The 57671-nt window shown below is 43.8% G+C and carries 36 protein-coding genes and 1 other annotated feature (2 of these 37 running past the window's edge); of the genes, 6 read left to right on the forward strand and 30 right to left on the reverse strand.

Features of this window, described 5'->3' with window-relative positions; all coding sequences use genetic code 11:
- Together D8877_RS06395 and D8877_RS06405 are read right to left on the reverse strand one after the other, a co-directional pair.
- Window positions 1-466: the beginning of a zinc-binding dehydrogenase gene (locus tag D8877_RS06395; protein ID WP_125352753.1), read on the reverse strand. It extends 572 nt beyond the left edge of the window; only the first 466 of its 1038 coding nucleotides appear in the window; the start codon lies at window positions 464-466; its stop codon lies beyond the left edge, outside the window.
- A 180-nt stretch (window positions 467-646) separates the two neighbouring features.
- Window positions 647-1117 carry an SP_0198 family lipoprotein gene (locus D8877_RS06405; RefSeq protein WP_125352755.1) on the reverse strand — a complete coding sequence of 157 codons (471 nt, stop codon included), beginning with the start codon at window positions 1115-1117 and terminating at the stop codon, window positions 647-649.
- 234 nt (window positions 1118-1351) lie between these two features.
- Between D8877_RS06405 and D8877_RS06410 the strand changes: the two genes are divergently transcribed.
- Together D8877_RS06410 and D8877_RS06415 are read left to right on the forward strand one after the other, a co-directional pair.
- Window positions 1352-1819 (forward strand): GNAT family N-acetyltransferase, encoded by a 468-nt coding sequence (locus D8877_RS06410; RefSeq protein ID WP_125352757.1) that lies wholly within the window; start codon window positions 1352-1354, stop codon window positions 1817-1819.
- A gap of 132 nt (window positions 1820-1951) precedes the next feature.
- Window positions 1952-3097, forward strand: coding sequence for a cobalamin-independent methionine synthase II family protein (locus tag D8877_RS06415; protein WP_185760185.1), 1146 nt, complete (start codon window positions 1952-1954; stop codon window positions 3095-3097).
- A gap of 123 nt (window positions 3098-3220) precedes the next feature.
- Here the strand turns inward: D8877_RS06415 and D8877_RS06420 are convergent, their stop codons facing one another.
- From D8877_RS06420 to D8877_RS06480, 13 genes are all read right to left on the reverse strand, one after another.
- Complete coding sequence (locus tag D8877_RS06420) at window positions 3221-4048, reverse strand: alpha/beta fold hydrolase (protein ID WP_125352761.1); 828 nt, start codon at window positions 4046-4048, stop codon at window positions 3221-3223.
- Between the two features lie 150 nt (window positions 4049-4198).
- On the reverse strand, window positions 4199-4591 hold the full coding sequence (locus D8877_RS06425) for a YbgA family protein (protein ID WP_125352763.1): 393 nt from the start codon (window positions 4589-4591) through the stop codon (window positions 4199-4201).
- Window positions 4592-4750: 159 nt separating this feature from the next.
- Window positions 4751-7156 carry a phenylalanine--tRNA ligase subunit beta gene (gene pheT, locus D8877_RS06430; RefSeq protein WP_125352765.1) on the reverse strand — a complete coding sequence of 802 codons (2406 nt, stop codon included), beginning with the start codon at window positions 7154-7156 and terminating at the stop codon, window positions 4751-4753.
- 246 nt (window positions 7157-7402) lie between these two features.
- The gene (locus tag D8877_RS06435; protein ID WP_009660486.1) at window positions 7403-7912 is read right to left on the reverse strand and encodes a GNAT family N-acetyltransferase; all 510 of its coding nucleotides are present in this window, start codon (window positions 7910-7912) and stop codon (window positions 7403-7405) included.
- Window positions 7913-7957: 45 nt separating this feature from the next.
- Window positions 7958-9007: a phenylalanine--tRNA ligase subunit alpha gene (pheS, locus tag D8877_RS06440; protein WP_125352767.1), complete on the reverse strand. Its 1050-nt coding sequence runs from the start codon at window positions 9005-9007 to the stop codon at window positions 7958-7960.
- A 281-nt stretch (window positions 9008-9288) separates the two neighbouring features.
- The gene (locus D8877_RS06445) at window positions 9289-10023 is read right to left on the reverse strand and encodes an ABC transporter permease (protein ID WP_185760186.1); all 735 of its coding nucleotides are present in this window, start codon (window positions 10021-10023) and stop codon (window positions 9289-9291) included.
- Between the two features lie 2 nt (window positions 10024-10025).
- A complete protein-coding gene (locus tag D8877_RS06450; RefSeq protein WP_185760187.1) occupies window positions 10026-10769 on the reverse strand; it encodes an ABC transporter ATP-binding protein in 744 nt (247 codons plus the stop codon).
- A gap of 220 nt (window positions 10770-10989) precedes the next feature.
- Complete coding sequence (locus tag D8877_RS06455) at window positions 10990-11220, reverse strand: AbrB/MazE/SpoVT family DNA-binding domain-containing protein (RefSeq protein ID WP_004187353.1); 231 nt, start codon at window positions 11218-11220, stop codon at window positions 10990-10992.
- 180 nt (window positions 11221-11400) lie between these two features.
- The gene (gene trpX, locus D8877_RS06460; protein WP_125352774.1) at window positions 11401-12408 is read right to left on the reverse strand and encodes a tryptophan ABC transporter substrate-binding protein; all 1008 of its coding nucleotides are present in this window, start codon (window positions 12406-12408) and stop codon (window positions 11401-11403) included.
- 125 nt (window positions 12409-12533) lie between these two features.
- Window positions 12534-12767 (reverse strand) — a binding site (T-box leader).
- Window positions 12768-12831: 64 nt separating this feature from the next.
- Window positions 12832-14016, reverse strand: coding sequence for an ABC transporter permease subunit (locus D8877_RS06465; RefSeq protein ID WP_125346982.1), 1185 nt, complete (start codon window positions 14014-14016; stop codon window positions 12832-12834).
- Entirely contained in the window at window positions 14000-14884 is an 885-nt protein-coding gene (locus D8877_RS06470; RefSeq protein ID WP_125346983.1) for an ABC transporter ATP-binding protein, read from the reverse strand. Before D8877_RS06470 ends, D8877_RS06465 begins: the two co-directional genes overlap by 17 nt.
- Window positions 14868-15617, reverse strand: coding sequence for a beta-carotene 15,15'-monooxygenase (locus D8877_RS06475; RefSeq protein ID WP_125352776.1), 750 nt, complete (start codon window positions 15615-15617; stop codon window positions 14868-14870). Before D8877_RS06475 ends, D8877_RS06470 begins: the two co-directional genes overlap by 17 nt.
- Window positions 15598-16158 carry an RNA polymerase sigma factor gene (locus D8877_RS06480; RefSeq protein WP_009660270.1) on the reverse strand — a complete coding sequence of 187 codons (561 nt, stop codon included), beginning with the start codon at window positions 16156-16158 and terminating at the stop codon, window positions 15598-15600. The genes D8877_RS06475 and D8877_RS06480 overlap by 20 nt, the downstream gene beginning before the upstream one ends.
- A 158-nt stretch (window positions 16159-16316) precedes the next feature.
- On the opposite strand from D8877_RS06480, the gene fbpA reads away from it, so the two are divergent.
- Window positions 16317-17966 carry an Rqc2 family fibronectin-binding protein FbpA gene (fbpA, locus tag D8877_RS06485; protein WP_125352778.1) on the forward strand — a complete coding sequence of 550 codons (1650 nt, stop codon included), beginning with the start codon at window positions 16317-16319 and terminating at the stop codon, window positions 17964-17966.
- Between the two features lie 186 nt (window positions 17967-18152).
- Here fbpA and D8877_RS06490 read toward each other — a convergent pair whose 3' ends face one another.
- The 13 genes from D8877_RS06490 to D8877_RS06555 form a co-directional block, all read right to left on the reverse strand.
- Window positions 18153-26465, reverse strand: coding sequence for a CshA/CshB family fibrillar adhesin-related protein (locus D8877_RS06490; protein ID WP_125352780.1), 8313 nt, complete (start codon window positions 26463-26465; stop codon window positions 18153-18155).
- A gap of 346 nt (window positions 26466-26811) precedes the next feature.
- The gene (locus D8877_RS06495; protein ID WP_125352782.1) at window positions 26812-32712 is read right to left on the reverse strand and encodes a CshA/CshB family fibrillar adhesin-related protein; all 5901 of its coding nucleotides are present in this window, start codon (window positions 32710-32712) and stop codon (window positions 26812-26814) included.
- Between the two features lie 209 nt (window positions 32713-32921).
- On the reverse strand, window positions 32922-43100 hold the full coding sequence (locus D8877_RS06500; protein WP_125352784.1) for a CshA/CshB family fibrillar adhesin-related protein: 10179 nt from the start codon (window positions 43098-43100) through the stop codon (window positions 32922-32924).
- Window positions 43101-43270: 170 nt separating this feature from the next.
- Entirely contained in the window at window positions 43271-43762 is a 492-nt protein-coding gene (locus D8877_RS06505; RefSeq protein ID WP_125341628.1) for a flavodoxin family protein, read from the reverse strand.
- 74 nt (window positions 43763-43836) lie between these two features.
- The gene (budA, locus tag D8877_RS06510; protein WP_002912190.1) at window positions 43837-44556 is read right to left on the reverse strand and encodes an acetolactate decarboxylase; all 720 of its coding nucleotides are present in this window, start codon (window positions 44554-44556) and stop codon (window positions 43837-43839) included.
- Between the two features lie 150 nt (window positions 44557-44706).
- A complete protein-coding gene (locus tag D8877_RS06515) occupies window positions 44707-45936 on the reverse strand; it encodes a tetratricopeptide repeat protein (protein WP_125341629.1) in 1230 nt (409 codons plus the stop codon).
- Window positions 45923-47101 carry an AI-2E family transporter gene (locus D8877_RS06520; protein WP_125341630.1) on the reverse strand — a complete coding sequence of 393 codons (1179 nt, stop codon included), beginning with the start codon at window positions 47099-47101 and terminating at the stop codon, window positions 45923-45925. The genes D8877_RS06515 and D8877_RS06520 overlap by 14 nt, the downstream gene beginning before the upstream one ends.
- A 171-nt stretch (window positions 47102-47272) precedes the next feature.
- Complete coding sequence (locus tag D8877_RS06530) at window positions 47273-48646, reverse strand: sensor histidine kinase (RefSeq protein WP_125341632.1); 1374 nt, start codon at window positions 48644-48646, stop codon at window positions 47273-47275.
- Complete coding sequence (locus D8877_RS06535) at window positions 48643-49299, reverse strand: response regulator transcription factor (protein ID WP_002915478.1); 657 nt, start codon at window positions 49297-49299, stop codon at window positions 48643-48645. Before D8877_RS06535 ends, D8877_RS06530 begins: the two co-directional genes overlap by 4 nt.
- Window positions 49300-49320: 21 nt before the next feature.
- Window positions 49321-50538 carry an ABC transporter permease gene (locus D8877_RS06540; protein ID WP_125341633.1) on the reverse strand — a complete coding sequence of 406 codons (1218 nt, stop codon included), beginning with the start codon at window positions 50536-50538 and terminating at the stop codon, window positions 49321-49323.
- A gap of 12 nt (window positions 50539-50550) precedes the next feature.
- Window positions 50551-51225, reverse strand: a complete 675-nt coding sequence (locus D8877_RS06545; protein ID WP_125341634.1) for an ABC transporter ATP-binding protein — start codon at window positions 51223-51225, stop codon at window positions 50551-50553.
- The gene (locus D8877_RS06550; protein ID WP_002910035.1) at window positions 51212-52477 is read right to left on the reverse strand and encodes an efflux RND transporter periplasmic adaptor subunit; all 1266 of its coding nucleotides are present in this window, start codon (window positions 52475-52477) and stop codon (window positions 51212-51214) included. Before D8877_RS06550 ends, D8877_RS06545 begins: the two co-directional genes overlap by 14 nt.
- 28 nt (window positions 52478-52505) lie before the next feature.
- Window positions 52506-52778 carry a YgdI/YgdR family lipoprotein gene (locus D8877_RS06555; protein ID WP_002895853.1) on the reverse strand — a complete coding sequence of 91 codons (273 nt, stop codon included), beginning with the start codon at window positions 52776-52778 and terminating at the stop codon, window positions 52506-52508.
- Between the two features lie 241 nt (window positions 52779-53019).
- On the opposite strand from D8877_RS06555, the gene D8877_RS06565 reads away from it, so the two are divergent.
- Both D8877_RS06565 and D8877_RS06570 read left to right on the forward strand, forming a co-directional pair.
- A complete protein-coding gene (locus tag D8877_RS06565; protein WP_125352786.1) occupies window positions 53020-54030 on the forward strand; it encodes a lactonase family protein in 1011 nt (336 codons plus the stop codon).
- Window positions 54031-54098: 68 nt separating this feature from the next.
- A complete protein-coding gene (locus D8877_RS06570) occupies window positions 54099-54284 on the forward strand; it encodes a hypothetical protein (RefSeq protein ID WP_002912183.1) in 186 nt (61 codons plus the stop codon).
- A gap of 48 nt (window positions 54285-54332) precedes the next feature.
- On the opposite strand, the gene mgtE is transcribed toward D8877_RS06570, so the two are convergent.
- Both mgtE and eno read right to left on the reverse strand, forming a co-directional pair.
- Window positions 54333-55673 (reverse strand): magnesium transporter, encoded by a 1341-nt coding sequence (gene mgtE, locus D8877_RS06575; RefSeq protein ID WP_002912182.1) that lies wholly within the window; start codon window positions 55671-55673, stop codon window positions 54333-54335.
- A gap of 351 nt (window positions 55674-56024) precedes the next feature.
- A complete protein-coding gene (eno, locus tag D8877_RS06580) occupies window positions 56025-57329 on the reverse strand; it encodes a surface-displayed alpha-enolase (protein WP_002906836.1) in 1305 nt (434 codons plus the stop codon).
- A gap of 208 nt (window positions 57330-57537) precedes the next feature.
- Between eno and D8877_RS06585 the strand changes: the two genes are divergently transcribed.
- Window positions 57538-57671 carry the beginning of a DUF1694 domain-containing protein gene (locus D8877_RS06585; RefSeq protein ID WP_101771220.1) on the forward strand. 316 nt of this gene lie beyond the right edge of the window, so only the first 134 of its 450 coding nucleotides appear in the window; its start codon is at window positions 57538-57540; its stop codon lies beyond the right edge, outside the window.

Here is a 57671-nt window from a genome sequence, read left to right on the forward strand (position 1 = left end):
TTGGCATGACATCGGCCAGTGTCAAGAGTGATTTGAGCATCCCTTCTGTATAATCAGAAGGCTGACCCGGAATTTTGATAAGAGCCCAGTTAGCAAATTCGAAGCGGATATATTCTGCTTGCACCCCATTTGACCAATTATTCCCAATATGAGAATCACAAGTGCCATCAAATCCTGCCAGGCAGGCATCACATTGCCCGCATCCATGAGTAAATGGCGCAATAACAAAATCGCCAGGTTTAACAGTCGTTACTGCATCGCCAATTTCCTCGACAATTCCAATCGCTTCGTGCCCACTATTTTGATGGCCTGCTTCAATATCTGGACTGCGGTAGCGCCATAGGTCAGAACCACAGACACAGGTCCGAACAATCCGAATAATGGCATCATCTGCCTCAATGATTTGCGGACGATCAATCTCAGTCAGTCCAACTTGACCTGCTTTTGTATAAACTGCCAATTTCATCGTTTCTTCTCCTTTGATATCTTTATAGTAACTATTATACAACTTAGAGCACCCTTCAAGTCAAATTTTTGACATCATTTAAGATAAAATTCTTATAAAAAAGGAAACTCCTTTCTCAGAGTTTCCTAGTTAGATTCCCTCACTGCTCATCCTGTTGTCCTGAGCAGAATGAAAAGCTCTTTACTGCTTGGTAAAGGTCAGAGTGTCTGGATCATCATCCAATTCGTCCACAATCAGCTGATTGCCATTTTGGCGGTAACTCTTGACATCATCACCGACAATCAGTCTTTGGTTAGCAGCATCTACTTGTACCTGCTTGATTTCCTTACTGCCATCAACCTCGGTCTCAGTCCAGGTACCAGTCGTACCATTGATTTCCAGGACATGCTGGTCACCATCATGGTCGGTTGCTTGATAGCGCCCGTCTAGATTAGTAGCCTGCCCTGCATTTGATGATGAAGAAGGCTGATTAGAGGAAGATGTGGCTGATGACTGCGAAGTCTGATTTTGCGCAGATTGTGATGTCTGGCCTTGTGTATTCTGTGATGAACTAGTATTCCCTCCTTGGTTGGTATTGCCTGAGCAAGCAGCCAATAGGACTGCTGCTGTCAGAGATAGAATTCCGATAAAGGCTTTTTTTGTAATAGTCATATCGCTTTCTCCTTTTTTCTACATTTGTAGTTTATACTTATATTCTACACTTGTCTGTTTCATTTGTCAAGAAAAAGCAGTTTTTATTATAAGGAAATACACCTTGCCTAAATCAATCACTCTGACTGACCTTTGCTATTCAGACGCTACTTGTTCTGTTAATCTTTCCGAGCTCTCTTGACAAAATAGTTCCCTATCGTATAATGATTCTATAAAAGATAAAAGGAGAAAATTATGCCAATCAGAAAAGCCCAAGTCAGCGATATTCCTGCACTACAAGGACTCCTCCAGCAAATTCTGCTTGTCCACCATCAAGCTCGGCCAGACATTTTCAAGGACAAAGGAAGCAAGTTTAGCAATGAAGAGCTAGAGAAGATTCTGGGACAAGAGTCCACCCCTATTTTCGTCTTTGAAAGCGAATCCGGAGAAATCCTCGGTCACCTCTTTTGCTCCATCAAGGAACCTGTCAGTCCTGTACTTAATCCCATCAAGACACTTTTTATCGAGGATTTATGTGTAGATGAGAAAGCCAGAGGGCAAAAGGTTGGCGAGCAACTTTACCGCTTTGCGGAAGACTATGCTCGGAAAATCGGCTGCTATAATCTGACTCTCAATGTTTGGAACGACAATGTCGGAGCCCTGCGTTTCTATGAGCGATTAGGGCTTCAGCCTCAGGAAACTGTGATGGAGAAGATTCTTTGATCTTGAAAGACAAATTTTAGGAAGCGCTAGCAATAGTTTTCGGATATACCCTACCAGCAGAATTAACTATTTTATTTGCCGAGAAATTTTCGATACAATAGATAGTAATAGGTAATGAAAGTGAGAAATCTTATGACAAAATCAAAATTTCAACTGGTTGGATCTCTTCTGCGCCCAGAAAATCTCCGCCAGTATAAGACAGAAATTGAGCACCGCGATGATATTCAATATCCCTTCTACGACAGCTTCCCAGGCTACCATGAGACGGAGACAGCTGACATCAAGGAGATTGTTGCTGAGCAAAAGGCAAAGGGAATTGACATCCTGACAGATGGAGAATACTCCAAGTCCATGTGGCATCTGGACTTTGTCTGGGGACTTAAGGGAATTGAGCGCTACATTGCTGACCACGGCTATACCTTCAAGGACCACGACGGTGGGCAATATGAGACTCGGAAAGATATTGGTATCCGCATCACAGCACCACTCTCTGGTAAAAATCATCACTTTATTGAGATTTATAAGCTAGTCAAGGATGAGGCTGCTGGCCAAGATACCAAGCTGACTGTCTGGGGACCTGCCCATGCTTATACTGAGTTAGCTGTCTTTGACCGCTTGGCGGGACCAGGACAAGTTTATGAGACCAATGAAGATTTGAAAAAAGGCTTGATTCAAGCCTACAAGGAATTTTTGGACGACTATAAGGCTGCTGGCGGACAGATTATCCAGTTTGACGACTGTCTCTGGGAGCTTTTTGACGAGTCCAATCCTGCCAGCTTCTTTGCAGAGGGCAATGCTAGTCTAGCTGACTTAGCAGACGAGTTTGTCGCCATCAACAATGAAGTCGTAGACTACGCTCATGAGCTAGGACTGACTGTCTGGACCCACAACTGCCGTGGCAACTACGAAAGCCGCTCTGCTGCCGAGGGTACCTACGAAGCTATCGCGGAAAAATTCCTGCGCGACCAACACTATGATCGCTACTTCCTAGAGTGGGACAGCGATGTAGCTGGTGATGTATCAGCCCTAGCAGCTTTGAAAGACAAGGATGCGGAAGTTGTTTTAGGACTGCTTTCCAGTAAGACGACAGGCTTGGATGACGAAAAACGCGTCCTAGACCTGCTCGAGAAAGCAGCAACCGTTTTACCAAAAGAGCGACTCCTACTCTCCCACCAATGCGGCTTCGCCTCTTGTGACTCTGGAAACGAACTCACCATTGAGCAACAATGGGCCAAAATTAAACAAGGCCAAGAAATCGCCCAAAAATTCTGGGGATAATAAGCAAAAAAGCGGTATGACCGCTTTTTTCTATGATTTTAAAATCAATGTTGGGCTGAATTAGATTTCTTTGATGAACTCCAGTTTCATCTGCATCTGTTCAACATATTAAATCTTTTAGTATCAGGAAAGTTCAATTCGCTTGAGCCAATTTTCAACCAAGGCCGTAAAGAGAGCCTCTTGATCTATCTGTGCATTGTGACCAGCAAGATCCATTACAGCATGAGTTGCCCTTGGATAATAGTGAGACAGTTGCGCTAACTGCTGGAAGCCCACGACTTGGTCCTGCTTCCCTGCTATAAAAAGGCTGGGCTTATCGTAGCCCTTTTCCTGTATCTCTTGATCCACTTCAAACGAAATAGCATAGTTTTCTTGCAACTTTTGGACAAAGGGAGCATTCATCATCTGAATCCCTGCTAGGATTTCTTTTTCAAACCGTTGATAAGTTTCTTTAGTCTGTAAAATCGCTAAATCAACGAAATCTTCGCTTTTGCCTGCTATATCAAAACCTACCTCTCTAATTAGCAGAGTATCTTTAGGCAAAATTCTTTCTTGCGGATTGGGTACAACTACTGGACAAATAAGCAGCAAACCATCAATCTTTGACCTTTTCTTAGCCAAAATTCCTCGAGCGAGATAACCACCATAAGACTCTCCAGCTAAGAGAAAAGTTTGTTCGCTGATTACAGTCTCTATAAAGTTCAAGAGCATCTCTAAAGTCGCATCCGCACTTGCAAAAGCAGGATTGGCATCAGACCTACCCATGCCAGGTAAATCTAAATAAATCCTTTTAAAGCCAGCATATTTCTCAAAAATAGGTTCCAAACATCCTTCCATCAATTCAGATGAACAGCCCAAACCATGAATTGCCAAGACTGGCTTTCCTTGACCAATCACTTTATAATATAATTTATTTCCCTGATAAGTAAAAAACATTTTTTCTCCAATCATACCTTAAAGACACGTTTTGCTCAAGGTGGATTCTTTATCGAAACTAGTCAAAATAATATTGTTTATGAGCCTAACAAATTATTCTTATCATCTACACCCATCAAAGCTTCTAGATGAGCAAGCTTATTCTTTCCCCTTGATTTCAGAGCTTCATGCCTCATTCCCAAATATCAAGGTCGACTGCTGCAGATAAGGGTTGGGATACTTGACTAGCAGGTTCCTTACAACTCTTACCAAGTCTTTCTGCTCAGCCTGACCGGATTGGTAACGAAGCAAAAGATGCATAAAATCTTCTTTTTCAGTTGTACTGGCTTTTTTCTTAAAATAGCCCCAAACATGCTGAAAGGCATTGCAGACCTGACCGCGGTTTTCAGGCAAGGCTACCGCCTGGTCAATCAAGCCTTGAACATGTGCTGCTTCCACCGAGTCGCTTTTTAGATACTGACGGATTTCTAGATAGATCTTACTAGAATGACTGAGAACCAGATATTTATTTCTAGCCCAAAGAGTCTGACATTGGGAGATTTGGTTTACATTTTCCATGATTACTTTCCCTACTGATTTTCAATTTCGAATTCTTCTCGTTTCGTCTACATCATTGCTCGCATCCTAGTAAGACAGAAAACAAATCAACTATGATTGGAATAAAATTTCGAAGAGTATTAATCAAAATCCCCAATCACATGACTGGGGAATCGTTCATTAGCGTACTTCTGCTCCGAGTTTTTCGGTCAGGGATTTTTCGATTTTTTCCATGTATTTAGCCACTTCTTCGTCAGTCAAGCTGGCTTCTGGATTTCGGAAAGTCAGGCTGTAGGCCATAGATTTGAGGCCGACACCTAGCTTGTCACCAGAGAAGATATCAAAGAGCTTAATATCTGTCAAGCGTTTAACACCAGCTGCTAGGATTGCATCAAGGACCTCTTGATGAGTGATTTCAGTCTTGAGCAAGAGGGCCACATCACGGCTGACAGCTGGGAATTTAGTGATTTCCGTAAATGGCTGTGCTGGCTGGAGCTGCTCTTCGATAGCAGACAGGTTGAGCTCAGCTACATAAGTTTCAGGAATATCGTAAGCCTTGGCTGTCGCAGGATGGACCTGGCCGACAAAGCCGACAGGCTGGCCATTGATAGAGATTAAAGCAGTCCGTCCAGGGTGCATGCTCTTAATCTGGTTGCTAGCCGCGTATTCAGCTGTCAAGCCCAACTTATCAAAGAGCGCTTCCACTACACCCTTTGCATAGAAGAAATCAACTGCTACTGGCTTGGTCTGGAAGTCTTTTTCATTAACCAAACCTGTCAAAGCAAAGGCAAAGCTATTGATTTCATTTGGCAGGTCTTCCTTAGGATTGCCAGTCTGCTCAAAGACTTTTCCAATCTCATAGAGGGCTAGATTCTTATTTTTCCGAGCTACATTGTAGGCTAGGGAGTCCAAAATGCCAGAAACCATGTTCTGACGGAGAACAGAGCGCTCCACTGTCATCGGCCACATGAGCTCAGTCAAGTTACTAGGATTGAGAGTAAACTCAATCGCCTTTTCTGGTGTCGTCAAAGCGTAGGTGATGATTTCTGTCAGCCCAGCTCCCTCTGCTAAGGTCCGTACTTGACGGCGCAGTTGTTGCGTTGCAGTCAATTCACCAGCAGTCCCGTCATCTTTTGGCAGGCTAGCTGGCAATTTGTCATAGCCGTAAATACGGGCAATTTCTTCATAGAGGTCCGCTTCGATTAAAATATCCCAGCGACGGCGAGGTACACTGACAGTGAACTGTTCAGCATTTCCTGACAAGCCAAAGCCAAGTCTGCGGAAGACATCCACAATATCTGTATAAAGTAAATCTGTTCCCAGCACACGGTTGACATCTGCAAGACTAGACACCACTTCTACATCGCTAGTGTCTAAGCTACCAGCTGATACGATACCAGCCTGAACAGTCGCTCCTGCCAAGTCCGCAATCATGCTTGCTGCCGCATCCAAAGCCTCATTAACAGTTGCCACATTGATGCCTTTTTCAAAACGGGAAGATGATTCCGAGCGCAGGTTAAGGCGACCGCTGGTCTTGCGGATTGATTTACCATCAAAGACAGCTGCTTCCAGAACAACACGAGTGGACTGGCCAGAGATTTCGGTCGCTGCTCCTCCCATGACACCAGCCAAAGCCACTGGCTTATCTGCCACAGTAATGACTAAGTCGCTAACTTCCAGCTCCCGCTCTTCTCCGTCCAGCGTCACCAGCTTTTCACCAGCACGCGCTTCCCGCACAACAATCTGGTCGCCCTCAAACGTATCCAGATCAAATGCATGCATGGGCTGACCAAAGTAGAGCAGGATGTAGTTGGTCACGTCCACTACATTGTTAATCGGACGGATACCTTCGTTCATGAGGAGATTTTGCAGCCACTGAGGACTTGGGGCGATGGTAACATTTTCCAAGATACGAGCCGCATAGTAAGGGGCTTTCTCTGTCTCAAGGGCTACTGAAAGACTGTCAGCTGCCTGCTTTTGATTTTCCACCAGCGAAAAATCTTTGAAATGTACTGACTTATCATAAATCGCAGCCACTTCATGAGCCACCCCACGCATAGACAGAGCATCAGCTCGGTTTGGTGTGATGGAAAGCTCGATAATCTCATCGTCCAAGTCCAGATAAGAGAAGACTTCCTCACCTGGCACTGCTTCTTCAGGCAGGATTTGAATGCCATCCGCAAATTCCTTTGGCACGACAGAATCAGAAATGCCCAGCTCACCGAGAGAGCAGATCATGCCCAGTGACTCCAAGCCACGGATTTTTCCTTTTTTAATCTTATAATTGTCGGCAATGCGAGCACCTGGCAAAGCCACCATAACCTTGATGTCTGCGCGAACATTTGGAGCACCACAGACAATCTGACGGTTCACCTCTTCTCCGACATTGACTTGACAGACATGCAGGTGAGTATCTGGAACATCCTCACACGATACCACCTCACCAACAACAATTTTCGACAGGCCAGCAGCTGGTGATGTCACACCTTCCACTTCAATTCCTGTCGTTGACATTTTCTCAGCCAGCTCAGCGCTTGCCACATCAATGTCCACTAACTCTTTTAACCACTTATAACTTACTAGCATATTTAAGATACCAAGGGCGTCAAAAACGACTGAAAAATAGGAGATTGGCTAAGCATTCGATGAATGATTGCAGATCTATCTTTTTTCCGAGTTTTTAGCCCGGGTTCAATTCCTTTCTCTATTCTATTGCTGAGGAACTTGACCGACCAAATTTTAGGGATTTGTCTGAAATCCTGATTTCAGAAACAAATCATTTCAATTTAGAGCTTTTAGGTCGTATCATTTCCTCTCTTTAAATTTTCTTGTTTATTTCAATTTCTTGCGCAGCAGCCAGTCTGTGTCTACCGTCTCACCAGTGATATAGTCGTGCTGGCTGAATTTTTCAAAGCCGTATTTGAAGTAAAAATCTTGAGCTCTAAAATTCTTTTCCCAAACGCCCAGCCAGACCCAGTCAAAGCCTCGTTTCTCGGCTTCTTCCAAGGCAAATTCAAACATTTCCTTGCCCAAGCCTTGACCATGATAGGCTTTCAAGACATAGATTCGCTGAACCTCAAAGGCCTGTGGCAGTTCTTGCTCCGTTTGAGCCTGTCCCCAGTTAAACTTGAGAAAACCAGCAATTTCACCATCTTTGACAACAAAATAAGTCTCTGACTCAGGATCTGCCAGCTCCTTTTCGATAGTCGCAAGCGACAGCTCATTGTCAAAATAATGAGCCATATCAGCTTCCTTGATAAATGGACCAAAGGTTTCTTGATAGGTCGCGACCTCCAACTCCCGCAGGAGGCTCGCTTCTTCTTTTTTGACTCTGACTAACATACTGCACTCCCTTCTCAGAAAAGCTGCATTTATGAATACAGGTTTCTACTTAAACTGCTGAGAAAAACGAATATCTCCTTGGTAGAAGCCACGAATGTCGTTGATACCGTAGCGAAGCATAGCTACCCGCTCTTGACCAAGACCAAAGGCAAATCCAGAATATTTCTCTGCATCAATGCCGCTCATTTCCAGTACTCGCGGATGCACCATACCAGCTCCCATAATCTCAATCCAGCCAGTCTTCTTGCAGACATTACAGCCGGCACCACCACACTTGAAGCAGGAAACATCCACTTCAACAGATGGCTCTGTGAATGGGAAGTATGACGGACGCAGTCGGATACTGCGGTCCTCGCCAAACATCTTCTGGACAATCAGCTGCAGCGTTCCTTGCAGGTTTGCCATGGAAATATTTTCTCCAACCACCAAGCCTTCAATCTGATGGAATTGGTGGGAGTGAGTCGCATCATCGGTATCCCGACGGAAAACGCGTCCTGGTGAGATCATCTTGAGTGGCCCTTTAGAAAAGTCATGAGCGTCCATAGCTCGCGCCTGCACCGGACTGGTGTGGGTTCTGAGCAGGATCTCCTCTGTAATGTAGAAAGTGTCCTGCATATCCCGTGCTGGGTGATCCTTAGGCAGATTCATCCGCTCAAAGTTGTAATAGTCCTTCTCCACTTCAAAGCCGTCTACGACCTGATAGCCCATCCCGATGAAAATATCTTCAATTTCTTCACTAGTCTGGCTGAGAATATGTCGGTTCCCTACTGGAATTCGACGGCCTGGTAGAGTCACATCCAAGGATTCCTCAGCCAGTTTCAGAGCTACTAATTGCTCTTCCATCTCTTGAGCAGTCTTTTCAAAGGCTGCTGTCAGAATATCACGCGCTTCATTGACATGCTTCCCGATAATCGGCCGCATTTCAGCTGAAATGTCCTTCATCCCTTTCAGGACTTCAGTCAGCGAACCCTTTTTCCCCAAGACAGCTACACGCAAATCTTGCAGTTCCTTTTGATTCTCAGCCTTGAGCTGCTTAAGAGAAGCTAGAGTCTCTTCACGCAGGCTTTTCAGTTGTTCTTCAATCGTTTTCGTCATTTTCCCTCCAAAATAAAAAGCGCGCCAATCTCCATAAGCGGAGCGTTGACACGCGGTACCATCCGTTTTTTATCTGGCAAGCCAGACCTTACTTATCAATCCTAGAGCAAGTGAATTCGCCTAGCTTTCATCTAGAGAGCTTTCAGTCGCTGGCTCCCCTCCCTGTTAAACTTCCCCTAGGTTACTGGTCTTGCGGATTGCTATTTAGTTATATTTCATTCTAACAGATTTCTAAATATTTCGCAAGCTAATCCAGCTGAATTCTAGATTGAACTAAACCTCTACCCTTTCATCCTCTTTTTGAAAATCCAGACAGAAGGGATAAAGAATAGGAAAGCATAAAGCAAAACCCAAAACAGATGAGGCAAAAGTGAATTCAAATCTTGAGCCAATGCTAGCTGAACAGCCTTGGCTGCATGGGCAAATGGCAAAGCATTGCAAAATGCTTCAAAACCACCTCCTATCATCTCAATCGGAAGCACTGCTCCACTGAGAAAAACCGTGGCATTGACAAGAATAGTTCCAAAACCACTGACTGCATTACTGCTAGAGAAAGCTGAGCCTAAAAGTAAGCCCAACGAAATAAAGAGCAGAGCTACTGGAATCAAAACCAAGAGTGCGTAAAAAGTTCCCAGATTTAAGGATAAGCCAAAAATCATTGCAGTTGCAAAACTAGCTATGCCCTGTAAAAGAGCCAGAGGCAGAACTGGAATCGAATACCCTAAGATATAATCCACACTTCTAAGCGGTGTAGATAGCAGCCGCATGAGAAAAGAGCTATTGCGGTCTGTTGTCATTAGACTGCCAACAAAAATAGTTAGCCAGGAAGCACCAAACACCATCATACTTGGAGCAAAATTTTCAATGGAAAATATAGCTGGCATCCCTTTGAGGCTCTGTTTCATAAGGGACAGGGCGATAATCAGAAAGACAGGAAAACCAATTCCCATCAGACTGCTGACATAATCACGCATGATTTCTTTGAAATTGCGCTTTGCAAAAATGAAGGCTCTCATGCTCATTCCCCTCCTTCCGTATAGGACAAAAAGGCCTCTTCAAAATCCTTCTTACCGGAAGCTTGGATAATTTCCTCGGCTGTCCCCAAGATCTGCACCACTCCCTTATCCATAATGCAAAGTCGGTCGGCCAAAGCCTCGGCTTCTTCTAGATAATGTGTGGTCAGAATCACTGTAACTTTTCCCTTTAGTTGCTCAATATTCTTCCATAACTCCCTTCTAGCCCGTACATCTAGTCCCAAGGTCGGTTCGTCCAGAAACAAAATCTTGGGCTGACTGATTAGAGCCATTGCAATACTGAGCTTGCGCTGCCAGCCACCTGACAAGGATTTGGCCTGATCATGCTGTTTATCCGTCAGGTCAAATGTCTCCATCAGATGCTCTGTCTTTTGCACCGCTTCTTCCTTAGAAAATCCATATAAACGAGCAATCATCTCCAGATTTTCCTTGACTGTCAGCTTGGGAGCAACAGCTGTTTCCTGAGGCGAAACATTAATCATTTCCTTGACAGCATCTTCCTCCTTGCGAATGCTATAGCCTAGCATTAAGGCATCTCCTGCTGTCGGCTCAACTAGACAGGACAGCATCTTAATCGTTGTTGTTTTCCCCGCACCATTAGAGCCCAGCATGGCAAAGAATTCACCCTCTTCAATTTTTAGATTCAAACCATCAACAACCGTCTTTGAGCCGTATTGCTTGGTCAAATCTTGCATCTCAACTGCATACATAAGGACATCTCCTTTCATCAGATATGAGGAACTAAAAAACGAAATGTAATTTAAAGATATGAGTTTAACATCTAAAGTTAATCACAACTTACTCATTTAGCTAAAAACTGAGCTATTCTAACTCAATCTCGAAAGAGTTTGGTATAAGTTGTATAACTTCTTATACTTATTATACACTCATTCATTAGTAGTAGCAAATAAAAGCAAAAGAAAAAATCTGCTTAAGCAGATTCCGATTTTATAAATCACTTTTTGAACTTTTGTCTCCATTGAAGGTCTGATTAAATAGATCTTCATAGAGTTCGTAACGCTGGATGGCAATGCCTTGCTGGGCATCTGCAAAGAGGACCAGAGCATCCCCAGGTTGAATTTCAAACATATCTCTCACTTCTTTGGGAATGACAATCTGCCCCTTGGGGCCAACCTTGACCGATCCCATATAGCGGTTTTTTTGAATATCTTCTTCCATTCTTTCTTGACTAACTCCCTTTCCGCTTCTATCTCTTCGTAAAATCTACTGGAGCAAACTGCACTTCATTTGCTCTTCTCATTCACTTGAGCCAATTCTATTATACAACTGCGGGAAAGGTTTTACAAGAAGAGACTATCGAGAAAAAGAAGTCTGTAAAACAACAGACTCCCTTTCTTTCTATTTAATCACTTGTCCTGCTTCTTTCAAAACATCTTCTGGCACAGTAATGCCAAGTTCTTTGGCATTTTTGGTATTGATAACAGATTTACCAGTATCAAAAATATCTACTGCAGTATCAGCAGGTTTAGCACCTTTTAAGACTTTAGCTGCCATTTTACCAGTCGCAACACCTAGGTCATACTGGTCTACAACGACAGAGGCAAGACCACCTTCTTCTACCATGGCTGTTGCACTTGGATAAATCGGTTTCTTAGCTTCTTTATTGCTGGACACAACTGTCGCAAAAGCTGATGCAATGGTATTGTCAATTGGAATCCAGATAGCGTCAACCTTGCCAGTCATGACATTCATGGTTGATGCAATTTCATTGGTTGAAGGAATAGAGTATTCCTCTACCTTGTAGCCTGCCTCTTCAGCCAATTTTTTGAACTCTTCTACCTGAGCTTTGGAGTTGTCTTCGCTGCTAGAGTATAGCGCACCTATAGTCTTAACATCTGGAGTTAATTTTTTAATCAGCTCTAACTGTTGCTTGGCTGGATTGCGGTCAGAGACACCCGTGATATTGCCACCTGGCTTGTCCAGATTTTTCACTAGGTTTGCTCCGACTGGATCTGTGATAGCTCCCATGACAATAGGCTTGTCCTTAGTAGCTGCAGCCAGTCCTTGGGCAGACGGAGTTGCAATCCCAATCAGCACATCATTTTCATTGGAAACCAGCTGTTTGCTCATAGTAGAGACCTTACTCTGATCGCCCTCAGCATTCATAAAGTCAATCTTAATCTTGTCGCCCTTATAGCCTTCCTCAGCCAGACCATCCTGAATCCCCTTGTAAATCAAATCCAGCGAAGGGTGGCTGACATACTGCAGCACGCCTACCTTGACTGTCTGACTGTCGCCACTAGTCTTAGTGGTGTTTCCTTTGCTGTTCAAGCTGGAATAGACAATCCCACCGATTGCCAAAATGGCCAGAAGGCCTAAGATAGTTATTAATCGTTTATTTTTCATGTTCTTTCTCCATTTCTATGTTTTATATTTTTTCTGTTTAATCCCTAGGGACGCCATCGTTTAAACATAGGCAGTTCTCCTTGTTTTTTATAATAAGCAACAAAAAACCTCACACAGGTATTCTGTGTGAGGGCGAAAATCGCGGTGCCACCTCAATTATGGAAAATAGCTAATATTCCCATATCTCTATCTTGTCATCAAACAAGCTGCACTGTAAGGTGTGCCCACCGAATTCTTATTGTTTCAAATTCATTTTATCAATTAGCCCAACTTCGTAAAGATTTGCTGCTCATTTCCACCAACCACAAGCTCGCTAAAAACAAATTCATCTACTACTTTTCTAATTTCCTATATTTTAAGTTTTTCCTGAAAAGATGTCAAGACCTTTTTGAAAATTTTTATAAAATGTTCGGATTTGACTACTCAAGCAAATTTCCAATTTTTAGCATGAAAATAAGATATTATCTTCAATGCAAAAGCCAAACCGATTAGAAAACTAAAAACGAAGAGACTATTTATGATAAAATCTTGAAAAAAATATTCCTTATTCGAAGCAAACAGTCCTAATAGTTTTCCGACTGACTGCTGATTGATTGGAAAAAGATAAAGTAGTTTTTGAGCAACTCCTTCTCGAAAAATCTGAGCTAAAAAATAGGGCAACAAATACAGACTAATAGAAAATGACAAGACAGACAAAGGAGAGTTTAGCAGAGAGGACATCAATAATGTTACTCCCGCTGTAAAAAGAAGCCCTGTAAATTGTAAGCACAAAAACCAAAAGTAAACTTGTAGATGATTCCACTCCAATGGAAAACTGAATAACCCCAAATCTAAGTTAGTCTGAATACTAGAACTCCATCCACTAGTATCATACATACTAGAAAATACAAAATAAGTGACCATTTGAAAAACTATAAATAGTACAAAAGTCAAGAGGAAAGCCACTCCAATCTTGGCCCTTATCAGTTTATTACGGCCATATTTAGTTGTCAACAATACTTGATTCATATTTTTAGCCTTATCGTCTGAAAAAATCAAAGAACAAACTAAAATGACTAGAATAGAAACTAAAATCGAAACATTTCCCTGAACTTTATATAAATCAAGCCAAGGTGCATAATTGCCAATTTTTAGAGGTTTCCCAAACTCTTTAAAACCAAGATCCTTAATGCTACGTACTTCTATGTCTTCAATCGTCAACATTTTTCCTTTTTTCACACGTTCCATCTGCTTTTCATAAAGATGACGTGCGTCTTTGACAAAAACATCACTTATCTGTTCTGTAAAGAGATAAAATGGATGAAAGAGCCAAGGTTCTCCTTTCTCTTTCCAACTTCCATCATCAGAAAGTTCTCTCTCTTGAAATTTTTTGAGATCGTCTGCTATAATCCCTCGAATTTTATCATCTGTAAACTCCCCTCTATAACTCTGTTCAATATCTTTGGAATAGCCATGTGCAACATTGTCTCTCGCTGCAAATTGATACTGAGAATAATGATAGCCTATGAAAAAAATACCAGCAAGTAGAAATAAACTTGCAACAAAACTTCCCAAAATCGTTTTGTTCTTTAGAATTTTTTGAAATTCAAATCTAATAAGTGTCTTCATCCCGCATCTCCTCTCTAAAATAATAGAGATACAAATCTTCTAAAGTTGGGCTAACCAAGGAAGCCTTCGGGATTGGAGCTTGTTCAGAAACAATTCTCATCACGATATGTTGACCATCCTGGCGGCGATTGCTCACAAGAAAAGTCTCTTCTAATTTATTAGCCTCACATTCTGTTACTTCACATTCCCAAACCTTGTCAGATATTTCAGAAACTAATTGATTAACCGTTCCTCTATCTCGTAAACGCCCATTTTTTAAAATCAAAATTTCGTCAGCGATACTTTCGACATCTGATACAATATGGGTCGATAAAAGAATGATTTTTTCCTTTGATAAACTACTTAATAACTTTCGGAATTTAACCCGTTCTTTAGGATCTAGTCCAACTGTTGGCTCATCTAACACAAGAACTTGAGGATCGTTTAAGAGCGCTTGTGCAATTCCTAATCTCTGCTTCATTCCACCAGAAAGTTTTCTAATTTTTTTATTTTTGATAGCAGATAAGCCAAGCAAATCTAATAATTCATCGCTTGTTGTAGAAGCATTTTTTCGACTCAACCCTTTTAAAGAGGCAATATAGAGTAGAAAATTTCTAGCAGTAAAGTCAGGATAATATCGAAAATCCTGTGGTAAAAAACCTAAAACATCTCTAAAATTTTCTGCTTGATTAACTATATTTTTTCCGTTAAAGAAAACAGCTCCCTGAGTAGGCTTCATGAGACCACAAATAATCCGAAAAAGCGTCGTCTTTCCTGATCCATTCGAACCTAAAAGTCCGTAAAGTCCTGGTTTTAATGAAATGGAAACATAATCTAATACCAACTTGTTTCCATATTCTTTTTTAATGTTTTTAAGACTGAGTTCCATTCCACATTCCTCCTGCTGTCAATTTTTTTAATTGTTTAAAGAACAAAAGTACGAGAATCAAAAGAGATATTAAATAAGTTAGGAACCAATAAATAACAGCCATACGATAAGGATTGAATAGATTCAAAGCTACAAATAGAATTAAAAGAGCCATACCCAAAACGAACCATGCACTACGATGATTGCCAGAATTTCTCCAACAAGAGAGAGAATAAAACAAAACAATACAAACAATATTATAGGGGACTAACAAATACAGTAACATACTAAAAAAAGAAAATCCAAAGAGTAAGTTTGTTAATATAGAAAAGCTCAGAACAATCAAAAAATCAATAAAGCCAAAAATAAAGAGTTTCACTAATACATGCTGGCGTAAATCGTACTTGAAAGTTTGCTCTAATTCCCACATTCCAGATGTAAAACTTTTAAATAATTCCTCCATAAAGAAAAGTAGAGAGATTATTAGCAATCCTGTTAAATTTTTTATTAGAGTATAAACGAGACCGAGCGGATTGTTTAATATAACTAATAAGCTGATTCCCAATACTGCGAACTGAATCAACCAAGTTTTTAAACTAATAAACCGAATAGTAAAAAGAGCCAATTCCAGATAAGAAATCATCTTTTTCTGACTTTTCAGATGAGCAACACCGAGTAAAAGAACCTCTTTTTTTCTAGATTCATCAACTTCTAATTGATAATTTTTTAAACGTTCAATAACTTTTTTCGTCATAAGCAAATGCCTCTTTATCTAAGAACTTTGACAGTTTTACAAGCCCTTGATGAATTCGGGACTGAGCAGTTGGAACACCTACACCTGTAATCTTTGCAATATCCTTAACCTTTAAATCATGGTAATATCTCAAAATAATAGCCTCTCTTTGAGAATTTGACAACTGATTTAAGGCGTGTTGAATTACCTTATTTTCTTCGTTAACTACTAAATTTGTCATACCATCGCTTTCGTGAGAAGATAAAACACTTTCGTTGAATTCAACTTTTTCTATTTCTTTCTTTTTATAATGGTTATTACAATGATGAACAGCAATTGTGAATAGATAATTATGAAATTTCCCTGTAAAACGATAGTTTTTGATATTTTCTATCACTTTAAGAAAAATATCTTGCGTCAAATCTGCTGCTAACTGGACATTACCATAACATCTGCGTACACAGTAAAAATAGATAGAGTGATAATACTTCTCAATCACCCTTTCCCACGCATTTTGGTCTCCATTTTTTATCTTTTGAATTAAAATATAATCTTCAAACATTCTAGCTCCATCTATATTTAAATTCCTTCTCACTACTATATTAACAATTTTTATATAAAAATCATTTAATTTTTTAAAAATTTTTTGTCAAAAAATTTAGAAGCTTTTAGCTTGGTTTTTTGTTATAATTTTCTTTAGCAAGTTTCAAGGAGAAAAACATGTCTTTCGACGGATTTTTTTTACACCACATGACAGAGGAGCTCCGCCGCGAATTGCTGGGCGGCCGCATTCAGAAAATTAATCAGCCCTTTGAACAGGAGCTAGTTTTACAGATTCGCAGCAACCGTAAAAGCCACAAGCTGCTCCTGTCAGCCCACTCGGTCTTTGGGCGCGTCCAGCTGACAGATACCACGTTTGAAAATCCAGCTGTTCCCAATACCTTTATCATGGTCATGCGCAAATACCTGCAGGGCGCCGTCATTGAAGCAATCCAGCAAGTGGAGAATGACCGGATTTTGGAAATCAGTGTTTCGAATAAGAATGAAATCGGCGACAGCGTGGCTGTGACTTTGGTCATCGAAATCATGGGCAAGCACAGCAATATCATTCTCTTGGACAAGGCTAGCGGTAAGATTATTGAAGCCATCAAACATGTCGGATTTTCACAAAATAGCTATCGAACGATCCTGCCAGGCTCAACCTATGTCGCACCGCCTCAGACAGGCAGCCTCAATCCTTTCACTGTGGGTGATGAAAAGCTCTTTGAAATCCTGCATACTGAAGACATAGAGCCCAAACGCCTGCAGCAGATTTTTCAGGGATTGGGTCGGGATACAGCTACTGAACTCAGTGGCCGTCTGGCAGCTGACAAGCTCAAAACTTTCCGTGCATTTTTTTCCAGTCCGACCCAGCCTAGCCTGACCGAAAAATCCTTCTCTGCTCTGCTATTTTCCGACAGCAAGACCCAAATGTCCACGCTATCCGAGCTTTTGGACACTTTCTATAAGGACAAAGCAGAGCGCGATCGGGTCAACCAGCAGGCCAGCGAACTCATTCGCCGAGTAGAAAATGAGTTGGAAAAGAACCGGAAAAAGCTGGGCAAGCAAGAGGAAGAGCTCCTAGCAACGGAGAATGCAGAAGAATTCCGCCAAAAAGGGGAGCTCTTAACTACCTTTCTCCATCAGGTACCTAACGATCAGGACCAGGTTGAGTTGGATAATTACTATACAGGTGAGAAGATTATTATCTCGCTTGACAAGGCCCTGACTCCCAACCAAAATGCCCAGCGCTATTTCAAACGTTACCAGAAGCTCAAGGAAGCCGTCAAACACCTGACCAGCTTGATTGAGGAGACACGGACTACGATTCTCTACCTAGAGAGCGTGGAAATAGCTCTTGCTCAGGCCAGCCTGACTGAAATTGCAGAAATACGAGAGGAACTAATCCAGACTGGATTTATCCGCCGACGCCAGAGAGAGAAAATCCAAAAAAGGCAGAAACCGGAGAAATATTTGGCAACAGATGGCCAAACCATTATCCTGGTTGGACGTAACAATCTACAAAATGATGTGCTGACGTTTAAGATGGCCAAGAAGGACGAGCTTTGGTTTCACGCCAAGGATATTCCAGGCAGTCATGTGGTCATCACAGGCAATCTTCAGCCTAGCGATGAGGTCAAGACAGACGCTGCCGAGCTAGCGGCCTACTTCTCCAAGGCCAGACTCTCCAATCTGGTCCAAGTAGATATGATTGAGACTAGAAAACTCAACAAACCAACCGGTGGAAAGCCAGGATTTGTCACCTATACGGGCCAGAAAACCTTGCGCGTCACACCAGATGAAGAGAAAATTAAAAGCATGAAGATATAAAGTTACCCTCTTTAACTATCAAACTGACTTAGGAGCAGGACAGTCATTAGCCAGCTGAAGCATTCTATTATCTCCATCACTTTCAAGAATTTTTTGATAACAAAACAGGTAGAACATAAGTTCTACCTGTTTTTGAGCTTTTCCGAAATTCTTCTAGTTTATTAACGGAATTTCTTCAAGCCTATGTTAGTCTTCAGACTTTTTCTTCCTCTTCTCTAAGCCAAACAGTCCCAAACCTGATACTCCCGCAAGCAAGCTTGCTGCTAAATATGAGGTTTCTTCTGTACCAGTCTTAGGAAGGGATTTTGCATCCTCACTCTTAGAAAGAGATGGTGGTGCAGGCGTAATCGTCCGCTCTGGCTGAACAGGATTTTCTGTCACAGTCGGAACATAAACTGCTGAAATAGTTTGACCATTACGGTCTTTGCGAATCACTGTCACACCATCAGCTTGGCCGACAAAGCCAGTTTCCGGTACAAAGGTCACAGTGCCATCTGGCGCAATCGTATAAGTACCTTGACCTGGAACAATCTTTTCGGTGCTGCCATCCTCGAATGTTGGCGGAACAGTTGGATCCACGTCGCCTTCAAAGATAGGCTTGCCGGTTTGAGACTGGCCTTTGAGACCGGTGCTGCCGGTATCTTCTGTAGCAGTGCTTCCCAAAACAGTTGGGGTATAGGTAGCCATCACGGCATTGCCATAAATATCTGAACGCTTCACGACGACTCCACGAGCAGTTCCGACAAAGTCGGCTTCTGGCACAAAGGTTATTGCTCCCAGAACGGTAAATCTATACGTTCCCTCACCTGGGACAACCTTTTCGGTGCTGCCATCCGCAAAGGTTGGTGCCACCGCCTGATCGATCGCCCCTTCAAAGGTTGGCGTGCCCGTTTGAGCTTGGCCCTTGCGGCCGCTAGATACACTGTCCTGACTGGTTGATGGTTCAACTACGGTCGGAATATAGCGAGCCGTCACTGAGCTACCGTTCTTATCACGACGGACAAGAGTCACACCAGTACCCTGACCAAGGAAATCAGCATCTGGAGTGAAGGTCACTGTACCGTCTGGTGTGATGGTATAAGTTCCTTGACCTGGAATTGTTTTTTCCTTACTTCCATCTTCGAAAGTTGGCGCAATTGTTTCATCAATTGGAACTAGTGGATCACCTGCTTCGAAGATAGGTTTGCCAGTTTGAACATGGCCCTTGATATTTGTAGATGTAGCATCTTTACCAGTTGGAGTTACCTTGGCGAACTCTGGACTGTATGTCGCAGTTACTGGAGTGCCATTCTTATCAACACGTTTTACAGTGATTGGATCTGGCTTGCCTACAAACTGCTTATCTGGCGTGAAAGTGACTGCTCCATCTGGAGCAATCGTGTAAGTTCCTTGACCTGGAATGGTCTTCTTCTTGCTGCCATCTTCGAAGCTTGGCTCTACTAGGTCATCAATTGGAACCAGTGGGTCACCACCTTGGAAGGTTGGGGTACCCATTTGAGGAACACCTTGAGGACCAGTGCTGGTCGCATTGGCACCTGTAGGAATCACTTCTTTCACTACTGCTTGGTACTTGACGGTAACAGCGGTGCCATTGGCATCAGTGCGTGTCAATTCGAGTTCTGGTGTTTCACCCTTGAACTGTTTATCTGGGGTAAAGGTTACCTTGCCATTTGCATCCACTTCGAACTTACCGACATTCGGTACTTCTTTGACAGAAGAACCATTGTCAAATAACGGAGTTGAACCAGCTGGGAATGGAACAGAGTCATGGCCTGGGGTGAAGGTGACTTTTCCTTCTTGAACCTGACCCTGCAGGCCTTCTGTCTTCTCACCAGTTCCTGTAGGAATCACTTTCGTAAACTCTGGACTGTAGGTCGCTGTCACTGGTGTGCCGTTCTTGTCAACACGTTTCACAATTACTGAATCTGGCTTACCTACAAACTGCTTGTCTGGCGTGAAAGTCACTGCGCCATCTGGAGTGATGGTGTAAGTGCCCTGGCCTGGAATCTTCTTCTCCTTACTTCCATCTTCGAAAGTTGGCTCTACTGAGCCATCAATTGGAACCAGTGGATCGCCGCCTGCGAAGGTCGGTGTGCCAGTTTGAGGGACACCTTGAGGACCGGTGCTTGTTGCATTGGTGCTGGTTGGCGTAACCTTAGTAAACTCTGGACTGTAAGTCGCAGTCACTGGTGTGCCGTTCTTATCAACACGTTTCACAGTGATTGGATCCGGTTTACCTACATACTGCTTGTCTGGGGTGAAGGTCACTACGCCATCTAGAGCAATCGTGTATGTTCCTTGACCTGGAATGGTCTTCTTCTTGCTTCCGTCGTCGAAGCTTGGTTCAACGATTTCATCGATTGGAACTAGTGGATCGCCTCCTTGGAAAGTTGGGGTGCCAGTTTGCGGAACACCTTGAGGACCAGTGCTCGTTGCATTGGTACCCGTTGGAGTTACCTTGGTAACAGTCGGCGTATAACTAGCAGTCACTTCCGTGCCGTTCTTATCAACACGTTTCACAGTGATTGGTTCTGGTGTACCAACATATTGTTTTTCAGGTGTGAAAGTCACTGCGCCATCCGGAGTGATGGTATACGTTCCTTGACCCGGAAGTGTCTTCTTCTTGCTTCCATCTTCGAAAGTTGGCTCAACTGTTTCATCAATTGGAACTAGTGGATCACCACCCGCAAAGGTTGGAATGCCAGTTTGAGGGACACCTTGAGGACCTGTGCTAGTCGCATTGGTGCTGATTGGAGTTACCTTGGTAACGGTCGGTGTATAAGTAGCAGTAACTTCAGTACCATTCTTATCCACACGTTTCACAGTGACTGGTGTTGGTGTACCAATATACTGTTTCTCTGGAGTAAAGGTAACAGAACCATCTGAGTTGATAGTGTATTCCCCTACTCCCTGAACAGTCTTCTTAGACTGACCGTCTTCGAAGGTCATCGGACTATCCATATCAATTGGAACAGCAGAATCGCCAGGAGTGAAGGTAGGTGTCCCCTTTTGTGGTTGACCTTGAAGGCCAGTTGATTCAGCATTGGTGCCAGTTGGAGTTACCTTGGTAACTTCTGGGGTATAGGTAGCAGTTATTTCTGTACCGTTAGCATCGACTCGTTTAACCGTAACAGGTGTCGCCTTGCCAGTGAATTGCTTATCCGGAGTGAAGGTAATGGAACCATCTGAATTAATGGTATAAGTTCCTTGATTAGCCACTACCAAAGTATCAGTCCCATTTTCAAAGGTCATTGGCTTGGTCATATCGATTGGAACCGCTTGGTCACCTGGACTGAAAGTTGGCTTGCCACTTTGCGGTTGACCTTGAAGGCCAGTTGATTCAGCATTGGTGCTAGTAGGCATTACCCGTGTTACCGTTGGCGTATAGGTAGCAGTCACTTCTGTTCCGTTTTTATCTACACGTTTAACAGTAACTGAAGCTGGGGTCCCCACATACTGTTTGTCTGGGGTAAAGGTGATAGTACCATCTGAGTTGATGGTATATTCCCCTACTCCTTGAACCGTCTTCTTAGGTTGACCATCTTCAAATGTCATTGGAGAATCCATATCAATCGGAACAAGTGGATCACCACCTTGGAAGCTTGGGCTACCTGTTTGCGGAACGCCCTGAGGACCTGTGCTAGTCGCATCGGTGCCTCTTGGAACCACTTCTTTCACTACTGCTTGGTATTTGACTGTAACAGGAGTGCCATTGGCATCGGTGCGAGTCAATTCAAGCTCTGGTGTTTCCCCCTTAAACTGCTTGAGTGGGGTAAAGGTAACCTTACCATCAGAGTCCACTTCAAACTTACCGACATTTGGCACTTCTTTCACTGTTGAATTATTATCAAATAGCGGAGTCGAACCAGCAGGGAACGGAACAGAGTCGTGCCCTGGGGTGAAGGTCACTTTACCTTCTTGAACTTGACCTTGCAGGCCTTCTGTCTTGTTTCCAACACCAGTTGGCTTTACAGCCGTTACTGTTGCTTGATATTTTGCCTTAGCAAGGGTACCGTTGACATCTGCACGACTGACTTCAATTTCTGGCGTTTTACCTACGAATGTCTTAACCGGTGTAAAGGTAATATTACCATCAATATCCACTTCAAACTTGCCAACATTTTCAATTTCTTTCACATTAGTACCAGTGTCAAAAACTGGGGAATTATCTGCTGAAAAACCAACTTCTGGTCTTCCGGCTTCAAAAGTAATCTTACCATTCTGAACCAATCCTTGTGGACCTTCAGTCTGATCGCCAGTTGCGTTTGGAATAACTTCTTCAACAGTAGGAGTATATTTAGCTGTCACTTCGGTTCCATTCGCATCTACACGTTTGACCGTGACTGGTGTTGCCTTACCAGTAAATTTCTTCTCCGGCTTAAAGGTAATGGAACCATCTGAATTAATCGTATAAGTTCCTTGATTAGCTACTACCAATGTGTCAGTCCCATTTTCAAAGGTCATTGGCTTGGCCATATCGATTGGGACTGCTTGGTCACCTGGGGTAAAGATCGGCTTGCCGCTTTGTGGTTGTCCTTGCAGGCCTGTTGACTCAGCATTGGTGCTAGTTGGTGTGACCCGTGTTACCGTTGGCGTGTAAGTAGCAGTAACTTCAGTGCCATTCGTATCTACACGTTTAACTGTAACTGGTGTTGGTGTGCCCACATATTGCTTTTCTGGAGTGAAAGTAATCGAACCATCTGACTCAATGACATAAGTACCGACCTTATCTACCTTCTTAGTTGTTTGATTATCTTCAAAGGTCATTGGTTGGGCTATATCAATCGGCACAGCTTTGTCACCCGCAGTAAAAGTAGGTGTACCTGATTGTGGTAGACCTTGAAGACCAGTGCTAGTCGCATTGGTACCTGTAGGAACCACTTCTTTCACCACTGCTTGGTATTTGACTGTAACAGGAGTGCCATTCACATCTGCTCGAATCAATGTCAGCTCAGGAGTGGTTCCCTTAAACTGCTTGTCTGGCGTGAAAGTAACCTTACCATTAGCATCCACTTCAAATTTACCAACGGTTGGAATCTCTTTTACAGTCAAACCATTGTCAAAGAGCGGAGTTGTTTCAGCTGGGAATGGTACAGAGGCATGACCTGGGGTGAAGATAACATGACCTTCTTGAACCTGACCTTGCAATCCTTCTGTCTTATCACCAGTACCAGTCGGAGTTACCTTGGTAACAGTTGGCGTATAGGTTGCTCTTACTTCTGTGCCATTTTCGTCAACTCGTTTGACCGTCACCGCGGCTGGGGTACCCACATATTTCTTATCTGGAGTAAAGGTAATAGATCCATCTGAATTGATGGTGTATTCTCCCACGCCCGCAACAATCTTCTTAAGTTGATCATTGTCAAAGGTCATTTGCTTGTTATAGTCAATTGGGACCGCTGGGTCGCCTTCCTTGAAGACCGGCGTTCCTGTTTGTGGCACCCCTTGAGGACCTGATGAAGTAGCAGATGTGCTGGTTGGTGTGACCTTGGTCACGTTAGGTGTATAGGTAGCAGTCACTTCTGTGCCGTTGGCATCTACGCGTTTAACCGTAACTGGTGTCGCCTTGCCAGTGAATTGCTTAAGCGGCTTGAAGGTAATGGTATCATCTGAATTGATAGTATAAGTTCCTTCATTGGCTATTTCCAAGGTATCCGTCCCATTTTCAAAAGTCATGGCTTTGCTCATGTCAATTGGGATTTGTTGGTCACCTGCAGTGAAAGTTGGCTTACCACTTTGTGCTTGACCTTGAAGACCAGTTGATTCAGCATTGGTACTTCTTGGCGTTACTTGGGTTACCTTAGGTTGATAACGTGCTCGGTGTGCTTTACCGTCGGTATCACTGACTTGAACTACCACTGGGTCTGGCGTGCCATAAAAAGTCTTGATAGGCTTGAAGGTCACTTGGCCGGTATTTGGATCCAATTCATAGGTTCCCACTTGCTGGCCATTGGCCATGGCAGGCACCGTATTTTCTGTTACCAGTCGTCCATTCGCATCCACAAAGCTAGCCGGACGAGTAGCTTCTGGCATGACAGGGGTCGTATTCGCATCATCATCATTAAAGACTAGCGTTTTATTTTGTTCCAGTCCCTGAAGACCACTTGATTCGTAGTTTGGAATCTTACGGACTGTTGGCACATAACGGCCGTCCATGTTATTCAACTGATCATTTTTATTAGGGTCAGAAGCATCCGTCGAAGTCCAACCAGTCGAGGTGCCATTGCTGTCAGTCCAACGAATATTAATTCCGTCAGCAGTTCCAGAAAAGGCAGCATTTGGTGTGAAGGCAACTTGCACGTCATTGTCCTTGATGGTCAAGCGATAGGTCCCTTCTGGACGAATATAGTTGCCATCAACGGCTGTCAGAACTTGGCCTTGCTTATCCAAAACCTGAGGCGCTTGGGTGCTCATAACTGCATTGATACTATCGTCTGAGCGATCCGTTCCTTTAGGTGTGAAGTGAAGGACAGCAGTTTGAGTCTCACCTGTAAAGCCGTCCGTAGTCTGCTTCTCCCCCTTAGGAGGATAAATGCGGTGTAAGAGCATATCTTCTACTTCACCACTAAAGGCAATACCGGTTGGTTGTTCAATATCACCTTTATTAGTCGCAATTCGGAAACGCATACCCAATTTGTCCACTTGGCCACCAATAATATTTGGGTTGGCATTGAAGGTCAAGGTATAGTCACCAGCAGCTGTAATCTCTTGTAGGTTGCTACCTTCGCTTTCATTAAAGACTCCATCATTATTGAAGTCTATCCATGCCTTGACATAAGATTTAGCATTGCCATTTGGGTTAGCTTTGATTTTAATTGTGTAAGTTCCATTTTTTGCTTTGTCTAAATCAAGCAAATCATTAGAAGCACTTAATTGATCGTCCGCTAGTAATTGGCTTGCCCCCTCGTCCTTGTGTTCCTTTTTATCATCCAGAACCCAATTATTAGCTGTATCAACATCAATGTCTGCTGGAGTAGTCCCTAAGTAAGGCTGATTAATTAACTTACCAGTCAGAGAATCACGACCTGAAATGGTATGGAAGGCTTCGCCATAAGTCGCTGGCGCATCACTGCCATCCACCACTAAGAATCCCATCATCATAGCCTGTTGCCCAGATGATGCTACATAGAAACCTACTTCAGATGCCCCACGCGTCATCACCACAGGAACCGTCCGTTCGTTAGAGCGGTTTGGCCCAAAGACCTGAGTCCCCAAGCCACCTGTCACTGTATCCGGACTGAGGTATTTATACCAGTCTACGCTTGTATCTCTTAAGATTAAGAGACCTCTTCTCTTTACATTTTCATCATCCAACATTTGCTTGGTAATAACGGTATAGGCTTCTTTGGCAGTACTCTTATTCTTCCATTCACCGAGATATTCCCATCCTTCTCCGTTAGTAGTGAAGATAGCAAATTCACCTGGGTTGGCATCTTCACCATCGGCCATAACCACCGTAGGGGCTACGCGCTTGCCTAGATAGGTAGCTTCAATTTGGAATTTTACTCCCCAGTTGGTTGAGTTCTCTGGGTAAACCAGCTGGGTCTTTCGTCCTTGCGTATTGAACCCTTGATCACGAATGGCAGTCCATTGATTCTGAATAGCTCCTGTCACCGAAGGAGGGGTTTGACCATACTTTGCTGCAGACTTTAAATATCCATTCTGAGCATTTGGGTCATAAGTATTTGCTGTCGGTGTTCCTTCAACCCGTTTTCTATAAGTTTCAGTCGAGTTAAAAGGTTTAAGCTCAGTGACCGTCAGGGTTACTTCATAGCCCGGTGAAATTTCCTTTTTGAAGGTAGTTCCTACTTGGAGTCCGCCTCGTGAATCCAATCCTTTCCAACTTGCAGTATCCGAAAAATCAAGCCAAGTAATCTGTTTGGCTAATTGGGTACTATCTTTCTTGACAGATTCCTCCAAGCTTGGTTTAGGTACTCGTGGCGTAGAGGTAGCATCATCTGCCCCAGCTGGTCCAGTACCTATCGTAACTCCTGTTGTTACGCTGTTCTGTTGTCCAGTAGGTGTAGCATCCCGTCTCACACGACGAGAGCGATTAGGCTGAGATACATCTGCTATTGCTTCTGACTTTTCAGCCACGACAGCCGCGTTAGATATTTCTGGGTGAACAGTGATTGGTTGAGTATTCTCAACTGGTTTAGTTGCTGTAGATTCAGTAGATTCTCCAACTTTCTCAGACTCTGAGCTTCTGGGACTAGGATTATCATCTGATTGAGGAATCTCAGTAGCAAAAGCAAGTGCTGAACTTTCTTTTGCTTGTATATGTTCAGAAGCAACAGTTTCAGCAGAATTCACTGATGATTCGGCTATTCCTGTTTGCGAAACTTCGTTTTGGACACCAGAATCACTAGCTTCGTCAGCACTAACTTGTGCCGCTGCTCCCAAAAGAAGCAGGGTTGACAAGAGCACAGAACAAACACCGACGTTTAGTTTTCGAATCGAAAACTTACGCAGGTGAGGATTAAATAAATCTTTTCCCATAATAATCTCCTAAATAATCATCTAGTTACAATAGTTTTATTATACAACATTCCATTTTGGTTAGCTATATATATAACTATAATTATATAAATTTTTTTAAAAAATGGACATAAAGTACTTTAAAGTCTAATTTTTTAAAACAAAAGAAAAAATAAACCATAGAAAAATCCTTATAAATTAAATAAATCTAAGGATATTTCAGATTCTACTTTAATATTTAATATTTTAGAAATGCTATTATTATGAAGTTTTTAAGAGTTTTTCTCTTTGGATATAAAGAAAAAAGATTCACTAACGAATCTTTTCCCTTTTATTTTAATATCTAAGAAAGCCAAATTCTTAAATTTTAGCCTTCAGACTTTTTCTTTCTCTTCTCTAAACCAATCAGTCCCAAACCTGATACTCCCGCAAGTAAACTTGCAGCTAAGTATGAGGTTTCTTCTGTACCGGTCTTAGGAAGAGCTTTTGCACCCTCACTCTTAGAAAGAGACGGCGGTGCAGGCGTAATCGTCCGCTCTGGCTGAACAGGATCTTCTGTCACAGTCGGAACGTAAACCGCTGAAATCGTCTGGCCATTGCGGTCTTTGCGAATCACTGTCACACCGTCTGCTTGACCGACAAAGCCCGTTTCCGGTACAAAAGTCACGGTGCCATCTGGCGCAATCGTGTAGGTTCCTTGGCCTGGAACAACCTTTTCGGTGCTGCCATCCTCAAAAGTTGGCGGAACGGTTGGATTCACGTCGCCTTCAAAGATTGGTTTACCAGTCTGCGGCTGGCCTTTGAGACCCGTGCTGCCAGTATCTTCTGTGGCAGTGCTTCCCAAAACAGTTGGGGTATAGGTAGCCGTCACGGCATTGCCATAAATATCTGAACGCTTCACGACAACTCCACTGGCAGTTCCGACAAAGTCAGCTTCTGGTACGAAGGTCACTGCCCCCAGAACGGTAAACCTATAAGTTCCCTCACCCGGAACAACCTTTTCGGTGCTGCCGTCCGCAAAGGTCGGTGCTACCGCTTGGTCAATCGCCCCTTCAAAGGTAGGCGTGCCTGTTTGAGCTTGACCCTTGCGACCGCTAGACACACTGTCCTTGCTGGTTGATGGTTCAACCACGGTTGGAACATAGCGAGCTGTCACTGAGGTGCCATTTTTATCACGACGGACAAGGGTCACACCGCTTCCCTGACCAAGGAAATCAGCTTCTGGAGTGAAAGTAACTGTACCGTCTGGTGAGATAGTGTACGTTCCTTGACCTGGAATGGTCTTTTCCTTACTTCCATCTTCGAAGCTTGGTGCAATCGTCTCATCAATTGGCACAAGTGGATCACCTGCTTCAAAGACAGGTTTGCCAGTTTGAACATGACCTTTGATATTCGTAGAGGTCGCATCTTTACCAGTTGGACTTACCTTGGTAAACTCTGGACTATAGGTAGCCGTTACTGGTGTACCGTTCTCATCAACACGTTTCACAGTAACTGGATCTGGCTTGCCTACGAATTGCTTCTCAGGAGTGAAGGTCACTGCCCCATCTGGAGAGATAGTGTAAGTTCCTTGGCCTGGAATGTTCTTCTCTTTACTTCCATCTTCAAAGGTAGGCTCTACTGTTTCATCAATTGGTACAAGTGGATTACCACCTGTGAAGGTTGGGGTACCGGTTTGTGGAACGCCCTGAGGACCAGTGCTAGTTGCGTTAGTGCCAGTTGGCGTTACCTTAGTAAACTCTGGACTGTAAGTGGCAGTCACTGGTGTGCCGTTCTTATCAACACGTTTCACAGTAACTGGATCTGGCTTCCCTACAAACTGCTTCTCTGGGGTGAAGGTCACTGCGCCATCTGGAGCAATCGTGTATGTTCCTTGACCTGGAATAGTCTTCTCCTTACTTCCATCTCCGAAAGTTGGCTCAACTGTTTCATCAATTGGAACTAGTGGATCACCACCTGTGAAGGTTGGGGTACCGGTTTGTGGAACGCCCTGAGGACCAGTGCTAGTTGCGTTAGTGCCAGTTGGCGTTACCTTAGTAAACTCTGGACTGTAAGTGGAAGTCACTGGTGTGCTGTTCTTATCAACACGTTTCACAGTAACTGGATCTGGCTTGCCTACGAATTGCTTCTCAGGAGTGAAGGTCACTGCCCCATCTGGAGAGATAGTGTAAGTTCCTTGACCTGGAATGTTCTTCTCTTTACTTCCATCTTCAAAGGTAGGCTCTACTGTTTCATCAATTGGTACAAGTGGATTACCACCTGTGAAGGTTGGGGTACCGGTTTGTGGAACGCCCTGAGGACCAGTGCTAGTTGCGTTAGTGCCAGTTGGCGTTACCTTAGTAAACTCTGGACTGTAAGTGGAAGTCACTGGTGTGCCGTTCTTATCAACACGTTTCACAGTAACTGGATCTGGCTTGCCTACGAATTGCTTCTCAGGAGTGAAGGTCACTGCCCCATCTGGAGCAATCGTGTAAGTTCCTTGACCTGGAATGTTCTTCTCTTTACTTCCATCTTCAAAGGTCGGTTCAACTGTTTCATCAATCGGAACTAGTGGGTCACCGCCCGCAAAGGTTGGAGTGCCCGTTTGTGGAAGACCTTGAGGGCCAGTGCCAGTCGCATTAGTACCTACCGGCGTTACCTTAGTAACAGTTGGCGTGTAAGTTGCAGTCACTTCCGTGCCATTTTTATCAATACGTTTTACTGTAACTGGTGTTGGTGTGCCAACATACTGTTTCTCAGGAGTAAAAGTGATAGAACCATCTGAGTTAATAGTGTATATCCCCACTCCCTGAACAGTCTTCTTAGGCTGACCATCTTCGAAAGTCATTGGAGAATCCATGTCAATTGGAACAGCTGAGTCGCCAGGAGTGAAAGTGGGCGTCCCCTTTTGCGCTTGACCTTGGAGGCCGGTTGATTCAGCATTGATGCTAGTTGGAGTTACTTGCGTAACGTTTGGCCAATAAACTGCATCTGCAGTAGAACCGTTCTTATCCCTTACACGAAGATGTGCAGGAGTAGGCGTTCCGTAGAAATCAGGAGCAGGTTGGAAGCTAATATCTCCATTAGCTTGAACAGTGTAAGTTCCTTGTAGCTTGCCACTTGCGTCGCTAACTGCCAAGGTATTACCCTGTTGAACCTGCCCATCCACAACGAATTGTGGTCCTGCTGGGTTTAATGGGACTGTTTGTGTTTGGTTATTAACAGTTGCTTGACCTGGAGTAAAGTTTAGGTGACTCGTTTGAAGTTTCCCTTGGAGGCCAGTAGTCTGTGTATCTTGACCTGTTGGGGTCGCAGCCTTAACTTCAGCTTGATAAGTTGCGGTTACTTCTGTCCCGTTCATATCAACACGTTTAACAGATTCAGCACTTGGACGGCCAGTGTAGCTAGGAACTGGCTGGAAGGTTACACGACCTGCGTTATCAACCATATAAGTTCCAACATTCGGAACAACCTTAGTTGTTTGACCGTTATCAAAAGTTGGAGCAACTGCCTCATTAATTGGCACACGATTATCACCTGGCGTAAAGATCAAATTACCAGATTGTTCAGCACCTTGAATACCTTCAGAGTTTGCTCCTTGTGCTGTTGGAACAACACGAGTTACTGTCGGTTGATAGGTTGCACGGTGCTCTGTCCCATCGGTATCATGCAATTGTAGATTGACTGGGTCAACTGTCCCCACAAACGACTTATTCGGAGTGAAAGTCACACGCCCAGTAGCTGGATCTAACTCAAAGGTTCCCACTTCTTGGCCTTGCGAGGTTGCCTTCGCGCTTGTTCCAACAATACGATTGCCATCAGCATCCAAGAAAGAGACAGGATTCGTTGCAGATGGTTGAGCAGGTGTCTTAGCAGGATTGCCATCATTAAAGACAATATCTTGCACTTGAGGCAAACCTTGTGCGTCCGTCGAACGATGTTCCGTGAAATTCAAAACAGTCGGAATATAGCGAGCATCCATATTATTCAACTTATCGTTGATAACAGGTTCTCCATTATTCTTCGCAATCCAATCTGTACTTGCACCATTAGTATCAACACGGCGGATATTAATTCCTTGAGTAGTACCGATAAAGCCAGTGCTAGGTTCAAATATCACATCCACATTTGCACCCTTGGCTGTTACTTTATATCGTCCCTCAGCAGTACTGTACCAACCGTCGCCATCTGCTGTTAATGTATGACCTGCATTGTCCAAAACGACAGGTGCTACAGTTGTATCAATAGCCGCTTTCTTGCTTTCATCATTTTGATCAATACCTTGAGGTGTAAACTGAAGAGTAGCTTTCTGAGGCTGGCCGATTATTCCCGTACTTTCCTTCTTTTCACCCTTTGGCGGATAGGTCAAGATGACTTCTAAGTCTTCAACTTCCCCACTAAAGGCTGTTCCAGTAGGTTTTTCAATATCTCCCTTATTCAGGGCAATGCGGACCCGCATTCCCAGCTTGCTAACTGCAGGATTGGTCATCGCTGGATTATTCTTAAAATTAACAGTATAGTCACCAGCCGTTGTTACTTCAGTAAATTCGCTGGCCTCATTTTCATCAAAAACACCGTTTTGATTGAAATCAATCCAAGCACGAATATAGGCCTTGCTATTGCCATTGGCAGATGCTTGGAGACGAACTGAGTAGTCACCATTTTGAAGACGATTAACTCGGAAAAGGTTATTTGTCTTACCAGTCAAATCAGAAGGCAAGAGCTGATCAACCCCTTCGTCTGCGTGATCAGTATCGTCATCATGTCTCCAGTCATTACCCGAAGTAGTATCAATATCAGCTTCAACTCGACCCAAGAATGGCTGAGGAGTTCTTGCACCTGTATTGGCATCATAACCAGAAATAGCATGAACAGCATTTCCATAAGAAGCTGGTGCATCTCCTTCATCAACTACCATAAAACCAATCATAGCAGCTTGCTGACCAGAAGAAGCAATATAAATTCCAACTTCTGAAGCACCTCGTGTCATCACAATCGGAACTGTGTGATCTTTAGAAGTATTAGGACCAAAGACCTGGGAGCCTAAGCCTCCTGTTTTTTGATCTGGATTAGTAAAAGCAGTCCAGTCGATTACAGGTATAGTCGCATTATCTCCTATATATTGACCATATCTGTTAGGGTTCATTGGGGCATAAGTTTCGGTAATTACAGACCCATCTGTCCGAACACGTTTCCATTCTGCCAAGTGTTCCCATCCTTGGCCATTGGTCGTGAAGATAGCATACTCCCCTGGGTTGGCTTCTTCTCCATCAGACATGATAACCGTTGCTTTTACAGGTTTTCCAAGGTAAGTCGCTTCTACCTTGAATTTTATACCGTAGCTAGCACCATTTTTAGGGACTTGTAATTGAGTCTTTCGACCATTGGTGTTAATCCCTTGGTCTCGGACGGCTGTCCATTGATTCTGTTCCGCTCCTATAATTTTCGGTCTAGCTGAATCTCCTTCGGCTTCTTGCTTTTTATAGTCTTCATTTACATATCTGAACCAAGTGTTTTTCGCATTCGGATCATAGCTGTTTTCATACTCAGTACCCTTGACGCGGTCACGATAAATCTCTGTTGAGTGGAAAGGTTTTAATTCCGTCACTGTCAGTTTAATACGATAGCCTGGAGAAATTTCTTTCTCATAGACAGTACCAACTTTAAAGGAATCATCCGTATCTAAGTTACTAATGGCAGTTTTATCGCCAAGATCCAGCCAGTTGATTTGCTTCATCAACTCCGTGGGGTTCTTTTTTTCAGAGTCAGCCAAAGTAGGCTTCTCAATGGTGTTGTTAGGATCACCATCTCGAAGACCAGTAGGTGCCGCATCCCGTCTTACGCGACGAGAGCGACTAGGCTGAGCAGTCTCTGTAGTTCCTGCCGGTTGAGCAGGAGCTGGTTGGGCATTATCTTCAGTCTTAACTTCTGCAGGAACAACAGCTGGTGCAAAGGTAGTTTCTGTCGCTGGCTGCTCACTTGTTGACTTATCAACTGAATCATGCCTTGCAGTAGCTACCGCAGACGCATCTTCTGCTTGAACTGCAATAGTGTCAGGCTTATTTTCCTCAGCTGGTGAATTTACTGATTCTGCAGTACTTACTGAGGAATCAGCTATGCCTGTTTGAGAAACCTCGCTTTGAGTCCCAGAAGAAACAGTTTCATCAGCACTAACCTGCGCAGCTGCTCCCAAAAGAAGCAGGGTTGATAAGAGCACAGAACAAACACCGACGTTTAGTTTCCGAATCGAAAACTTACGCAGGTGAGGATTAAATAAATCTTTTCCCATAATAATCTCCTAAATAATCATTTAAATTGCAGCTTTTATTATACACTATTCTATTTTAGTTATCCATATATATAACTATTATTGTAACAAACTAACATTGTAATTAGACACTTTGTTAAAAATAGTCTATTTTTAACAAAAAATAGGAAAGATCCATAAACGAATCTTTCCTCTTTCAATCTAGAGTCTGAAACCTAAGCTCTCACCATTTAATCTTCAGACTTTTTCTTTCTCTTCTCTAAGCCAATCAGTCCCAAACCTGATACTCCCGCAAGTAAACTTGCAGCTAAGTATGAGGTTTCTTCTGTACCAGTCTTAGGAAGGGATTTTGCACCCTCACTCTTAGAAAGAGACGGTGGTGCAGGTGTAATCGTCCGCTCCGGCTGAACAGGATTTTCTGTCACAGTCGGAACGTAAACCGCTGAAATCGTCTGACCATTGCGGTCTTTGCGAATCACTGTTACGCCGTCAGCTTGACCGACAAAGCCCGTTTCCGGTACAAAGGTCACAGTACCATCTGGCGCAATCGTGTAAGTACCTTGGCCTGGAACAGCCTTTTCGGTGCTGCCATCCTCGAAAGTTGGCGGAACGGTTGGATCCACGTCGCCTTCAAAGATAGGTTTACCAGTCTGAGGCTGCCCTTTAAGCCCAGTGCTGCTGGTATCTTCTGTATCAGTGCTTCCCAATACAGTCGGAGTATAAGTCGCTGTTACGGCATTGCCATAAATATCTGAACGCTTCACGACAACTCCGCGAGCAGTTCCGACAAAGTCGGCTTCCGGCACAAAGGTCACTGCTCCCAGCATATTGAACCTGTAAGTTCCCTCACCTGGGACAACCATTTCGGTGCTGCCGTCCGCAAAGGTCGGTGCTACTGCCTGGTCAATCGCCCCTTCAAAGGTTGGCGTGCCCGTTTGAGCTTGACCCTTGCGACCGCTGGACACACTGTTCTTGCTGGTTGATGGTTCAACCACGGTTGGAACATAGCGAGCCGTCACTGAGCTGCCATTCTTATCACGACGGACAAGGGTCACACCGCTTCCCTGACCAAGGAAATCAGCTTCTGGAGTGAAGGTGACTGTACCATCTGGTGCGATAGTATAAGTTCCCTGACCCGGAATAGTCTTTTCCTTGCTTTCGTCTTCGAAGGTTGGCTCTACTAACTCATCAATTGGAACCAATGGATCACCTGCTTCGAAGACAGGTTTGCCAGTCTGAACATGCCCCTTGATATTTGTAGAGGTCGCATTTTTACCAGTTGGGACTACTGCTTTCACTATTGCTTGATATTTGACAATAACAGGAGTTCCGTTAGTATCTAAACGAATCAATCCCAGTTCTGACGTTTCACCCTTGAATTGTTTTATTGGAGTAAAGGTCACCTTGTTATCCGCATCCACTTCGAACTTACCAACATTTGGCACTTCTTTAATATTCTTTCCGTTACCAAAGAGTGGAGTCGAACCTGCTGGGAATGGAACTAATTTATGTCCTGGCGTGAAAGTCACTTGACCTTTTTGAACCTGACCTTGCAGACCTTCTGTCTTAGTGCCAGTACCAGTCGGAGTTACCTTAGTGAACTCTGGACTGTAGGTCGCAGTTACTGGTGTACCATTTTTATCTACTCGTTTCACAGTGATTGGATCTGGTTTGCCCACAAACTGCTTGTCGGGAGTGAAGGTTACTGCGCCATCCGGAGTAATGGTATAAGTTCCCTGACCTGGAATGGTCTTCTTCTTGCTTCCATCTTCGAAAGTTGGCTCTACTGTCTCATCGATCGGAACTAGTGGGTCTGCACCTTTGAAAGTTGGAGTGCCGGTTTGCGGAAGACCTTGTGGGCCAGTGCTCATTACGGTTGTGCCTGTTGGAGTCACCTCTTTCACTACCGCTTGGTACTTAACTGTAACAGGGGTGCCATTGACATCAGTGCGAGTTAATTCGAGTTCTGGTGTCTCACCCTTGAATTGTTTGTCGGGAGTGAAGGTCACCTTGCCGTCTGCGTCCACTTCAAACTTACCAACATTTGGTACTTCTTTAACTGTGGAACCATTGTCAAATAACGGAGTCGAATCCGCTGGGAATGGAACTGAATCATGACCAGGCGTGAAGGTCACTTTGCCTTCTTGGACTTGGCCTTGAAGCCCTTCTGTCTTGACACCAGTACCAGTTGGAGTTACCTTGGTGAACTCTGGACTGTAGGTCGCTGTTACTGGTGTGCCATTCTTGTCCACTCGCTTGACTGTGATTGGGTCCGGCTTACCTACAAACTGCTTGTCCGGTGTGAAGGTCACTACGCCATCTGGAGTAATGGTGTAAGTTCCCTGACCTGGAATATTTTTCTCTTTGTTTCCATCTTCGAAGATTGGCTCAACTGTTTCGTCAATCGGAACTAGTGGGTCACCACCTGTGAAGGTTGGAGTACCCGTTTGAGGAAGGCCTTGTGGGCCAGTGCTAGTTGCAGTAGTACCTATTGGGGTCACTTTCTCAACAGTTGGTGTGTACTTAGCCGTCACTGGTGTACCATTCTTATCTACCCGCTTAACAGTTACCGGATCTGGTGTACCAACATATTGCTTGTCAGGTGTGAAAGTAACAGATCCATCTGGCGTTACTTCGAAGATTCCGACATTTGGAACTTCCTTGCGTTTGCTTCCATCATCGAATGTCGCTGGAGTATCATTATCCAGTGGTACATTCGGGTCGCCACCGACAAAGTTTGGTTTACCCGTTTGTGGTCGGCCTTGTGGACCAGTGCTAGTTGACGTAGTAGCTGTTGGAGTTACCTCTCTCACTACTGCTTGGTACTTGACAGTTGCTGGTGTTCCATTAGCATCAGTCCGAGTCAATTCGAGTTCTGGCGTTTCACCCTTGAATTGTTTGTCTGGAGTGAAAGTAACCTTGCCATCCGCATCCACTTCAAACTTACCAACATTCGGCACTTCTTTGACAGAAGAACCATTATCGAACATCGGAGTTGAACCTGCCGGGAATGGAACTAATTTATGCCCTGGCGTGAAGGTAACTTTCCCTTCTTGAACTTGGCCTTGAAGTCCTTCTGTCTTAGTACCGGTTCCTGTCGGAGTTACAGCAGTCACAGTCGCTTGATAGTTAGCCTTAGCTACTGTACCATTGGCATCGGCACGGCTGAGTTCGATTTCTGAAGTTTTGCCTACAAAGGTTTTGACTGGAGTAAAGGTGACATTACCCTCTCCGTCTACTTCGAACTTACCAACTTTGGCAATTTCTTTGACATTTGTGCCAGTATCAAAGACTGGCGTACTGTTTTCTGGGAAGCCGACTTGCGGATTTCCTGCTTCAAAAGTAATCTTACCTTTTTGAACTTGGCCTTGAAGCCCCTCTGTCTGAGCACCTGTGGCTCTTGGAGTGACTTTTTCAACAGTTGGTGTGTACTTAGCCGTCACTGGTGTACCATTCTTATCTACCCGCTTAACAGTTACCGGATCTGGTGTACCAATATATTGCTTGTCAGGTGTGAAAGTAACAGATCCATCTGGCGTTACTTCGAAGACTCCGACATTTGGAACTTCCTTGCGTTTGCTTCCATCATCGAATGTCGCTGGAGTATCATTATCCAGTGGTACATTCGGGTCGCCACCAACAAAGTTTGGTTTACCTGTTTGAGGGCGGCCTTGTGGGCCTGTACTGGTTGAGGTGGTGCCTGTTGGAGCTACCTCTTTCACTACCGCTTGGTACTTGACGGTTACTGATGTTCCATTGGCATCAATGCGAGTCAATTCGAGTTCCGGTGTTTCACCCTTGAATTGTTTGTCTGGAGTGAAAGTCACCTTGCCGTCCGCATCCACTTCGAACTTACCAACATTTGGCACTTCTTTAACTGCGGTACCATTATCGAATAATGGAGTTGAACCTGCTGGGAATGGTACAGAGGCATGACCAGGTGTGAAGCTAACATGACCTTCTTGAACCTGACCTTGCAATCCTTCAGTCTTATCACCAGTACCAGTTGGAGTTACCTTAGTAAACTCTGGACTGTAAGTTGCCGTCACTGGAGTGCCGTTCTTATCCACTCGCTTCACTGTGATTGGGTCCGGTTTACCTACAAACTGCTTGTCTGGTGTGAAGGTCACTGCGCCATCTGGAGTTATGGTGTAAGTGCCCTGACCTGGAATCTTCTTCTCCTTACTTCCATCTGCGAAAGTTGGCTCAACGGTTTCATCGATTGGAACCAGTGGATCTCCACCCTCAAAGGTTGGGGTACCAGTTTGTGGAAGGCCTTGAGGACCGGTGCTGGTTGCATTAGTACCTGTTGGAGTTACTTTAGTAAATTCTGGGCTGTAAGTTGCCGTTACTGGAGTGCCATTCTTGTCCACTCGCTTCACTGTGATTGGGTCCGGTTTACCTACAAACTGCTTGTCCGGTGTGAAGGTCACTACGCCATCTGGAGTAATGGTGTAAGTTCCTTGGCCTGGAATCTTCTTCTCCTTACTTCCATCTGCGAAAGTTGGTTCAACTGTTTCATCAATCGGAACTAGTGGGTCCGCAGCTTTGAAGATTGGAGTTCCTGTTTGTGGGATACCTTGTGGACCGGTGCTCGTAACGGTAGTACCTATCGGAGTTACTTCTTTCACTATCGCTTGGTACTTGACTGTTACTGGAGTTCCGTTGGCATCCACACGAATAATTCCTAATTCTGGTGTTTCACCCTTGAACTGCTTGTCTGGAGTGAAAGTTACACTGCCATCAGCATCTACTTCGAACTTACCGATATTTGGTACTTCTTTAATATTTTTTCCGTTACCAAATAGCGGAGTCGAGCCTGCTGGGAATGGAACTAATTCATGACCTGGTGTGAAGGTGACATGACCTTTTTGAACCTGACCTTGCAAGCCCTCTGTCTTGTCACCAGTACCTGTCGGAGTAACAGCGGTCACAATCGCTTGGTAATTGGCTTTTGCTGCTGTACCGTTGATATCTGTACGGCTGAGTTCAACTTCTGGTGTCTTACCGACAAACGATTTGACTGGTGTGAAAGTAACATTCCCCTCTGTATCAACCTCGAACTTACCGACTTTGGCAATTTCTTTTACAGTAGTACCAGTATCAAAGACCGGTGTGCTGTCGGTTGGGAAGCCGACTTGCGGACTTCCTGCTTCAAAAGTAACCTTGCCTTTTTGAACTTGGCCTTGAAGCCCCTCCGTCTGAGCACCTGTCGCTCTTGGAGTCACTTTCTCAACAGTTGGCGTATACTTGGCTGTCACAGGAGTGCCATTTTTGTCCACTCGCTTAACAATAACCGGATCTGGTGTGCCAACAAATTGCTTATCTGGGGTAAAGGTGACAGAACCGTCTGGTGCCACTTCAAAGATACCGACATTTGGAACAACCTTGCGCTTGCTTCCGTCATCGAAAGTAGCCGGAGTATCATTATCCAGTGGAACTCCCGGAGTGCCGCTCACGAAGTTTGGCTTGCCTGTTTGTGGACGGCCTTGCTCACCAGTGCTGGTGATATTTGTTCCCGTTGGAACCACTTCTTTCACCACTGCTTGGTATTTGACGGTAACAGGAGTGCCATTCACATCTGCTCGAACCAATGTCAGCTCAGGAGTGATTCCCTTAAACTGCTTGTCTGGCGTGAAAGTCACCTTGCCATTCGCATCCACTTCAAATTTACCAACGGTTGGAATCTCTTTAACAGTCAAACCATTGTCAAAGAGCGGAGTTGTTTCAGCTGGGAATGGAACTGAGGCATGACCAGGTGTGAAGGTAACATGGCCTTCTTGAACCTGACCTTGCAATCCTTCTGTCTTATCTCCAGTACCAGTTGGAGTGACTTTAGTAAACTCAGGACTGTAAGTCGCAGTGACTGGTGTACCATTCTTATCAACACGTTTCACTGTCACTGAATCTGGCTTTCCTACAAACTGCTTCTCTGGTGTGAAGGTAACTGTGCCATCTGGTGCAATGGTGTAAGTTCCCTGACCTGGAATAGCCTTTTTCTTACTGCCATCTTCGAAAGTTGGCTCTACTGCTTCATCAATTGGAACCAGTAGATCACCACCTTGGAAAGTTGGGGTACCCGTCTGAGGAAGACCTTGTGGACCGGTGCTAGTCACATTAGTTCCTGTTGGAGTTACTGGTGTAACTGTCGCGATATAAGTGACTTTCGCGGCAATACCATTTGCATCTTTGCGAGAAATGCTAATTTCTGGTGTTTCACCTACAAAGCGCTTGTCTGGCGTGAAGGTGATATTGCCCTCCGCATCTACTTCAAACTTACCGACTTTGGCAATTTCTTTTACATTGGTGCCGGTGTCAAAGACTGGTGAACTGTCAACTGGGAATCCTACTTTAGGATCTCCAGCTTTAAAAGTTACACGTCCTTTTTGAACTTGGCCTTGCGGACCTTCTGTCTGATCTCCAGTTCCCGTCGGAGTCACAGCAGTCACAGTCGCTCGATATTTGGCCTTAGCTACTGTACCGTTGACATCTGTACGGCTGAGTTCGATTTCTGGTGTCTTACCTACAAATGTTTTGACTGGAGTAAAGGTGACATTCCCCTCTCCGTCCACCTCGAACTTACCGATTTTGGCAATTTCTTTCACATTCGTGCCAGTATCAAAGACTGGAGTGCTGTTTTCTGGGAAACCAACCTGAGGACTTCCTGGTTCAAAAGTAACCTTGTCTTTTTGAACTTGACCTTGAGGGCCTTTTGTCTGAGCGCCTGTGGCTCTTGGAGTCACTTTCTCAACAGTAGGCGTGTACTTAGCCGTCACAGGAGTGCCATTCTTATCTACACGCTTAACAACAACCGGATCTGGTGTGCCAACATATTGCTTGTCCGGTGTGAAAGTAACAGATCCATCTGGTGCCACTTCAAAGATTCCGACATTTGGAACCACCTTGCGCTTGCTTCCATCTTCGAAAGTCGCTGGAGTATCATTATCCAATGGTACATCTGGGTTGCCACTGACAAAGTTTGGCTTACCTGTCTGTGGACGGCCTTGTTTACCAGTGCTGGTGATGTTTGTTCCTGTTGGAGTTACAGCAGTGACTGTTGCCTTGTAGATAGCTGTAGCTGTGCTGCCATTCGTATCTGTACGAGTAATCCTGATGTCAGGTGTAAGGCCTTTAAATTGTTTCTCTGGAGTAAAGGTTACATTTCCATTCACATCCACTTCAAACTTACCAACAGTAGGCACTTCTTTAACAGTCGAACCATTGTCAAAGAGCGGAGTTGAGCCAGCCGGAAAGACCACTGTTTGTTTTTGACCGTTGACTTGCGCAGAACCTTCTGTGAAGCTGACTTTCCCTTGCTGCACTTGGCCTTGTATACCACTGGTTTCAGCATTCGTCGCACTTGGTGCTGCTGCTTTTACATCAGCCTGATAGGTAGCTGTTACTTCTGTTCCATTGACATCTACTCGCTTGATAGTCTCTGCTGCTGGACGTCCAGTATAAGTCGGCAGTGGAGTAAAGGTAACTAGACCTTGATTATCAACCTGATAGGTACCAACACCAGCAACTATTTTAGTCTGGCTGCCATTATCAAAGGTTGGCAACTTCTTGCTATCAATAGGCACACGATTATTGCCCGGATTGAAGGTCAGCTGTCCTGTCTGAACTGCACCTTGAATGCCCTCACTGCTGGCACCTTGAGCAGATGGTCTAACAGGAGTCACCTTTGGCTGATAAACAGCTTGATGCGGAATACCTTTGCCATCAAGCATTTGAACAGACACAGGGTCAACAGTACCAACGAAGTTTTTGTTTGGTTTGAAAGTAATCTTACCTGTTGAAGGCTCGACTTCAAAACGACCAATTTCCTGACCATTTGATAAAGCTGGAACTCTAGTATCATCTGTAGTCGTTCCATCTGCTCTCACAAATTTTACAGGATTTGTTGTACTTGGACTTGCAGGAGTTTTGCCAGCATCTCCATCATTAAAGACAGGTGTCTTTTCTTGCGTTAGTCCTTGAGCATCCCTTGTTTCATACTTAGGAACATTCAGCACGGTTGGCACATAGCGTCCATCCATAGTGTTGAGCTGATCGTTGATGACTGCTTCAGCTTGATTCTTAGCAACCCAGTCTGTGCTTGCACCATTAGTGTCAAAGCGACGGATGTTAATCCCCTGAGCTGTGCCGATAAAGCCAGCCTTAGGCTCATATACCACGTCTACATCAGCACCATTTGCTGTTACTTTATAACGGCCTTCAGCAGTGTTGTACCAGCCTGCTGCATCAGCAGTCAGGGCATTTCCTCTCGCATCTAATACAATCGGATCTTTAGTAGTATCAATCGCTACTCTCTTGTTTTCAGTATTTTGAGCAATCCCCTGTGGAGTGAAATGAAGAGTGGCTGTCTGTCTCTGATCACGGATTCCAGTACTTTCCTTCTTCTCTCCTTTTGGTGGATAGGTCAGTTCAACTTCTAGGTCTTCCACCTCACCGCTGAATGCTGTTCCAGTAGGTTTCTCAATATCTCCCTTGTTCAAGGCAATCCGAACCCGCATTCCCAGTTTGCTAAGTTCAGGATTGGTCATGGCTGGGTTCTTCTTAAAGTTAACAGTATAATCTCCCGCAGTTGTTACTTCGGTAAATTCACTGGCTTCATCTTCATCGAAGACACCATTATTATTGAAGTCAATCCAGGCACGGACATAGGCTTTTTCGTATCCGTTAGCTGAAGCATGGATGCGGAGAGAATAATCTCCGTCGTGCAGACGGTTTACTGGAAAAAGACCATTGGTTTTCCCGACTAAATCATCAGACAAGAGCTGATTAATACCTTCATCGGCTAAATCATTCTGATCGTCATGCTTCCAGTTGTTTCCAGATGTGGTATCAATATCAGCCGCAACACGGCCCAAGAATGGCTGTGGATTTTGACCGCCAGTTTCTGCATTGTATCTTGAAATAGCATGGATAGCTTTTCCATAGGAATCCGGTGCATCACCTTCATCGATTGCCATAAAACCAATCATCGCAGCCTGCTGACCAGAAGAAGCTATGTAAATACCAACCTCTGAAGCACCACGAGTCATGACAAGCGGAATTGTATTGTTTCTAGAAACGTTCGGTCCAAATACTTGACTTCCCAGTCCGCCAGTCTTTTGGTCAGGACTGACATAGGCCTGCCAATGAACACCAGTACCGTCATCTCCAATAAATTGGCCTTCTGTGGTAGGTTTCATTGGCTTATAGGTTTCTGTAATCTCAGTAGTCACACCATTTGCGTCTGTAACTGTACGCTTCCACTCGGCTAAATGTTCCCAACCCTTACCATTGGTTGTAAAGATAGCATACTCACCAGGGTTTGCCTCTTCGCCATCAGCCATGACAACTGTTGCTTTAACTGGCTTCCCACGATATCTAGCTTCAACTTTGAACTTCACGCCATAGTTGGCTTCATCTTTAGGAACCTGCAGTTGGGTTTTACGCCCTTTAGTATCAATTCCCTCTGACTTAATAGCTGAATATTGATTCTGAGCTGCACCAGTAATTTTAGGACGGTAATCATCACCATACCAATACTGATAAGCATAATTATTACTATTGTTATATTGAAGCCAAGTATTTTTTGCATTGGGATCATAACTGCTTTCGTACTCAGTTCCCTTTACTCGATCACGATAGATCTCTGTCGCATAGAAAGGTTTCAATTCCGTCACGGTCAGTTTGACCACATAGCCCGGCGAAATTTCCTTTTCATATACTGTTCCAACTTTAAAGGAGCCATCTTTATCTAGATTTCTCAGTGATTTAGTATCACCAAAATCTAGCCAGTTTACCTGCTTCATCAACTCATCAGAGCGTTTCCTCACTGATTCTTCCAGTGTTGGTTTAGAAACTGTAGGATTAGCTGTTGCATCTTGTATAGCAGAGCTAGCTTGACCAGCAGGACTGGTAGTACGAAATGATGTTCCTGTCTCCATTGGCTGGCCATTACGCTCAGACCTCGGCATAGCTGCAGAACTTGGTTTTGGCGTATATTGCACTGAATAAGAGCGAGTCTGACTAGCTTCAGCAGGTCTTGCTTCATTAGAGGTCTCAGCTGTCTGATTAGCTTCTTGTGGCTTTTCAGGTGTCGCTTGCTCTAGAGCTGCAGCTGGACTAACCAGCTGATTTTGATTAACACTTGCTTCTGAGTTAGCTGTTTCAGAAACAGCAGATGTTGCTGTATTCTCAAGAGCAGGCTGACTGACTGGCTGACTCACAGCAGAGTCCGTCGGTTTTTCTGGCAGTGAGATATTATCATCTACAGATCCGCTGGCAGTTTCATCTGCATTGACCGTAGCCGCAGTACCTAAAAGGAAAACGGTAGATAATAATACCGAGCAAACTCCGACATTTAATTTTCGAATTGAAAACTTGTTTAAATGGGGATTAAATAATTCTTTTCCCATAGAATCTCCTATATTAATATTTAATAGCAACTGGTATTATACAACATTTATATTTAGTTAGCCATGGATATGACTGTAGTTGAGGGCTATTGTGTCCAAAAATGGACACATAAAAAAAAAGCTCCATTTTTATAGTAAAAAAGAAGATCCGCAAACGAATCTTCTCACTTTTAACCTTCTGATAAAACCTTATCTAACTTTTCCTGCAGGGCTGCTAATTCCCAACCTTCGATTTCTTTCAGTTCATGAGTGGTTACTGCCAGCCCCTCATATTTGAGTCCGCAGTTCCGGCAAAAACGGCTCATTACGTAGTCCAGCATTTCAATTTCTTTGCTAGGCTGAGAACCTTGCAAGAGAAAGAATACCTTTTTGCCCTTAAGTGCTTCCTGCGGCTCATGCACATCAGCCACTCGGTCCAACAGAGTTTTTAGCAAGCCTGAAAAAGACCACCAATAAATAGGACTGGTAAATACCAAAACATCGGCTTGGCTCAGCTGCTCATAGACTTGAAAGAACTGATCGTTTTCTGCCGACTGGCCATATTGCTCAATATGGTAATCCACTAATTGAAGAGACTCATAATCTCTATCTCGCAGAAAAAAGTGCCCCAGCTTAAAACTATTGCCATTCCTATTTGGACTGGCGTTTACCAAATAAATCATAGCTTCTCTTCTCCTCTGTTCTTTTTCCAATTATATCAAAAAAAGAGGCAGCAAACAATGCTAGCCCCTGCTATTTATTCCGACTTTTCCATATCTTCTTTCATCTCATCCATATTAAACTTAGCAAAGAGATACTTGCGATCTTGTACTGGGAAACGCTGATCCAGCTGGTCTACAGCACCCAACTCGACGACACCTTCTTTGATAACAAAATCCATAACATGTCCGCCAAAAGTCAGATCATCCGATACAAAATGCAGATGATAACCTGCCAGACTGACTCCGTGGAAAATCTCTGGCGTCCAGATACCGACGATGGTGCCTGAGATATTTTCCTTACAGTACTCAGGCTGATTAACCGCTACTTCTGCAAACTTCCGCTCCGTTGTAGACTTGGGAATCATCCGAACATGCATGCGGGCGAAATCACCATGAATCTTGATAGAGCGGAAAAGATTTTCCCCATCATAATAAGACTCAATCCGCTTTTCCAGCTCCTTGTCGTCCATCTCAAAGCGCTGACGGAAAATGACCTCCGCTTGGTGAGGAACCACTGCCGCATAAGGCACAGTCATATCCGGTGACACTTCAACCACTTCTGGCACCTCTCCAGATCCCTTTGCCTGATAAGCCTTACCATCGAGAATAATGAGCTCTCCATCAATAGAGTCCAACGTTCCCAAGCCCAAATCTCCATACTGCAGCAGCTCTCCAACAGTCATACTGCCGTCGTAAAGACCAGCCATCAAAGCTCCCAAAGTATTATATTGAAATAATTTGATTGGTTCTGCCATTCTTTTTCCTTAATCTTTCTCTTCCTAAAAATATTATTACCCATCCAGCTAAGCTTTTTTCATCCTTATTACATGTGCTTACTGAATTTCTACCGCCAATCATTATACCATAAATTGCGGGAAAGGGCTGAGCAAGTTCTTCCTCAACTTTTACAAGTTTTCATAAAGCTCCTCCATGGCACCATCATCAGGTACCAATCTCAGGTAAGAAGCTGCAGCCTTTTTAGCTTCTTCAAATCGACCTAATTCTCGAAGGAGATAGACATACTGCTCTAGAAACTCTGGATTGTCCTGCAGTTCACGAGCCAGTTGATTATAGAGTTCCTCTGCTTTTTCCAGATTTTCCAAAGCCTGATAAGCACGCGCTAGATTCCAGCGGGTCAAGGCATTATCGACTTCTTGCTCTGCAAATTCTAAAATATCCTCATAGCGCTCCTGCTCCAAATAAAGAGTAGTCAGTCGCAAGGAAATCTCTTCCAAATCATCCGCATCTTCCTGAGCCTGCAAGAGGTAATGTTCAGCCGCTTCCTCATCATGAAGTTCATAAGAAAGCTGCGAGGCTAAGAGCAAGAGCCGAGTCTCAAAAGGATTCTTAGCCAAGCCCTGCTGGGCAAGAGTCAGGGCTTCAGCTGTTCGATGCTCCGCATGAAGAGATAGTGCATAGCTATATTCGTAGCCTTCAAAATCCGGCGACAGAGTATCAAGCTGCTTGAAATAAAGATTGGCCTTCTGGTATTCTTCCTGATCCGCTAATATAGTTGCCAGCTCATAAACCGCAGCATCGTCATACTCCAGCTCAACAGCTTTCTCCAAAAACTCAATGGCCGCTGCAAATTTTCCAAGACTGGCATAGCAGACCCCAATCCGCTGATAGGTCGAAACACCTGTCTGCTCAAAGATTGTACGATTGTCTAGCTGAGCGTATTCCTTAATCGCCTGAGAAAAATCCCCTAGCTCCAAATCTATCTCAGCCAGACCAAAGGTTACCAAAGGCTCATCAGTCAGCGCCGCTGCCTGAGCCAGTTTTTCTCGAGCGACATCAGGCAGCCCCTCTAGCTGATAGAGGTCAGCCTTAGCCAAGAGAGCAGCAACATACCAGTCACTGTCCGGCTGAATCTCCTCCAGATAGGCAAAAGCCTGCTCCAAGTCCCCATCGTCACTGGCAATAGCTGCCAGACTGATATAAGAAGCCGGATAGTCAGGAGCCAACTTTTCAAAAATACGCTTGGCCTGAGGGAAAAAGCCGATACTCTCTAAGTAATCGGCCAAATCCAATAATTCTTCTTCGCTGTCTGTAGTCAGGGCTTGCTCGAAATAGCGGTCAGCCAGAGCTAGGTCCTGCTCCTGTATAGCTGCCAACATTTGCTCACTCTTGCTCACTGATTTCTCCTTCTTGTTCAAAATCGGCTTCGTAAAGGCCACTTACTTTCTGATACCACTTAAAGATGGCCGCAATGGCAACCTTGGCCGAAGCGTAGGCAGGAATTCCCAGGAAAACGCCCCAAATGCCAAACATAGTACCGGAAGTTAATAATACGAATAAAATCGTAATTGGATGAATGCTGAGCTGACTGCCCAAGACCAGAGGAGAAACAAAACGCCCCTCGATAGTCTGCTCAATGATGAAAACGACAATGACTTTAGCCAGCATCACTGGACCGCCAGCAATCAAACCGATTGCCAGAGCCGGAAGCATAGCCAAAAAGCTGCCCAGATAAGGCACCAGATTGAGAACGCCCGCAATGACTCCAAGAGTGACACCATAGCGCAGGCCAATAATCTTGAAGAAAACAATAAACATTAGAGCTACAATGATAGCAACCGTCACCTGACCTCGCACATAGTTGGCCAGCTGGCTGTTGATATCTGTCATCACTTGACCAAAAGATTCTCGGAATTTAGTCGGCAGAAACTGAGTCACATAGCCTTTCAGATTTTTCCCATCTCTCAGCAGGTAAAAAAGGATAAACGGCATGATGATAATAGCCACGACAATCTGCGAAGTTGTACTGATTAAGTTCCCCGCCCAATTGACTGCCCTAGATGAAAAATTGCTGGCCCAATCGGTAATCTGGCTAGACAGATTGCTAGTGTATTCTTCAATCTGCGGCTTGAAATCTGCCGAAATATACTTAGTCACGACATCATCGATGAACTTGTCAGCCTGCTTTAGATAAGCCGGAACATTTCTGACAAAGGCCATGACCTGATGCTGTAAGCTAGGAATAGCAACAGCCAAGCCCCAGATAATCAAAAAAGCAATTAAAACAAAGACAATGGTAATAGCAATCAGTCGATTAATCTTGTGCTTTTCCATCCAGTCAACAATCGGATTTAACAGATAATAAAGCAGACCAGCCAAAATAACCGGCAACATGATTACTCCCAAAAATTCAATGACTGGACTAAAAATAAAACTGATTTTACTAAGTATAAAAATATTCAGTCCCATCAAAAGGGTTACTAGAAATACTGTAATGGCCTTGTTATCTAAAAACCATTTAAAAAACCAAGATAGGCTAAAATCTTTTTCTTTGTGCTCCATATTCTCCTCCTTTAACTTGTCATTTCATTGTAACATTTTTCAGAGAAAAATTCTCTGCTCAGCTATAGGGAGACGCAAAAAAAAGAGAGGAGCCAGAAGACTTGTATTTTTCACAAAATACAGCTTCTGACTTCTCTCTTCGGCTCCTGCAGGGCCAGCTAGAATGCAAGGCTATTTCTCGACAGCCGGCAGAGAAATGCTAAAGCGCATCTTCCGCCCATCAACGGCTTCAAACTGATATCGCAGACCATGCTTGTCCAAAATCTGCTGAACGATAAAGAGTCCCAGACCAGTCCCGCCATCCTTGCGATTGCGACTGTAGTCTGGCCGGTAGAAAGGCTGAAAAATCTGCTGGATTTGGTCTTTGTTTAAGACGCGTTCTGCTTCATTTTCGATGACTAGCTTACGCTCTTCCAGTCTGAGTAGGATCTCTCCGCCTTCTACTGTGTAATGAAAGGCATTGTCCAGAAGATTCTTGATAGCCTTGAGCAGATAGGTGCGGTTACCCTTGACCTTCGCTTCTGCCAGCTCAACTTGAAAATGGTAGTGTCTGACATCTGCTAAAACTCGATAGGTGCTCAGATTTTCCTCCAAGACCTGCTTGAGTGAAAAGACTTCCTGTTCAGTTTCAGTCTTCATCTCCAGTTTAGAAATGGCTAAGATAGACTGGACTAACTCCGACTGCTCCTCTAGGATTTCTCGGCACTTCTGCAAATACTTGTCTCGATCCTTGAACTCTCCTACACCATAAATCATGCCATCAACCATCCCCATCATGCTGGTAATGGGTGTCTTGAGCTCATGCGATGTCATCCGCAAAAACTCAGCTTTTTCCCGCTCGCTTTCTGCTACCTTTTCATTTTCTAGGCGCAGAGCCTCAATACTGGTCAGTAGATTAGCATAGAGATGATTGATGTCTTGGGCCAACTCAGCAATCTCATCACGCCCCTTAACCTGACATGTCACATCCGGAGCCAGACTCGTCATTTGACGGGTGCTCTTAGAGATGGCTTTGATACGCTGACTGGAAGTCCGGCTATAGAGATAGGCAGCTAGACCACCCAGACTCAGAGACACAAGCAAGACAAATGGATAGAGATTGAGCAAAATCCGACTAGCATCAGAAACAGGCTGTAAGGAATATTCGCCTCTCAGGACAACTTCTTTACCATCTGAAGTTCGAAAACTTTCTGATAAACTCTTGCTCTCATAGTCGCTGTTGGCAATCGTTGGAACGATGGTCAGCTGTAGAGAACTTTCATCGCCAGCTTCGAGTGAGGGATAGAGAATCGTATTATCTTTCGCCAGCAAGGTAAACCAAATCAGATTGCTCTTTTTACTATAATCACTCAACAGCTCGCCGATTTCCTGACTGGACTTTCCCTTGACTTGCTTGGAAACTTGGTCAAATTCTCGCTGAGCTTCTCCGCTCTTAACCTGCTGATAGTACACCGGCATGGCAAAGTAAAGACTGGCTAGAACGATAGTCACCACCACGAAAATGATGGACGAGGTCAAGAGAAAGTTCTTTTTGACAATTTTCACTTGTCTTCTCCTCCAAGCTGATAACCCATACCCGTAATGGTTTTCAGCGGCACACCAGGAATCTTTTTACGGATGTTCTTGATATGATTATCCAGCACCCGGCTATCCAGCTCGCTGTAGCCCCAAATGGTATTCATCAGCTGATCACGGGTCACCAAGTGGCCCTTCCTCTTAGCCAGAGTCTGCAAGATTTCATATTCTTTCTTGGTCAGAGGCATCTTCTCACCCTGCCAGTAAACCGTGCAGTCATCAATCGAAACCGTCAGGTCGCCAACAGCAATCTCTGAAGCAAGAGTATTTCTGCGCAGAATATTCTCAATCCGTTTGACCAAGATTAGCGGTGAAAAAGGCTTGGTTACATAATCACTGATGAGATGGTTAAAGCTGACCAGCTGGGTATACTCGTCATCAAGTGCTGTTAAAATCATGACCGGAATCTGAGAAGTCTTGCGAATTTCCTTCAGTACTTCCAGACCGCTCTTGGTAGGCAGCATCATATCTAAGATGACCAGATCAAAGGGTTCTTCTTCAAAAGCCTGCAAAGCATCGCCTCCGTCAAATACTGGCCTCACCTCATACTGACTTTCCTTTAAAAACTCGCAAATCACTTGATTAATCGTCGTATCATCTTCCACCACTAGAATCTTGTGCATACTTAGATTTTTCTCCTTTACCTATTCAAATCGCAGGGCCTCGATTGGATCCAGCTTGGATGCTTTTACAGCTGGCAGGAGCCCAAATACTACTCCTATTATACAACAAAAGATCAAACTTACAAAGACAGAAAAGAGGGATAGAATATACGGATAGGCTAGAGACTGGGTGATGGCAAAGCCCGAGGCGATACCAGCCACCACGCCAATAATCCCTCCCATCAGAGTCAGGATAACTGCCTCAATCAGGAACTGCTTGAGAATAATCTTCCGCCGAGCTCCCAGGGCCTTTTTAATCCCGATTTCACGAGTCCGCTCTGTCACTGAAACCAGCATGATATTCATAACACCGATACCTCCGACTAGGAGGGAGATACTGGCAATACCTGCTAGCAAGACGAAGTTAGACTTGTTGAGATTGTCCAGCTGCCGTTCAAATTCCTGCAGGTTGAGCACACCAAACATATAGTCTGACGGTGGCATTTGCTGATTGAGATAATCACTGACCTTCTTGGCCACCTGCTTCAAATCATCAGCCTTGTGGGTTTGGACAGTCACTTCAGAACTGACATTAATGGTATCAAAAATCCGATGCCACTGCTGCAGGGGAATATAGGCCACCTTTTCCGCACCAGCTGTTAAGCCACTCTGCTCAGTCGACTCAAACACGCCAATGACCTTGAAAGGATTGCCTAAGACTTCAACATATTTGCCGATACCATCACCCTTTGGAAAAAGACTGTCATAAAGTGACTTTTCCAGATAGGTCACCTGCTCTTGATTTTTAAAGGCTTCTGAGTCAAATCCTTCACCTTCTAGCAGACGTTGCTGCTTGATATCAGCGGCTGTCTGCGAAACAGCTTGAATCTTCCCAGATGACTTTTGGCTCAGGTAGTAAATCTTCTCATCTGTACCATAGGTCAGCAGAGCATTCTTGACCCCAGAGATTTCCTTAATCTTGCTCAACACATCCTCTCCCATAAATGGGATATAAGAAGGCTTCTGAGCTTGAGATTTCTCTGGAATGGTTGGATCGATGGCGCTTTTCTTGTCATAGACGACCTTGATTGTGTTATTGTTGCCACCGATAAGCTGACGCTTGGTATTTTCCGTATTTCCCTCAATGATGGAAAAGATAGCGATGATAGCGCCTATCCCTATGATGATCCCCAACATAGTTAGCATAGAGCGCATTTTATGCGACAAGATTGAATTCAGAGCTACAAAAATATCTTCCATACAGCTTCCTTTCTATCCTATCGCTTTGCTCTCTATATTACCGTCCCGCAGGATAACCGTCTGCTTGCAGAGTTGTGCTACTTCCGGCTCATGGGTAATGATGACAATGGTCTTACCCTCATCATTAAACTGCTTAAAGAGGTCCATAATCTGCACACTGGTCCTGGTATCCAGAGCCCCCGTTGGTTCGTCACCAAGGATGAAGCTGGGATTGGTTACCAAGGCTCGTGCAATGGCTACCCGCTGCTTTTGACCACCGGACAGCTCCATAGGCTTGAAATCACTTCTTTCTTCCAGCCCGACCAATCGTAACATTTCTAGAGCCCGTTCCCGTCTCTCTTTTTTAGGAATTTTCATGTAAGTCAGAGGCAGTTCTACATTTTGGCAGGCAGTTAGCTTGGGCATGAGGTTAAAATTTTGAAAAACAAAGCCAATCTTCTGATTGCGCAAATCGGACAGCTGATTGTCGGACAGCTCAGACACATCGGTTCCTTCAATATGATAAGTCCCTGAACTTGCCTTATCCAGACAGCCGATAATGTTCATCAGAGTGGACTTGCCAGATCCAGAAGGTCCCATGATAGCCAGAAAATCCCCCTCTTTCACATGCAGATCAATTCCTTTTAAAATTGGAAATTCCTGACTGCCCTGCTGATAAGATTTGTGGATATCCTTAAGCTTTAACATGCTGTCCTACCTCCATCCCTTCTTCCATACCTGCTCTTGGGGTCGAAATGGTATCTTGCATAGTCAAACCTTCTGTAATCTCCACCAAACGGTCAGAAACTTTCTTGGTCTTGACTTCATGCATTTTCAGAGTCTTGCCCTCTACTTTCCAGACATAGGTCTTGCCATTTTTACTGAAAGTATAAGCTTTATTGACGACTACCTTTCCTGCCTCGGGAGCATTCTCCACGATGTTGACATAGGAATGGGAGCCCACCAGTGGCATTTCACCACCCTGATCCAGCTCAACTGTATAAGGATACTTACCTTGGTTGGGATTTTCCTGTTGCTTATTCCCACCATTATTATTGGAAGTATTTTCTGCTGTCAGACTGCCGACCTGAGTTACTGTACCACTCCAGCGTTTCTTAGGATCCTTGCGATCCACCACTTCCACTTTCTGGCCAACACTCAGCTTTTCACGGTCAAATTCACTGACAGTCCCTTTGACAAGAGTTTTGGACTTGTCCATAATCTCAATAAAGTTTTCTTCTTCCTTTTTGGCCTTGGACTGATTGGGCAAATCTTCATTCATAGAGGTAATTGTTCCTGCTGTATCGGCAGTCACAGTATCATACTTCATCCGATCTGATTCTGTCTGGGCTGTCACCTGAGCCTTTTCAGCCTCAATCTGAGCTGTCGTTACTTCATTATCCGCAGTCTTAGCATCGCTCAGCGCTTGAGCCAACTCGTCTTCAGCTGACTTTATCTGCTCCAGCAATGACTCATCCTGACTGGAATTGTATTTGTCCTTGAGAGCGTTGAGGCTGGCCAGCTTGCGGTTATAAGTTTCCCATTTAATCGCAGCGCTATTTTGAGCGGCTGTAATGCCATTAGCCTTGGACTGGGCATCATATTGAGCCGACTGGGCTGTCAATTGCTGCTCTGTCGCATAGGAAAAGAGCGGCTGTCCTTGTGTAACGGTATCACCATTTTTGACAAATACTTCCTTGACTTCCCCTTTAGACGGGTCAATCTTGACCTTACTGCTATTGTTGGCAACTACTTCCCCAGATAAAACCAGGCTTGTTTTTTTGCTGTTATTGACAGCTTCTTGGACTGTCAGCGAATCAATCGTCTTATCTACCATTTTCATGGCCTGTTGTTGATTGATCTGTCTAAAATACAGATAGCCTCCCAGCCCAGCACAAGCGAGAATGACCGTGCTGCCCAATAGAATGGTCTTACGATTCATTTTTTTTCTTCGAAACATATTGCCTCCAACCTACATGTTTTAATCTTTATTCAGCTTCTGAGCTAGATCCTGATCCATCTTCTGGAATTTCCTCACCATCTGCTGGGATTTGGATAACGTTCCCATCAGGCATTGTGTATTCAGTCACTTCTTTGCCATCGACTGTCTTAGTCTTCTTATCAACAGCATCCTTCTGGAAGTCCACTTGTTTGCCATCCTTAATTTCTGAGTTATCAGCTTCTTTATTTCCGCATGCGGCTAAAAAGAATCCTGACATTCCGATAAGGGCAACGAGCATAGCAATTTTTTTAACGTTCATTTGATTTCTCCTTTGTTTGACAAGCAGGAAGTTTGTTGCTTCCTGACAGTAATTGTTTTTTTGAACAATTCTATTCTAACAAAGCCATCTATCCCCTTCCTACCCGCTATCTGTTTTTTATCTGTTTTTTCGAATCAATACTATTCTTTTGAAAATCAGGCAAATCCTTCGCTCTAAGACCTATCATCTGCTTTTATGATATAATAGTAGCAAGTAATCTAAATATATAAGAGGTAATGGAATGACACAAACAGTTTACTTTGGAACCTATACTCGCAGAGATTCCAAGGGAATTTACAAGGCAGATTTTAATTCTAACAAAGAAACTTTAGAAAACTTAACCTTGGTTGCTGAAGAGTCCAGTCCAACCTACCTAGCCTTTGACAAGGCTGGACATCTCTATTCTGTTGGAGCAGAGAAGGGGCAGGGAGGTATTGCAGCCTTTGACAAGGCAGGTCAGCTCCTCAACCATGTCGTTGAAGAAGGAGCTCCGCTCTGCTATGTGGCAGTTGACGAAGAACGCGACTTGGTTTACGGTGCCAATTATCATAAGGGACAAGTCTTGGTCTACAGACGACTGGCTGATGGCAGACTGGAACTGGCTGACTCAGCTAGCCATCAAGGTCAAGGACCACACGCTAATCAGGCCTCTGCTCATGTCCACTATGCTGACCTTACACCAGATCAATACCTAATCACCTGCGACTTGGGAACTGATGAAGTAACCACCTATGATGTTGCTGCAGATGGAAAGATTACTCCTCTGGATACCTACAAATGTGCCGCTGGAGCTGGTGCCCGCCATATCGTTTTCCACCATCATTACAAAATCGCCTATTTAATCTGTGAGCTTAATTCTACTATTGAAGTCCTAATTTACGATGGAGTCGGCCATTTTGAACACCTGCAAACTATCTCCACCTTGCCAGAGGACTTTGAAGGAGCCAATGGAACAGCTGCTATCCGTCTGTCTGCTGATGGCAAGTTCCTCTACGGTTCCAACCGTGGCCATGACTCTCTTGCCGTTTACAAAATCTTAGCTGACGGCAGCTTGGAGTTAATCCAGATTGCACCTACCAATGGTCAAAATCCGCGGGATTTCAACATCACACCAGATCAAAACCATATCATCGCCGTCCATCAAGACTCTGATAATGCAACTATTTTCAAACGAGATGCAGAGAGTGGAAAATTAACAGAAATCTCCCACGATTTCTACGTTCCCGAAGCTGTTTGTGTGACCTTTAAATAAGCAGAATTCTTGTCTTTCTATTAGAAATTTGATTAAATGGTATAAAAAATTACTAAGGAGCAACAACCATGAATTCAGTAGATTTATTAAATCAAGTAAAAGAAATGATTGAAAAGAAAGACTTTGATGGCGCTAAAAAGTTTATCGAAGAAAACAAAGACAAACTCGGTGAATACCTAGATCAAGCTAAAAAATTAGTAGCTGGAAATAAAATGGCCAGCGGTGCAATTGATAAAATTAAAGGTTTGTTCTAAGTAAACATAACAAAAACGCTTGAAAAATCAAGCGTTTTTTATTCTTTTTTATAAAATCAATGGTAAGAAAATTTGTGCTAAGCCTAGAAAAGCTAGATAACCTAACACATCTGTTGCTGTGGTAATGAAAATGGTCGAGGCTAGAGCCGGATCCTGATTCAGTGTCTTGATAATCAGCGGTACAAAGTAACCAAATAGAGCGCCACATGCTAGATTAATCATCATAGCCAATACCACAATAACAGACAGATAGAAATTTTGATAGAAGACAAACATGACAATCGCTGCAATCAAGCCAGTAAAGAAACCATTAACCAAAGCTAGCACGATTTCTTTGAATACTAAATTCTGATCTTCTTTCAAATCCAGTTTCCCCAAGGCAATTCCCTGGATAACCAAAGCAAGTGTCTGAGAGGCAGAATTTCCTCCCATTCCCGTAATAATAGGACTAATCGCTGCTAATGCTACAACTTTTGAAATCGTATCATCAAAAAGTGCCACTGTCGCAGAAGCTAGAAAGGCTGTCACTAGGTTAATCATCAACCAAGGTAAGCGTTTCTTGAGTGATTCTTTGAAAGGTCCTCCAATTTCTTCACTTTCTTGGACACCCCCCATCCGCAAGATATCTTCTTGATACTCTTCTTGCAAAACATCGACGATATCGTCAATAGTGATGATTCCTAACAATACCTGCCGATGATTGACGACCGGTACGACAGATAAATTATATTTGGCAGAAAGCTGTGCCACTTCCTCTTGGTCAACCTCTGGCGTTACACTCACTATCTGAGTATTCATAAATTCGCTGAGTTTCATCTCCGCATCATGAATAAACAAATCACGAATATCAATCCAGCCAACTAGCGAATGATGCACATTTCTAATAAATAAGGTATCAATAACTTCCGTATTGGGCGAAATCTCCCTCAATTTATTGAGAGTTGCTGAAACGGTCAGATTTTCATTTAAGGTAATGAATTCTGTCGTCATCAGACCACCAGCTGTCTGAGGATCGTAAGCCAACATAGCTTTCAAATTCTCTTGACTGGTATTTTTCATCATACTTAAGTATTGCTTACGCAGGTCCACACTCAAGTACCCCAAAATATCTACCACATCATCATCTGGCATAAGATGAAAAAGAGTGCTGGTACGTTTGAAAGAAATCGATTGGATAATCTGTCGTTGCAACTCCGGCTCGGCTTCTTTTAAAATCTCTACCAATTGATCATCACTAGCCATTTCCGTAAAGGTTTTGAGGAGATTTCCTTCCTCATCCTCCAAAGCCTCCAAAGAAAGAGCAATATCAATGGGATAGTAATCGTCAAATATCTGATTGAAAACCTCACTATCCTGTGATAGTAAGACCTGATTTAATAATTCTTCCATTGTACTCCTCCTTCCACTTTGCTAGTATACCATAAAAGACTGATTTTGATACAAGAAAGCTATAAAATCTTCAGTAAATCGCTCACTTTTTCAAGCATGTAGTCACAAGGAAACGCAGGGAACTTTTAATTTTATTTTCCGAAATAAAAACCGTCATCTTGTCCTCAAATTTTTCAAGGGAAAGAGCATGACCAGCCCCACACAGTACTTCTAGTCAATTTTCTAGGAAAAGATGATAAATCACCCTCTCATCAACTAGGGTGGTTCCTAAATCAAAAAATATCCATTGTTATATCTTTACACATCAAAAAAGCTAGGACTAAGTCCTAGCTCCTCTTATAGGTTGTTAGATTATTTTTTCAAGTTATAGAAAGCTTGAAGACCTTTGTATTGAGCAACTTCACCAAGTTGATCTTCGATACGAAGCAATTGGTTGTATTTAGCAATACGGTCTGTACGTGAAAGTGAACCAGTCTTGATTTGACCTGCGTTAGTTGCAACAGCGATGTCAGCGATTGTTGAATCTTCAGTTTCACCTGAACGGTGTGATACAACTGCAGTGTAACCAGCTTCTTTAGCCATTTCAATCGCTTCAAAAGTTTCAGTAAGAGTACCGATTTGGTTAACTTTGATAAGGATTGAGTTAGCAGCACCTTCTTTGATACCACGTGCAAGGTAGTCAGTGTTTGTTACGAAGAAGTCGTCACCAACAAGTTGTACTTTCTTACCAAGACGTTCAGTAAGAGCTTTCCAACCATCCCAGTCATTTTCATCCATACCATCTTCGATAGTGATGATTGGGTATTTGTTAACCAACTCTTCAAGGTAGTCGATTTGTTCTGCAGATGTACGAACAGCAGCGCCTTCACCTTCAAATTTAGTGTAGTCGTATACTTTACGTTCTTTATCGTAGAATTCTGATGATGCACAGTCAAATCCGATAAATACATCTTTACCTGGAACATAACCAGCAGCTTCGATAGCAGCGATGATAGTTTCTACACCATCTTCAGTTCCTTCAAAACGAGGAGCGAATCCACCTTCGTCACCAACGGCAGTTTCCAAACCACGAGATTTAAGGATTTTCTTAAGAGCGTGGAAGATTTCAGCACCGTAACGAAGAGCTTCTTTGAATGTTGGAGCACCAACTGGCAAGATCATGAACTCTTGGAATGCGATTGGAGCATCAGAGTGAGATCCACCGTTGATGATGTTCATCATTGGAGTCGGAAGAACTTTAGTGTTGAATCCGCCAAGGTAGCTGTAAAGAGGGATTTCAAGGTAGTCAGCAGCAGCACGAGCTACAGCGATAGACACACCAAGGATTGCGTTCGCACCCAATTTACCTTTGTTAGGAGTACCGTCCAAAGCGATCATTGCACGGTCGATGGCTTGTTGGTCACGAACATCGTAACCGATAATAGCTTCAGCGATAACGTTGTTTACATTATCAACTGCTTTTTGTGTACCAAGACCACCGTAACGAGATTTGTCGCCATCACGAAGTTCAACTGCTTCGTGCTCACCTGTAGAAGCTCCTGAAGGAACCATACCACGTCCGAAAGCACCTGATTCAGTATAAACTTCTACTTCAAGTGTTGGGTTACCGCGTGAGTCTAGGACTTCGCGAGCGTAAACATCAGTAATAATTGACATTTCTTACTCTCCTTATTATTTAAAATTATTTACTAGTCTATGATACCTCAAAAACGCTTTTTTTTCAAGGAAAAATAGAGAATCTAAGCAAATTTGAGAATTTTTGCACAAGAAAACGATTCCAAACTTACTATATAAATGTTTTTCCAGCGAGCCAGAACGAATATTCAACCTTTTAGAATTTCTCCTTTTATGGTACAATTTTATTATGACTGATATTAATAAAGTAATCATGGAAAAAGCCCAGGGCGGAGTCAAGCTCAATCCTGATGAACAGCGTAGATTTTTAGGGACTTTTGAGGAGCGAGTGCTAGCCTCCTGCTCTATTGAGCAAGCCAACGA

The organism is Streptococcus sanguinis (assembly GCF_003943735.1).
GTDB lineage: Bacteria > Bacillota > Bacilli > Lactobacillales > Streptococcaceae > Streptococcus > Streptococcus sanguinis_E.

What these genes read in the sequence shown, in the direction of transcription:
- D8877_RS06405 (WP_125352755.1), bottom strand. Translation starts at nt 1,117, where the DNA reads ATGACTATTACAAAAAAAGCCTTTATCGGAATTCTATCTCTGACAGCA.
- D8877_RS06410 (WP_125352757.1), top strand. Translation starts at nt 1,352, where the DNA reads ATGCCAATCAGAAAAGCCCAAGTCAGCGATATTCCTGCACTACAAGGA.
- D8877_RS06415 (WP_185760185.1), top strand. Translation starts at nt 1,952, where the DNA reads ATGACAAAATCAAAATTTCAACTGGTTGGATCTCTTCTGCGCCCAGAA.
- D8877_RS06420 (WP_125352761.1), bottom strand. Translation starts at nt 4,048, where the DNA reads ATGATTGGAGAAAAAATGTTTTTTACTTATCAGGGAAATAAATTATAT.
- D8877_RS06425 (WP_125352763.1), bottom strand. Translation starts at nt 4,591, where the DNA reads ATGGAAAATGTAAACCAAATCTCCCAATGTCAGACTCTTTGGGCTAGA.
- pheT (WP_125352765.1), bottom strand. Translation starts at nt 7,156, where the DNA reads ATGCTAGTAAGTTATAAGTGGTTAAAAGAGTTAGTGGACATTGATGTG.
- D8877_RS06435 (WP_009660486.1), bottom strand. Translation starts at nt 7,912, where the DNA reads ATGTTAGTCAGAGTCAAAAAAGAAGAAGCGAGCCTCCTGCGGGAGTTG.
- pheS (WP_125352767.1), bottom strand. Translation starts at nt 9,007, where the DNA reads ATGACGAAAACGATTGAAGAACAACTGAAAAGCCTGCGTGAAGAGACT.
- D8877_RS06445 (WP_185760186.1), bottom strand. Translation starts at nt 10,023, where the DNA reads ATGAGAGCCTTCATTTTTGCAAAGCGCAATTTCAAAGAAATCATGCGT.
- D8877_RS06450 (WP_185760187.1), bottom strand. Translation starts at nt 10,769, where the DNA reads ATGAAAGGAGATGTCCTTATGTATGCAGTTGAGATGCAAGATTTGACC.
- D8877_RS06455 (WP_004187353.1), bottom strand. Translation starts at nt 11,220, where the DNA reads ATGGAAGAAGATATTCAAAAAAACCGCTATATGGGATCGGTCAAGGTT.
- trpX (WP_125352774.1), bottom strand. Translation starts at nt 12,408, where the DNA reads ATGAAAAATAAACGATTAATAACTATCTTAGGCCTTCTGGCCATTTTG.
- D8877_RS06465 (WP_125346982.1), bottom strand. Translation starts at nt 14,016, where the DNA reads ATGAAGACACTTATTAGATTTGAATTTCAAAAAATTCTAAAGAACAAA.
- D8877_RS06470 (WP_125346983.1), bottom strand. Translation starts at nt 14,884, where the DNA reads ATGGAACTCAGTCTTAAAAACATTAAAAAAGAATATGGAAACAAGTTG.
- D8877_RS06475 (WP_125352776.1), bottom strand. Translation starts at nt 15,617, where the DNA reads ATGACGAAAAAAGTTATTGAACGTTTAAAAAATTATCAATTAGAAGTT.
- D8877_RS06480 (WP_009660270.1), bottom strand. Translation starts at nt 16,158, where the DNA reads ATGTTTGAAGATTATATTTTAATTCAAAAGATAAAAAATGGAGACCAA.
- fbpA (WP_125352778.1), top strand. Translation starts at nt 16,317, where the DNA reads ATGTCTTTCGACGGATTTTTTTTACACCACATGACAGAGGAGCTCCGC.
- D8877_RS06490 (WP_125352780.1), bottom strand. Translation starts at nt 26,465, where the DNA reads ATGGGAAAAGATTTATTTAATCCTCACCTGCGTAAGTTTTCGATTCGA.
- D8877_RS06495 (WP_125352782.1), bottom strand. Translation starts at nt 32,712, where the DNA reads ATGGGAAAAGATTTATTTAATCCTCACCTGCGTAAGTTTTCGATTCGG.
- D8877_RS06500 (WP_125352784.1), bottom strand. Translation starts at nt 43,100, where the DNA reads ATGGGAAAAGAATTATTTAATCCCCATTTAAACAAGTTTTCAATTCGA.
- D8877_RS06505 (WP_125341628.1), bottom strand. Translation starts at nt 43,762, where the DNA reads ATGATTTATTTGGTAAACGCCAGTCCAAATAGGAATGGCAATAGTTTT.
- budA (WP_002912190.1), bottom strand. Translation starts at nt 44,556, where the DNA reads ATGGCAGAACCAATCAAATTATTTCAATATAATACTTTGGGAGCTTTG.
- D8877_RS06520 (WP_125341630.1), bottom strand. Translation starts at nt 47,101, where the DNA reads ATGGAGCACAAAGAAAAAGATTTTAGCCTATCTTGGTTTTTTAAATGG.
- D8877_RS06535 (WP_002915478.1), bottom strand. Translation starts at nt 49,299, where the DNA reads ATGCACAAGATTCTAGTGGTGGAAGATGATACGACGATTAATCAAGTG.
- D8877_RS06540 (WP_125341633.1), bottom strand. Translation starts at nt 50,538, where the DNA reads ATGGAAGATATTTTTGTAGCTCTGAATTCAATCTTGTCGCATAAAATG.
- D8877_RS06545 (WP_125341634.1), bottom strand. Translation starts at nt 51,225, where the DNA reads ATGTTAAAGCTTAAGGATATCCACAAATCTTATCAGCAGGGCAGTCAG.
- D8877_RS06550 (WP_002910035.1), bottom strand. Translation starts at nt 52,477, where the DNA reads ATGTTTCGAAGAAAAAAAATGAATCGTAAGACCATTCTATTGGGCAGC.
- D8877_RS06555 (WP_002895853.1), bottom strand. Translation starts at nt 52,778, where the DNA reads ATGAACGTTAAAAAAATTGCTATGCTCGTTGCCCTTATCGGAATGTCA.
- D8877_RS06565 (WP_125352786.1), top strand. Translation starts at nt 53,020, where the DNA reads ATGACACAAACAGTTTACTTTGGAACCTATACTCGCAGAGATTCCAAG.
- D8877_RS06570 (WP_002912183.1), top strand. Translation starts at nt 54,099, where the DNA reads ATGAATTCAGTAGATTTATTAAATCAAGTAAAAGAAATGATTGAAAAG.
- mgtE (WP_002912182.1), bottom strand. Translation starts at nt 55,673, where the DNA reads ATGGAAGAATTATTAAATCAGGTCTTACTATCACAGGATAGTGAGGTT.
- eno (WP_002906836.1), bottom strand. Translation starts at nt 57,329, where the DNA reads ATGTCAATTATTACTGATGTTTACGCTCGCGAAGTCCTAGACTCACGC.